Source organism: Pedobacter psychrodurus (assembly GCF_032678585.1).
Lineage (GTDB): Bacteria > Bacteroidota > Bacteroidia > Sphingobacteriales > Sphingobacteriaceae > Pedobacter > Pedobacter psychrodurus_A.
Window position 1 is genome coordinate 115,343 of sequence record NZ_JAVTSN010000007.1, and the last position, 57,671, is coordinate 173,013.

The following is a 57,671-nucleotide window of genomic DNA, read 5'->3' on the forward strand; positions in this document are numbered from 1 at the left end:
GCCTCATCCAAAGCATCAGCCAATACCTGCGCCTTTGCATTATTTTGTGTTTGAGATAAGTGCTCTAAAGAAGCCTGAAGTGCCAGGAATTCACCAAGCGAATCCCAACGCAAATAACCTTCTTCAATAAACTGCTCAATGTGTTTTGGGGCAGAACCACCGGCACCGGTTTCGAACAAACCACCACCATTCATTAAAGGAACAATTGAAAGCATTTTAGCAGAAGTTCCCAATTCCAAAATCGGGAATAAATCTGTTAAATAATCACGCAATACGTTACCGGTAACCGAAATGGTATCTAAACCTTTACGGATACGCTCCAAAGTAAATTTAGTGGCTTCAATCGGCGCCAAAATACGGATGTCTAAACCAGCAGTATCGTGGTCTTTTAAATAGGTGTTTACTTTAGCAATGATTTCTCTATCATGTGCTCTTTTTTCGTCTAACCAGAAAACTGCAGGAGTTTCTGACAAACGTGCTCTGTTAACGGCTAGTTTAACCCAATCCTGAATCGGCGCATCTTTAGTTTGGCACATGCGGAAGATATCGCCTTTTTCTACTTTCTGATCGAAAAACACATTACCATCAGCATCAGTCACCCGGATAATCCCTGAACCAGTAGCCTGGAAAGTTTTGTCATGTGAACCATATTCTTCTGCCTTTTGAGCCATTAAACCAACATTTGGTACCGAACCGATGGTGGTTACATCGAAAGCACCATTTGCTTTACAGTCGTCGATGGTAGCGGTGTAAACACCAGCGTAAGAACGGTCTGGAATTAAAGCAATGGTATCTTGCGCTTTGCCTTCTTTGTTCCACATCTGACCCGAAGTACGGATCATTGCCGGCATAGAAGCATCAACAATCACATCCGATGGCACATGTAAGTTGGTAATTCCTTTATCAGAATTAACCATGGCCAAAGCCGGACCGTTTTCTATGGCCTGTGCCAAAGCGGCTTCCACTTCAGCTTGTTTGGCATTGCCAGCAATCTTTGCATACACATCGCCCAAACCATTGCGGGTATCAATATTCAGTTCTTTGAAAAGATCTGCGTATTTAGTAAACACATCTGCAAAATAAACTTCAACAATGGCACCGAAAATAATCGGATCAGAAACTTTCATCATCGTTGCTTTTAAGTGGGCAGATAATAAAACGCCTGCTGCTTTTGCTTCAGCAATTTCTTTCGCTACAAAAGTTTTCAATGCCGATAAACTCAATGCAGAGCTATCAATCACCTCTCCTGCTTTTAATGGCGATAAACCTTTCAATTCGGTTACTGCACCATCCGCACCTACAAATTCAATTTTAAACTGACCTGCTTCGGCAACAGTAGTAGATTTTTCTGAACCGTAAAAATCGCCTTCAGTCATGCTTACTACTTTGGTTTTCGAATCTGCTGACCATTTACCCATCGAATGTGGATTTTGTTTGGCGTAGTTCTTAACCGCTTTAGGTGCTCTACGGTCGGAGTTACCTTCACGTAAAACAGGGTTAACAGCCGAACCTAAAACTTTGGCATATTTAGCTTTAATTGCTTTTTCTTCATCACTCTGTGCATTATCAGGATAATTTGGAATGGCGAAACCCTGAGCTTGTAACTCGGTAATGGCACCAACCAATTGTGGGATAGAGGCAGAGATATTTGGTAATTTGATAATGTTTGCTTCCGGAGTGGTAGCCAATGCACCAAGCTCTCCCAAAGCGTCACCAATTTTTTGATCGTCTTTTAAATACTCAGGAAAGTTTGCCAAAATTCTTCCTGCTAAAGAAATATCTCTGGTTTCTACATCAATACCCGCTGATGCGGTAAAAGCTTGTACGATAGGTAAAAGTGAGTAGGTTGCCAACATTGGCGCCTCATCGGTTTTGGTGTAGATAATTTTTGATGTATTTGACATGTTTATATTGATTTTGCTTATTAAAGTTAAATATTCAACCGGCTTCAAGATTTGCAAACCGGTCTTTTTAAAATCGCCTAAAGATAAAATAATCGAATGAATTAAGGAACATCACAATGTTATTTATGAAGTAGATGCATTATTACTTTAGTAAAATGTTAATGACGGTAATTGTTTTGGAGCGCAGGACAATTCGCTTTTTTATATATTTATGATGAGAATGTACCACTTGCTTAATAAAATTTTAACGACGGTAAATTGTTTGGAGCGCAGGGCCATTCGCTTTTTTTATCGTTACCCCAGCTTTCCGCTATATCCCGATGAAATATCGGGGATACCGCTTCGATCAGGGCTATAAACCTGGACCTGTGGTACGGAAAACCGGCATAGTGGCAGAAAAATGGTCAAGGAAGAAACTAACCAATGCAATAATTGCTTTCCAACAAACAAGAAAGGATAACATCCTAATGTTATTACAGCGCAAATTGCTCCACTAATATGATTTGTCGCCACCCATGGCGCGAAGCTTTCAAAATAAACAGACCTTACCTTCTTAATATTTTGGCTAAACTTTTGTAGGATCAAAAGCTTATATATCTATCTATTTTAAATTTTTTAATTGAAATGACCGAACCTACCCTAGATCAGCTGTTAAACGCCAGAAAATTCGAAGAGGCGAAAACACTGATGCAAAACGGCGAAAAGCTCTCTAAAACCATCCAGGAACATCAAAAATCATCTATTTTGGATAACCTCGTTCGAGAGAAACAATACGAAATCCTCAAAATGATGGTGAAAGATAAAACCATCGAAACCGACATCTACGAATTCGATAATTTTGACAAAAGTATTTTTCAAAGTATCGTCCGCAGTCTTGGCAATACGGACGAAGACATCGCATTCTTTAACGATTTCATTACGCATTTCGATAACTTAAATGATGAAGTCAATGCCAAAACCTTATTGGCTTATCTGTTCGAAAACGGAGTGAGTTTAGGCTTGATCAAGGCCTGTATCGATGCCGGTTGTGCCACTAACTTTAAAACCAACGCCGAAGAAAACTATATCCATCAGGTGGTAAAAAGTTTCATCCGCCGTTATGGACTAAATGATGAGCAGACCACCGACTTATTAAAAGGATATATCGACATCCTGATTAACGAGGGCGTTGATATAAATGAGGGTAATGTGGTACAAGAAACCCCACTCATTACCACTATAAAATCTAACAAGAAAAATTTAATCGCACATTTGCTCGAAAACGGTGCCGATCCCAATCATACCGACCGTGATGGGAATTCGGCATTCTTTTATGCAGTGGTCCATTCGCAAAGTGAAAGTGTATATGATACCTTGCGCGATTTCGCTTCACCAGATTTCGATCAGATCAATAAAGATGGGGTAAACCTGTTGTTCGAATACGTGCGTATGATGTCGAACAGCGAAAGCGGCGTTAACTTTCTTAAAAAACTGATTGAAGATGGTGCTGATTTATACCAAACCAGCAAATGGTATAGCGCAGATAAAACGCCGTTGGATGTAATTGCCGAAAAACAGGCGGATATTTTACAGGCCGTAATGGAAACCGGAAAGGTTGATATCAATAGAACCGATGACGAAGGCAATACCCTCTTGCATAAAGTTTGCGCCTACAACGTAAATTATGAGGCCGACAAAGCGAAGGAAACTTATCGTAAAGTAAAAATCCTGATCGAAAATGGTGCAGATACTGCCGTATCGAACGACAAAGATCAGACCGCATTGATGCTCGCTTCGGATGATAACCTGAAAATAAAAACTGTTGAACTGCTCATGAAACAATCTTAATATATGTCGATGTCATTTATAATTGCCTGCGAAAGCGGCAAACGAAAAATTGCCGAACTTTTATTGGCCAACGGAGAAGTAGAAATAGGTTATACCGATGAAAAAGGCAGAACCGCCCTCCATTATGCCGCCCACCGTGGCTACTTAGATCTTGTTCAGATTTTAATAGATCGCGGCGCAGACTTAGACTACGAAGACCATGCAGGCGAAACACCATTGTACTTTGCCTGTTTACAAAAACAGAAACAAACTGCACTTTATTTACTCGATAAGGGAGCTAGAATTGACATTAAAGATTTAAAGGGGAACAGCCTGTTGCATTTAACAGCGCAGAGCGGACAGATCGAGGTACTGGAAAAACTGCTCAACAAAGGCTTGGCTGTTGATGGTGAAAACAACGAAGCAGAAACACCCTTACTTATCGCCTCAGCCTGGAGAAACAAGGAAATTGTTCAAAAGCTATTGGAATTTGGTGCCAACATCAATACCACCAATAAACATGGCGATTCGCCATTGATTTTTGCAGTCAAATCTAAAAACACGCCAATGGTTGAGCTCATTCTCGATAAAGGTGCAAACATTAACCATATTAACCACGCTGGGGAATCAGCGTTATTGCTTGCCTGTTACGATGCCAACCGGATGCTTACCAAAATCCTGGTAGAAAAAGGCGCAGATGTATTCGTTTCCTCAAAAGATGGCCTTTCGCCAATCTGGTATGCCTGTGCCAATAATCAGAAAGAAATTGTCGATTTATTTTTAGCTAACGGTGTGGATGTAAATTATGCAAAACCACTTTCGGGTAAAGACGACTCGATGTATTCGTATCTCGAATGGGTAGAAACGGCCAATAACATTTCCATTTCGGCCAGTTTTTCTTTTGATAACAGTTACAGTTACGGCGGCGAAAGCATGTTGCATGTAGCAGCAAAAAGCGGGCATTTGAGTATGCTAAAAATGTTAATGGAAAAAGGTGCAAATGTGAATATCCAGGATGAAAGTGGAAACACTGCGTTACATTATGCTGCAGCAAACGGCAAAAAAGATGCTGTAAAATTTTTAATCGAACAGATGGCCGATCCCAGCATCGTAAACGTAAAAGAGCAAAAAGCAATCGATTATTCGAACATTAAAGGTTTTAACGAAATTACAGAACTGCTGTTAAAATCTGGTCCTAAAAGCGATTTGCACCAGCCTTTGAAATCTACTCGCGTAGAACAAAATACGCCGCCCATAAAAAACGATATGTCTTCAAAAAAGCAGGCTTTATTGGACTTGAAAGAACTATTGGATGCCGGAATATTATCACAGGAAGAATTTGATGCAGAAAAGGCAAAAATTTTGAAAGGCTAGCCCTTTAATTGATAAAAGTTTGATTAAATTTTTAAGCTTAAAAATTTAGTTATAAATTTATATACTATCTATGGATTTCGGAGCTTATCCGCATCCATAGATAGTATAAATTATCGCTCATCAAATGAAAATTACCGCAAAACTCCTCAGCATTCTAATTCTGTTCTCCTTTCAAACTGTTTTTGCACAAAGTGCCGAAGATAAGGCGTTGGCAAAAACCAAAGCGCAGGAGGCCTACAAGCTCGAAGACGAACAGGGCAAATTCGACGAAGCCATCAAATTGTTGGAAGAATCTCAAAAATTAGATCCCGAAAACATTACTTATCCTTACGAACTGGCCTATTCTTATGCCGGCAAAAAAGACCACCAGAAAGCAGTCGAAATTTTAGAAAAACTGACCAAACACAAAGATGTTTATGATTTGGTCTATCAATCACTTGGCAATAATTACGATTATCTCGGTCAGCCCCAAAAAGCCATGAAAACCTATGAAACAGGACTTAAAAAATTTCCAAAATCTGGAAAAATATATACCGAGCTGGGCAATATGCAATTGAACAAACAAGATTTCAATTCGGCTTTAAAGTATTACGAAAAAGGAATAGAAATGGAACCTGCATATGCTGCAAACTATTACAGGGCCTCAAAAATATTTCTCGGTTCTACTGAAAAAATATGGGGGATGTTGTACGGCGAAATATTTATGAACCTCGACAGGAACTCCAAGCGTACCGCCGAGATGAGCAAACTGCTTTTCGATACCTACAAAAATCAGATCCAGATTAATGGCGACACAATCAAAATTTCATTTGCCAAAAACCATACCCTTTCCCTCGATGCCATAAAGGATCCTAAAAGTTTTAAGATGCCTTTTACAATAGTATATGAAATGCAGCTTACTCTAGCCGCTGCAGGCCAAAAAGAAATCACATTGAATAGTATCAGTGAAATTAGAAGTAAATTTCTGAAGGGTTATACTGGGGCGGGAAACGATAAAAAATTTCCGAATATCCTTTTCGATTATCAGCAAAAATTATCCGAGCAAGACTTTTTAGAGCCTTATAACCACTGGATTTTAATGATGGGCGACGAGGTTGCTTTTAATAAATGGCAACTTGGCAACGGTTCCAACTGGAACAGTTTTATGAAATGGTTTGACGAAAATGCACTTTCGGTTGATGATACCCATAAACTTTATCGTTTACAATACCAATAATCTCTATAAACGCACTAAAAAATTCGTCATGAAAAGCTTTAAACCCTCAATATTTGTAATCTTTTTCTTGTCCATCTTCATCTACAGCTGCTCCCCAAAACTTTACGTGGATGAAAATAAACGTTATCAGGCAGGAACACTCACCGATGCGCAGGTAGACTCGTTGCATCTTTTCTTAAAAGAAAATCAAAGGCTGGCACTTAAAGACACCATTATCATCAAATACGATTTCAATAAAGATGATTGCTGGAACAGCTTAAGTTATCAGAATCCAGAGTTTCTAAACAATGTGAGGTGGACATTCCAAAAAAATATTCTCGAAAAGGCCGAAGCCAGACCAAAAGTAGCCATCTATCAATACCGCGAAGTAGGCGAAAGTTTTAGTCCGGTAAAATCAAAAGGGCTGGAAATAGAAACCGATCCCGGCTTTCTGAAAAAACTGTTATTTAAAGAGAATACTTCTTGCGGTACTTCAGCAATTATCCTACCCAACGGAAAATTTTTACTGGTAAAATCAGATCCTCAGTTCTCTGCCCTGCTTTTGAATGCAAAAGATATCGAGAAAAAACTACTGGAAAACCTGGTGAAATAAAATCTATAAAATTCTGGTTGTATTGCATAAACGATTTAACAAATCCTTAACTAAATCTTTGGTTATGATACCGTAATTTAGTTTTAACTAATCGTTTTAATTAACATCACTCAACCGGAAAATTATGCTCAGATTTCTTTGCGTCAACACCTTTATCTTAAAGGTTGCCTGATGTCTTGTCGATCAGCAGATTCTGATCGAAAGGGCACATCACTATTCTAAAATTTCTATCAAGCATATTAAAAATATTTCCCTGCACATCATCACGATGTATTAATAGGGATAACAATCTGCGCTCTCTCAAGGAAGGTACTTCAGGGTCCTTTCCTTTTATTATTACCTGGTTGTGGCAATTCTGCCCAAATCAAAAACATCTATCCCATTTCGATGTTATTTTTCTAAGGATATTAAAACCGTTTAACATGAAAAATAAGATTTTTTACGCATCAATCCTCTCCACAGCAGTTCTTTTCGGATGTCAATCGAATTCAAATTCGCAAAAACAGGGAGAAGATACCACAGTAACCACCAAAGCAGGTGTAATAGATTTACCAGCACCTGATACCAACGCCGCCAAAAGTAAATTTAGCAAGGTAATTGGCTGGCCGGAGGGTAAAACACCCATTGCCCCTGAAGGATTTGTGGTGACCAAATTCGCGTCCAACATCAAAAGTCCACGCAACACCTATATCGCACCCAATGGTGATGTTTTGGTGGCACTTTCCAATTCAGAAAGAAGTACTGCGGAAGCGGTGGCCAACACAGTAACGGGTAAATCAAAATCTGAAGTACCTGGAAAAAGTGCCAATACCATTTTGCTTTATCGCGACGATAATAAAGATGGCAAACCCGAAACCGTTACTACCTTTTTAAATGGACTCAATCAACCTTTCGGCATGTTGATTATCGGTAATTCATTTTACGTGGCCAATACCGATGGTTTATGGCGGTATCCGTATGAAACCGGTGATACCAAGATAACGGCAACAGGGAAAAAGATTTTAAGTCTGCCTGCGGGAGGTTACAATAACCACTGGACCAGAAATCTGATTACCAATGCCGATAAAAGCAAAATTTATGTTACCGTTGGATCGGGAAGCAACGTTGGCGAAAATGGTATGGAAAATGAAGTGCGAAGAGCCAATATACTAGAAATCAACACCGATGGAACCGGCGAAAAAGTTTATGCCAGCGGTTTGCGCAATCCCGTTGGGATAGATTGGGCACCAACTACCAATATGCTTTGGACAGCGGTTAATGAGCGTGATGGATTGGGAGATGATCTGGTACCAGATTACATTACCAGTGTAAAACCGGGCGCTTTTTATGGCTGGCCATTTTCTTATTACGGCCAGAACGAAGATCCGAGGTTAAAAGGTAAAAACCCGGAGATGGTTAAAAAAGCAATTGCACCAGATGTACCTGTTGGCGCACATACGGCATCTTTAGGCCTGGCTTTTTATAAAGGCACAAAATTCCCTCAAAAATATCAGGGTGGTGCATTTATCGGTCAGCACGGGTCGTGGAACAGATCGGCAATTTCTGGTTATAAAGTAGCCTTCGTTCCCTTTAAAGATGGAAAACCTATCGGAAAACCTGAAGACTTTTTAACCGGATTTGTTGCCAATGCCGATAAGGCAGAAGTATACGGCCGTCCGGTGGGTGTTACCCTAACACCAGATGGGGCGCTTTTAGTAGCTGATGATGTAAGCGGCGTAATTTGGAAGGTTGCTGCAAAATAATGAATACAATAGCCACAGATGCGCAGAATATGTTAAATTTATCTGCCAAATCTGTGGCTAAACCATCAATCCTTATCCTCTTGAAACCGAACCTTACCTTACTCTTTACTCTATTTTCATTTACCTGCTTAGCACAGAGCATCAAACCCGATTCGGTAAAAAAGCTCAGCGAGGTTTCGGTAAAAGGTTATTATAACCATCAACCCTTATTAAGATCGGTATCTGCTGTAAATCTGGTTGATAGCAGCGCAATCAGAAACCAGCAAATCAGCTCATTGGTGAGTACATTTAACAGTGTGCCTGGAGTGAGAATGGAAGAACGTTCGCCAGGCAGTTACCGTTTATCGCTTCGTGGCAGCTTGTTGCGCTCGCCTTTTGGCATTAGAAATATTAAAATTTATGTCGATGATTTCCCGTTAACCGATGCTGGTGGCAATACCTATTTAAATGCATTGGATGTAACTGCAGTTGGCACCATCGAAATATATAAAGGACCCGAAGCCAGTATATTTGGGGCAAATACCGGAGGTGCGGTTTTGATTAACCCGCCAGGTGTTGCTCAGAATGAAATTAGTGCTTCTGCCATAACGGGTTCTTACGGACTCTTTCATCAAACCGCCGACATTAAACACCGGTTTAAAAATTACAGTTTTAGCTTTACTGAGGGTTATCAGAAAAGCGATGGTTTCCGTCAGAACAGTGCGATGGACCGAAAATATTTCCAAACCATGCACCAGTGGAACTACAGTACTGCCGGAAGTTTAAAAGCTTTTGCCTTTTACAGTGATTTGGCATACAGTACTCCCGGAGGTTTAACAGCTACTCAGTTAGATCAGGATCCAAAACTGGCACGCCCGGCAACACCTACCATCCCTGGTGCCATTTCACAGCAGGCCGCCATTTACAATAAAACCATTTTCGGAGGTCTATCCAATTCGTACCAGATCAATACACATTTTAAACATGTTATTGCGTTGTTTACCTCATATACCGATTTCAAAAATCCTTTTATCACCAATTACGAAAAACGTTATGAAAGCACTTTGGGCTTACGCACATTTTTAGATTATGCCCGGGAAAATGAGGATTTTAAATTTAATGCGCAGGTTGGATTGGAAAGTTCGGCAACCAAGAGCCAGATTAATAATTTCAACAATAATGGCGGAGAAGCAACTGCCATGCAAGCATCCGACCGTTTAAAAGCCAGTCAGGATTTTGCCTACTTAAGATTAAACTTCGATATCAACAGCAAGTTGCTGATCGAACTCGCCTCAAGTCTGAATTTCTATAAGTATCAATATGAAAGTTATTTCCCTGTTGCCATTGCTTCTCAACAGCGGAAATTCGATGCGCAATTTATGCCCAAAGTAGCACTATCTTATTTATTGACAAACGATTTTTCGGTCAGGGCTTCTGTAAGCAAAGGTTACTCACCACCCACCATTGCCGAAGTAAGATCTTCCGACAATAACATCAACAACAATCTGCAGGCAGAATCAGGCTGGAATTATGAATTGGGTTTGCGTTACAAAACAAAGAACAACCGTTTTTATGCCAACGGCAATATATTCCTTTATCAATTAAAGGATGCCATCGTAAGAAGGTTAAATCAAAATGATGCTGAATATTTTATCAATGCCGGCGGAACCAAACAGGAAGGTATCGAACTGGAAACAGCCATCTGGATCATCAGAAATCCTTCTTCTTTTTTAACAGGACTGCAATTGAGAAGCAATTATACTTTTAGCCATTTTAGGTTTGAAGATTTTGTAAGCGGCAACACCGCCTATAGCGGTAACAAACTGACTGGTGTTCCGGAAAACATCTTGCTTACGAGTTTAGAGTTTAACTTTCCAAAAGCATTTTACCTGTTCGTTCAGCACAACTATACTTCTACCATACCGTTAAATGATGCCAATACTGTTTTTGCAAAAAGGTATCACTTGATAGAAGCAAAAGCCGGCATCCGTAATTTAAGGATAAGTAAAACCCATCTCGAAGTATTTGCAGGAGTAAATAATTTACTGAATGTTAATTATAGTCTGGGCAACGATTTAAATGCTGCAAATGGAAGGTATTTTAATCCTGCAGCAGGAATCAATTTTTACACTGGCTTAACTGTAAAACTTTAATAATCAAAATCCCACCAATAGCTATTCGCCATGTGGTGGGATTTACTGAAGCTAAAATGCAGTAGCTTTTTCATTTTCTCGGATCAACACTTCGCTAACGATGATGTTTGTAGTATAGTTTTTTTTTCCATCCTTTCCGTTATAAACTCCGGTTTCTAACCTACCCTCTACGGTTAAACCAGTACCCTTTTTAATCTGCGCTTCCGCTATTTCAGCTTTTGCGTTCCAGAAAGTTAAGGTAAACCAATTTACTTTTTTTGTTTCCTCACCTTTAGCATCTCTGTAAAACTCGTTTATAGCCAAATTTACTTTAGCTATTTTATGAGATCCTACAACTTTCACTTCAGCATCTGCACCTGCAAATCCACTTAATACTACTTTGTTAACTGCACTTTCCATAATCTTTAATTTTAAGTTTCTAAATGTTTAACGAACAGCTGTCACCACGATAACCGACACCACAAAAGTGCAAACAGGGGCAAAAATTAGTCGGATTGTAAATATTTATAGTCGTTTATAAACGTTTATACTTGGATAAACCGCATTTATAACCTCAAATGAGGCTTTTTATTTTTTTTCATTCAATCATTTTATTTTATAATTTAGGGCATCATCCCATAATAAAAAAAATGAAATTATTATGGAACGTTTATCTCTAGATTGCGGAACCCTGGTAAAAGGGAGAACCGATATAAAATTTTGCAACGACTCATGTCGCAACAACTACAACAACCGCTTAAAGATTGAGGATAACCAGGTTATCAAACGGGTAAACACTATTTTGAAGAAGAATCGAACTATCCTCATGCAACTTAATCCTAATGGTAAGGTTAAGGTTTCCCGAAAAAAATTAATCACTGCCGGCTTCAATTTTGACTACCATACCTATAACTACACGGCTCAGAATGGAAATACTTATATTTTCTGTTACGAATATGGATACCTGATTTTAAAAGGAGACAGCTTCTTACTGGTTAGAAGAGAAGAAAAGCTTTGGTTGGCCTAATGGAAATCAAAATTGCCTGTTCAAATCGCTTAAAGACAGGAATTCGGGAAGAAGGTGTGGTTAGATTTTTTTATTGTTGATGGGATTGCTAGATTTATAGCCTTATGATTAACTATAATAACAAACTTTTCAGCCCCATCAGCAATACTGAAAATGGAGAAACTTCAAATGAAACCATTTTTAAATATAAACAGAGAGGTAATGTGCTTACCGCCGAATATGATGGCGGTAAAATTATTTCTGGCCATTTAATCGGTCTAGTTGATGAAAACGGTTGTATCGAAATGCGTTATCATCAGGTAAATCATCAGGGAGAACTCATGACCGGGATCTGTTACTCAACACCTGAACTATTGGAAAACGGTAAAATCAGGCTCCATGAAACATGGGAATGGACATCGGGTGATAGATCGAAAGGTGAATCGGTTATAGAGGAAAAATAATTAGCTAATTCCTTAACGATTTTAATGCCTTAGTGGTCAAAATTTATCTTTGTAGAACACAATGGCAATTCTCAACTGCCTTATTTATGATTATCACGCTAAAATCGATTAAATTGCTACCAACCACCATTAAAAACTTAATTTTGATTGGCAGGTACCCCTATAGATTTTAAGCGAATATGCCAGTAAAAGAAAGTCCGATAAAACATTTGCCTTCTGTGTTAAAAACTGCTGCCGATTTGGTATACCATCCTTTAGGTTATCAAATCAACAACCTACAAATGGAAAGTGAAAGTCAGGAATATTTAGCCTGCACCTTTAAATTAAACGGTTTAAAAATCAAACACCGTCTTTCAAAAATCACCCCAAACAAAACCGGGCAATTTGTTACGATATGGAAACGGAATGATGCCGGCATTACCGCTCCGTTTGATGATCAGGATGATTTTGATCTGGCGATCATCACAGCAAAAAGCAACAATAATTTCGGCCAGTTCATTTTCCCAAAGGCAGTGTTAGCGCAACATAAAATTATAACCAAAAATGGTATCGAAGGCAAAAGAGGGATCAGAGTTTATCCTCCCTGGGATACCGTAAGCAATAAACAGGCAGAGAAAACCCAGCAATGGCAAGTTGCGTATTTTCTCGCTATTGATACAGATCAACCTATCGATCTCGTATTAGCCAAGAAATTAATGGAGATCTAGGTTAAAACTTAAATTAAACATAGCAAGTTTCGGGTAGTTTACCGTTTCTTCCCATAGTACTTTTGGATATAAATTATTCAAGACCATGAAAGCACAAGAAGAAATTAATTTCAATAGGATAGCCGAAGCCATCAGCTATATCAAGGCCAATTTTAAAGCGCAACCGGGACTAGAAGAAATTGCCGAGCAGGTAAATTTAAGCCCCTTTCATTTTCAAAGGTTATTTAGTGAGTGGGCCGGTACCACACCAAAGCGCTTTTTGCAATACATCAGCATTGGCTACGCCAAAGAAATGTTAAAAGAAAATCAAAGTTTATTCGATACTGCCCTCGAAACCGGTTTATCCGGAACCAGCAGACTGCACGATCTTTTTGTAAACATTGAAGGCATGACACCTGGTGAATATAAAAACGGCGGCGAAAACCTTCACATCAATTACAGCTTTGCAGAAAGCCCATTTGGAAATATTATTGTGGCAAGTACTTTAAAAGGAATCTGTCATATTGCTTTTTATGATGATGAAAGCATCGCATTGGCCAACCTTCAACGGTCTTTTCCTGCAGCCAGCTACCAACAGATACTGGACAAGGAGCAGCAAAATGCATTGTATATTTTTAGTCACGATTGGAGCAAACTGCACCAGATTAAACTCCACTTAAAAGGAACTGATTTCCAGTTAAAAGTTTGGGAAGCTTTGCTAAAAATTCCAATGGGTAAATTGGCCACTTACGGAAACATCGCTAAACAATTGCAGAACCCTAATGCATCCAGGGCTGTGGGTTCGGCCATTGGCGATAATCCCGTCGCCTTTCTAATCCCCTGCCATCGGGTAATCCAATCGAGTGGCGCATTGGGCGGATACCATTGGGGTGTGAACCGGAAAACAGCGATAATTGGATGGGAAGCAGCAAAAACCAATCAGGAATAGTAAAATGATCAGCAATAGCCTACAAACAATGGATTTATTCAGCACAGCAATAGCTATTAACCATAACCTCCTGCCCTACGGCGGAACTGTAAATTATTACGGAAAATTATTCACCTCACAAGAAGCTGATCACTATTTCGATGTGCTAATGAATACCATCGAATGGAAAAATGATGAAGCCTTTATTATGGGCAAACACATCATTACCAAAAGAAAGGTGGCCTGGTATGGCGACGAGTCGTATTCTTATACCTATTCCAATAAATCGAAAGTGGCCCTCCCCTGGACAAAAGAACTGCTGGAATTAAAAAAACTCTCGGAAGAACAAACCGGAACCGCATTTAATTCCTGTTTACTCAACTTATACCACAATGGCGACGAGGGTATGGCCTACCACAGCGATGATGAAAAAGCATTAGCGAAAGATTCGGCCATTGCCTCTTTAAGTTTTGGTGCCGAAAGAAGATTTCTTTTCAAACACAAACAGACCAAAGAAACAGTTACTTTATTTTTGGAAAACGGAAGTTTACTGGTGATGAAAGATGAAACCCAAACAAACTGGCTACACCGCCTTCCACCTACTAAAAAAGTAAATCAGCCAAGGGTAAACCTAACGTTTAGAACGATGGTGGTTTAATTAGCTGATAAAATTTAGTGGTACGTGGAGACACGTACCACGGCCATAAAGGCCTAAAAATAAAAAAATAGTTATCACCAGCTTAAACCAGTTGATAACTACTCTCTATCAGATTCTAAACGGAATTTTAATGTTTAAACTCTTTAATATCTACAATACGGTCGTCATCTGCATTTTTCTTTAAGAAAGAAGTGCCATTTGCATTAACGACCCAGGTATAACCGCTTTGGATATTTCCAACCAATGTTTCAGGTGCACTAGTTAATGATGCTGGCAGAGGCAGGTTAAAGGTTTCACCTGTAGCCGTGTTTACCTGGTATAAAGAATTAGCGGTTAAAAATACCAATGTTGTTTTATCGCTAGAGTACATAAAAAACTTTCCTTGAATGCGTTCATCAGGATTTTGTCTCTTGATGGGATATACTCTCGAATTGATGGTAGTGATAAAGAAATCGTTATTAACTAGGATGTTGCTACGCGTAAGTTCCTCAAGACCGTTGGTATATTTTTTATCTTCAGCACCTTTTGAAGCTTTGTTTAAACTCACCACCTCTGTTACACCATCTTTTACGGTGATGATGTAAAATGGCGCCATTTTACCTGCTTCGCTAGCTACCTGTACCAATACAGCCGTTTTTTGGGTATTGATAAAAGAAGCAAGCAAAAATTTCTTTGCAGCCGCATTTGGTGCATCATCAATGGTTATGGTTGTATCTTTAGACTGGATGGCAAAACGATCTGCAGCAGCTGAAGCGCCCGAATCGGTTCTTACAATAGTCAATATGTTTTTCTTTGATTTAGGGAAGACATTAAAATCTTCGTTGGCAGCAAATGCTTTTGCCTTGTAGGTTTTTTCTGAACTACCGCAACCGAATAAAACAACGGAAAGGAAGAGTGCATAAAGCGTAATTTTCATAGGTATATTTATTTATTTTTTTTGCTAATTTATAATCTTTATTGCGTTTCTGTTATCAAAGTCACCAGAAAATTACGGCAGTTAATGAAAAAACTGATCTGGTGAGAATCAGTTGTGTTTTTATTTTAACCTCAGAGGAGGCGCAAAGGGTACTGAGTTGGGCGTTGCATTCCCAATCTTCCATCTTTTTAACCACAGAGACCACAAAGAAATATCACAGCGCACACAGAGTTGGGCGTATCGTTTATCTGCGCTTATCTTCTTTAATCTGCGGGAAAAACCCATAGTCTAATAGTATGCCACTGATTATACATATCCATCTATCTTTCATCTTTTTAACCACGGAGACCACAAAGAAATATCACAGAGCACCGAGTTGGGCGGTATCGTTTATCTGCGTTTATCTTCTTTAATCTGCGGAAAAAACCCATAGTCTAATAGTATGCCACTGATTATACAGACCCACCTATATTTCATCTTTTTAACCACGGAGACCACAAAGAAATATCACAGCGCACACCGAGTTGGGCGTATCGTTTATCTGCGTTTATCTTCTTAATCTGCGGGAACAAACCTATAGTATAATAGTCTGCCATTGATTATACAGATCCACCTATCTTCCATTGTTTTAACCACGAAGACCACAAAAAATATCACAGCGCACACAGAGTTGGGGTAAAGTTCAACTTCCGACTCCGGACTAACTAATAGTTTATTTTTTTTCGGCTATTGACGCTAAACGCCCAAATACAAAATTGACTGCGGACTTCAGACTCGGGACTAGGTACCAAGTTAACCCCAGGTTAACCCTTTGCTTACCTATCCTTTACCTTTTCTCTACCTATCCTTTACCTTTTGCTTACCTAGCAGTTACCTATTGCTTACCTAAAAGGTTAGCAATAGGTATATATTTTGTAGAGAAAAGGTTAGGTTAGTGGGCAGTTAGTGGCTTCAATAAATTATACTTCAAACTGCTGAAGCCCAACTTTAGACCAAAAATTAATGACTTAAAACTAATTTACTTATTTTTGATTAACCGATAAGCAATGGCAAACGCATCGAATTTCCTGAGTAAAAATAAAAGTGTAGTCTTATATGGGATATTTCTGGCCATACTGCTTTTTTTATTGAAGTGGCTGGAGCTTCGTTTCATGATCATGGACCATGCCTTCGAAATTTATGCAGGTTCAATAGCTATCATCTTTACCGCTTTAGGTATCTGGCTGGCGCTTAAGTTAGCCAGGCCCAAAACCATATTGATCGAAAAGAAGGTTTTTATAGAGCAGTCTGAAACATTTGTGCTCGACGAAAAAGAACTCAGCAAACTCAACATCAGTAAAAGAGAGTTGGAAGTTTTACAATTGATGTCGGAAGGTTTGAGTAACCAGGAAATTGCCCTAAAGTTATTTGTTTCGTTAAACACGATCAAAACACATAATGCCAGGCTTTTCGAAAAACTGGAAGTTAAGCGCCGAACACAGGCCATTGAGACTGCTAAAAGATTAAGTATTATCCCTTAAATAGACTTATCATCGGCATTAAAAAGTCAGGAATTTTAAAAATCACCCTAAAGTATGAGCGTCAAAAAAAATAATCGAAGCAATTTTGTGGTATAAACCAATAAAATAAACAAAATGAAAAAGAACGTAATTGTATTCGGATTAATCGCAGGCGTAATTGTATCAACTTTAATGATATTTTCTATGGCTCGCCATAGTCAAAATGATAGTCTAGAGCATAGCATGCTTATTGGCTATGCCTCTATGGTATTGGCATTCTCCCTTATTTTTGTGGGTATAAAAAACTACCGGGATAAGTACAATGATGGTTTGATCACTTTTGGCAAAGCCTTTAAAATCGGACTTTATATTAGTTTAATTGCTTCTACTGTGTATGTTGTGGTTTGGCTGATTGATTTTTATGTCTTTATTCCCGATTTTATGGATAAATATGTAGCTCAAACATTGAGAGAAGCGAAAAGTAACGGTACATCGGCCACTGAACTTGCTAAAATGACAAAAGAGATCGCATTTAATCAAAAATTATATAAGTACCCTATAATGGTCATTTTATATACTTACATGGAAATTTTACCTGTTGGTATAGTGGTATCACTAGTTGCGGCACTCATTTTAAAGAGAAAACCAAGCCTTCCGCTAACAGCAAAAACTGCTTAATATAAACACCAATTTCTTTCTTATAAACAGTATTATGTACACGATCCCCTTTACCAATATAGATTGGAACCAGGTAGAAAAAGTTGAATATCCTGGCGAAACAGGTACAGCAACCTGGCAGACCTTGAATTTCGGCGGTTTAAGGCTTAGAATAGTCGTCTATTCCGCCGGCTATCTTGCTGATCATTGGTGCCAGAAAGGCCATATCGTACATTGCTTATCTGGTAGTTTTGTAAGCGAAATGGAGGATGGAACAACATTCGCACTTAGTGAAGGAATGACTTACGTGGTTTCGGATGACTTAAGTTCGCACCGGTCGGTATCGGCAGAAAGTGTGAAACTTTTAATTATTGACGGCAATTTCTTAAAACCAAAAAACATTTAATCAAACCTCTATGAAGATTTTCGCCGAAACAGCACGATTGATTTTACGTGAGTTAATACCCGCAGACGCCAAAGGTATGTTTGAAATGGACAGCGACCACGAGGTGCACCTATTTCTGGGCAACAAGCCAGTTCAATCGATCGAGCAAAGCAAAGCAGATATCGAATTTATCAGAAAACAGTATATCGAAAACGGTATTGGCCGATGGGCGGTGATCGAAAAGGCAAGTGGTGATTTTATTGGCTGGTCGGGTTTAAAACTGATTAAAGAAACCAACAACAACCACAGTAATTATTACGATCTGGGATACCGGTTTAGCAAGCGGTATTGGGGGAAAGGTTATGCCACAGAATCTGCAATTGCCGCCAGGGATTATGGTTTTAAGGTATTAAAGCTTGATGAAATTATTGGAATAGCGGATATCGATAATCTTGGATCCATACATGTTTTAGAAAAAGCAGGTTTAAAGCGTATCTCCATTTTCGATTACCACGGCATAAAACACCATTGGCTAAAGATTGAAAAACCAGTTTAGCCTAATCAAAAGCCCATTTGGCATTTTTATGGTTTAGTTTTTGATGGTAAATAACAAAATCATTTAAACTTATCCTTATGAAACACCTTATTTACTGCAGCATGCTGATTTTGTTATTGAGTTCTTGTAAAGAAAAACTGGATCCGGCAAGTTTTACCAATACCAAATGGGAACTCACCGAACTGCCTGGTTTAACATTGCCAGCTTCGGCAAAAGCAACCCTAAATTTTGCAGATAGTTTGAAGATCAGTGGAAAGTCATTCTGCAATAGTTATGGTGGCAAGGGCGAAATTGTGGACAATAAAATAACGGTCAAAAATGTTTTCGGCACCAGAATGTTCTGTCAGGAAACTGATGCAGCCGAACGCTCCTACCTGCATGCCCTTAACCAGGTAAACAGTGCTAAAATAACTGATAACAAGCTTTATCTGCTCAATGGCGATAAAACACTGCTTGTTTTTACTAAAACGAATTAGAAAACTTTAACATTTATAAAAAAGGCTGAACAAAGTATTTTTACTATTTTCGGCCTTTTGAGTTTAACGCAGGAGTAATGCCATCGATAACAGAAGATCTGAAGTTTTTTTTCTCAACCATAAAAAACGCCTTTAATTTATTCCAACAGAACGATCCCTTACGCCTGGCCGGTGCAACTGCATTTTTTACCAATTTTGCACTACCTCCGATTTTAATTATCCTGATCAGGCTTTTCGGGGTGTTTACCGATAGAAAATTGTTGGCTACCCACCTGTTCGAGCGTTTGGCCAGTATTCTCGACAATGAGAGTATTTTACAGATCAGAACGACCTTAAAAAATATCCGCGGCATCGATCAGGCCTGGTATGTTACCCTGTTCAGTTTTATATTTTTCCTTTTCGTTGCTACAACTTTATTCAACGTGATTAAAAACTCCCTGGAGCAGATCTGGAACATTGCCCAAAAAGACAAAAAGGGAATCATTAGTACCCTTAAATCGAGGGCGATATCAGTTACCATTATTCTCTTAGCCGGCATCTTGTTTTTTATCGGTTTATTGGCCGATAGTGTACAAGCCTTTATCGGTGCTTATTTAAAAAATGGCGCGCCTTCTTTTGGATTGATCCTCACCTCAGTAATTAATCAGTTGGTATTTGTGGTGATTGTAACCACCTGGTTTACCATATTGTTCCGTTATTTAACCAACGGGCGCCCAACCTGGCGGGCAGCTATTTCTGGTGGACTATTAACCGGATGCCTGTTTACCGCAGGAAAATATATTTTAAGGATTTTATTGCCATTAAGCAACATCAGTAATATTTACGGCTCGGCAGGATCGATTATCGTAATTATGCTTTTCGTATTTTACTCATCCTTAATATTCTACTTCGGTGCGTCGTTTATAAAAGCCTTAAGTGTGGGCAGGGCTACACCAATTATACCTAAAAATGGTTCGTTCGCTTATGAGCTTACCGAGGTTGAACCGGAAAAGGAAGACTAAATTCTATCAGGAAACAACATTATGCTATATGTTTATTGGATTTGGTTCCAGTTTTTAATGTTGTATAACGATTTTCTTTTTTGATCTGTCCGCTTAACTATTCCTTTTCCCTTCACATATTCCAAACTTAAAATTCCATAATTCCCATCCTGGTAGTTAAAAGTAGTGCCATCATCTTCAAACAGAGTTGTTTTACGGAGTTGCGTTCCATATAAATTGCAGGTAATCTCGAATTGGCTCTGTGGTGTGATATATTCGAGTGGTTTTGCAAGTGGTAATATTGCTCCTTCTTTTACAAATAAGGGCAGCTCGGTATATCCAACTTTTATAATATAAGATTTCCCTCCCTCGTATTTTTTGTTACTATTGAAGTTATACCAGTTTCCTTTTGGAAGATAAATGCTTCTTTCTTCCGCTTTCTCTGTCAAGGGTGCGGCCAACAGGTCTTGCCCGATCATGTATTCATCAGCAATGTTATAAACAGCTTTATCGTCCGGATAATCAACTACCAGTGCCCTGAATGGTGGCGTACCTTGTAGGTAATATTCTGAAAAAGCATTATACAGGTAAGGGATTAAACTCATTCTGAAATTGAGCAGTTTACGGACGTCATTTTCTACTTCTTTCGCATTGTTCATCAGTTCGCCCCTATTGTTTTTTTCCTTATCGATCTGTAACCAGGGTGGATTTTGAAGATACCAGGAATTGTAAAGCGTTTGAGCAGACAGTACCGCAGTCTGGCTCCGTCTCATAAGGTCGCTAATGGAGTTTGATTCACGAACCTCCGGCGACCAGATCAAGCCTGAAAAACCTGAATTGCCAATCATTTCAATATAATCCTTATGTCCATAAATATCGGTGTAAATGGCCGCGGGATAGGAAGATGCAAATGCATTTGAGGATCTTACGTCGAGCAGGGTCCGTTTATTCAAATCTTTAAATATCCCATAGATACTTTTTTGATAGAGCAGTCCAAATACCTGATGCATTTGTTCACCATCAATGCCTGATGGAAATTCACTATGTTCTGGAAAACTCCATGTAGCACTGCCATAGCTTAAATTGGAGTTGTCGCACTCATCCATTTTGAATCCATAAATTCCTTTCTCAACGAATGTTTTTTTATGGTAGTCTGCAAACAGGTTACGCGCTAAAGGGTCTGCAAAATCAGGCACCAAACCATTCCACACCAAATAATTTCCAGCACGGCCTTTGAGTTGATTATAAAGCGGGGAAGCCGAGTTTACAAAGGCATGTTCCCAAAGATTTAACTTAAATCCTTTTCTGTACATCGTATCTGTAAATTTATTTGGAGATGGGAAAAACTTTTCGTTCCAAACGTAAGAGCACGAATAAGCAGTCGTTTGCCATTTCGGCTCCAAACCAATAACATCACATGGAATATGGTTCTTTCTAAAATAGTCTGCAACCACACCGACCTGACTTTGATTAAAATCAGCTTTCACCCGATACTTCACCCCCAGCGCCCACATTGGTGGTAGCGCACCGCCGCCAGAAAAAAGGTTGTAACGCTTCAGCGCCGTCAGGAGGTCTGGCCCCTCGAAGATAAAAATTTCGATTCCCTTTGCGCCCGGAATATCCGCAACCACCTTGCCCGCAGCTTGTTTACGGTTTTGATATAAATCTTCCACAGAATTGGCTGCACCGAAACTTTTTGCCGGTTGATTTGAATCATCTTTCAGCTCATTTGTGGTTCCGCAATAAAAGGTGGTATAACGTGAGGTATTGATCAATATACCATAACCTTTGGTAGAAACATAAAAGGTGGATGGTGCGTGTGTATAACCGAGATCATTTAAAGGATTATCATTCACAATCGGTTTTTTCCTCAAGCCTCTTTGGTTAAAAGAACCGATCTGTAACCCGAAGCCATATAACTGCTCATCGTCACTTAAGGGGATTTTTACAACTGTTCCCCGGGCATTTACCGAGATTTCTATTTCTGAAAGCTCAAATGGGAGTTTCCCATTGGTCAATTCGCCCATTGCTGCAGCCCTGGGTTTCTCATTGCAAAAACTGTATGGAGTGAATTTATCAGGCTGACCAGTGCTGATTATTTTAACGCCCGGACCAACAGTTGTAATATTTGGCTGAGGTGCTGAGGCCACCACACACTTAGCGCCAAATAGCATAAAAAAGCATAACGCTTTCGCAAAAGAATATCTCATCATATTTTTATACTTGCAATTATGTAAATATAAATCGTTTTAGCATATATGTTGCGTTTTTCAGCTTGTTATTTTTGTTTGATTAAAACCCTAGCTTGATCAGCTTAACACAGAAATATAAGGCGCAAAAAAAGGGTGCCCATTTAAATGGGCACCCTTTATACAATTTTAATATCAGTTACAAAATCCTGTAACCTAAGCCAACTGTAAATAAGTTTAACTTAGTACCAGGATAGCCTGCTTTATTAATTTTTGATAAACCCAATTCGTAACGCGCATCAAAGCTTAATTTTTTAAGGTCTAAACCAGCACCAAACTGCCAAGCCAGAGCCTGATTTTTAAAATCTGCCCTAAAAACGCTTCCAGCCGCCTGACCGAAACTCTGGTTTTCATCTAAGATTAATGAAAACATTGGTCCGGTATTTAAGCGAAGACCAATACCAGCGGCACCAAATTTGGTACCTACCAATAAAGGCACGTCCAAACTTGTAAAACGTACTTTATTTACTTCTCCCGTTGCATCACTCACCAAATCTGCTTTCTTTCCTGAAACATAAAGTTCCGGTTGGAAGTAAACACCTGCTGCACCTACCCTGGCCCAAAGACCACCGTAAAAACCTGTGCGGTTATTACTGTTAAAAGTGTTTTCACTATCAAATTTCGAAAAATTTGCACCAGCTTTAATGCCCAGCTGGAATGATGGCAATACCTGTGCGCTGGCGAATAGGCCAACAAGCAAAAAGGCAACGGTTAAAGATAAAAATTTCATATGCGTTTAATTTTAGCTGGTGGCATTGTTGATGGCTTCCTGTTCTTTTAAAGCATCCACATTGTTTTTATCACCAAAGTTTTGTGTTTTACCTGCAAAGTAATCTAAAATTCCCGAAATAGTATCTAAGTTATCAGCTAAATTTTGATGAATATCTGGTAAATCTTTTTCCAGGCGGCTATCGCCCAGTTCGATATTATCGACTTCAATCTTACCAATTTTCTGAATAAGTGCCTGTTGAGAGTTTTGCAAATCTTCCAATTCACGCACGATCTTTTCCATTAATTCAAACTTCTTTAAAGTATTCATAGGTCTTATTTTTTTAGTTCAACTATTCCTTATAAACCCCTTAGCCTCTATTTTGTTTTTATGCGCCCGTTTTTTAACAGTTAAATTTGGAATTATCAAAAACAACTAATAAATTAGTTTAAAATTATCGGTCATGAGAAAGCTATGCACATTGTTGATATTAGTAAGTTTAGGTTTAACAGGTTACGCACAAAATGCATCTGGCGTTGATAAGGAGAAACTTTTCGATTTTTACCAGACACAACGTTATGCTGATGCCGCGCAGTACCTGAAGGAAATTTATGGAGAAGAAGTAAACGATTTTAAAACGCTCAGTCAGATCGGTTATTGCTATTTAATGGCGGGCAATAATGTTGAAGCAGAAAAATTTTACAGTAAGGCTTATGCATTGCAACCACAGAACCTGCCTATACTCTTCAGTTTGGGCAACATCAATACCAAAAGGGGCAATACCGAAAAAGCCAAACTGTATTATGGTGAAATTGTAAAAATAGACAGCAATAACTTCAATGTGCAAAAACTGATGGCCAACCTGTACAGCTCGCCAAAAGATGATTCATTAAAACGCATTTACCTTTTAAAGGCCAACCAGATCAATCCACTGGAAGGTGATGTAGCTGCCGATCTTGCAGAGGTACAGGCCAATTATCAACAATATGAAAAAGCATATGATGTACTTGATATTGCCATTAAAGGAGATAGTGATAACCTGGTGTTACAGCGGGCAAAACTTCCCATTGCCAACCAACTCAAAAAGTATGCTGAAGTAATTGCTGCAGGAGAGAAGTTACTGAAAGATGGTGCCGATGCAGGAGTGATAAAAGACGTAGCCAAGGCTTATTATTATAGCAAAAAATATCAGAAAGCCATCGACCTGTTTAAACTACTGGAAGAAGCTGCGATGGAAAATGAGGCTACTTTATATTATACCTCACTCAGTTATCGCGCATTGAAAAATTATCCACAAGCAGCTATTTACACCAAAAAAACAATCGATGAGGCCATTTCGCCCAATACCTCCAGTTATTATTCGTTGTTGGGGCTGGTTTACGAAGAAAACAACCAGCTGCCACTGGCCAATGCTGCATATAAAAAAGGGTTACAGTTTAAGGCCACACCAACTTTATATTACCGCCTGGCTGTATTTTACGATACGCGTTTAAAACAGGGAAAAAGTGCACTTAAATATTATAACCTCTATTTAAAAAGCAAGCCGAGCATCATGGATGATAAGGAAGAAATTAAATTTTCGAAGGACCGCATCGCACAACTCAACCTGACCGATTAAACCAGATCTTCGAAAACGGGTTTTACATTGTCCCAAAATTCATCAAGGGCAATGATCCTGGGTTTAAAAAAGGAGATCAGTTCTGGCCAGTGCTGTTGGTTGAAAATGCTCACCCCTTTAATACTGATGGAAATCTGTGATACCGTTTTTCCGAAATCATCTGTTGCATCTTTGATCCAGTCCCACTCTTCATTTACCGTATTGGTAAACATCAGCTTAAACGCTTCAAACTGCTCGAATATGAGGTGCCTGATATCGGCATCGGGGTGTGAAAGCTGAATGCTGATAAAAGCTTTTTTGCTGTCGACATCCATTTTAAAGAAGATGTTTTTCACCCCTGTTTTATAGTTGGTCCAGTTTACAGTCGAACCGCTGGCCGAAGGAACGGGTTTCATATATTGTCCAAAACTGATCCAAAACTGTTGGCGTAAACGGGCTGATTCTTCTTTACTGTACATTTAATTTTTACTGCATCTGATGGAAAGTGCATCATAATTCAATTAATCTGTCACGTTGAGCCTGTCGAAACGCCTGATCATGCATTTAAGCTAGTCCTTCGACAAGCTCAGGATGACAAATTTATATATTGATACAACTTTCAGTGAAGCTGCAATATTAACGATTAATATTTATATTCAAAATGATAGCTGCCAGAGCCAATTTCTTCCTTTTTATCGCTTTTTGGCAGTATTACGGTAGCTGTCGCATTGGCTGGAACGGTTACATCGAGCTTAAAAACACCGTCTGCAATGGTCCACGACGATTTAACGGTACCATAAACTGTTTCCAGTTCTGCAGATGCATTGCTTAGTTTTCCGCCAGGCCGGGGTGCAATCAGGATGCTTTTATAGCCCGGTTGAGTAGACACAGGATTGATGCCGGCTATATTTTTATACATCCAATCGCCAATGGCGCCATAAGCATAATGGTTAAACGAATTCATATCTGCCGTTTGGAAAGATCCATCCTGTTTAATTCCATCCCAACGCTCCCAAATGGTTGTTGCACCCATTTTAACCGGGTAAAGCCATGAAGGATAACTTTCCTGCATCAACAGATCATAAGCCACATCTTCGTGACCAAATCTGCTCAATACATGGCAAAGGTATGGTGTGCCCAAAAAGCCAGTGGTGAGGTGGTTTCCGTAATCTTTTACATTATCTACCAATCTTTGAGCAGCCTGGGCACGCAGGTTTTCAGGTAACATATCAAACTGTAGCGCCAACACATAAGCAGTTTGGGTGTTCGAGATCAGTTTGCCACTTGGTGTCATATTTTCTTTAATATAAGCCGCTTTGATCTGCTCCAATAATGCGCTGTATTTCGTTACATCATCTGTTTTACCCAATACTTTTGCTGCATTTAAGAGCAACTGTGTAGAGTGTGCATAAAATGTTTGGGCAATCATGTATTTATCCGTAACCGCAGCACGGCCATCGTTATCATCATTGGGACGGTAAAATAACCAATCGCCAAAATGAAATCCCGTGTTCCAAAGGTTGTTTTTAGATACTGAGGAGATATAATCCACCCATTTTTTCATACTGCCATATTGTGCTTCCAATATTCCTTTATCTCCATAAGCTATATACATATCCCAGGGAATAATGGTGGCCACATCCGCCCAGCCAGCTGATCCCGCATCCCTATCGCTCAATACATTTGGCACCACAAACGGTACGCTCCCGTTTGGCAACTGATCTGCAGCAACATCTTTTAACCATTTGGTAAAAAAGCCCGATACATCCATATTATAAGCTGCCGTTGTGGCAAATGCCTGTGCATCTCCTGTCCAGCCTAAACGTTCGTCTCTTTGTGGACAATCAGTTGGAACATCAACAAAATTGCCCTTTTGTCCCCACGAGATATTATGTTGCAATTGGTTTAAGAGCGCATTTGAAGTGCTAAATTTCCCACTCGTTTTCATATCCGAATAAACCGCTACAGCGGTCAGGTTTTCTAACTTAAGTTCCCCAGGATAACCTTCTATTTTTACATATCTAAATCCCTGAAAAGAAAAATGTGGTTCGAATATCTGCTCAGCATCGCCTTTTAAGATATAGTTGTTTTGTTGTTTGGCTGTTCGGAGATTGGTAGTATAAAAATTCCCTTCTTTGGTTAATACTTCGGCATGGCTGATGGTAATTTTTGTACCTGCAGCACCTTTGGCTTTTAGCATTACCCAACCCACTAAATTCTGTCCGAAATCGACAACCGTTTCGCCAAACGGGGTTTTAAATATTTTCAGGGCCTTAAATTCTTCATGTTTGCTTACTTGTGGTCCGCTCATCCCAATCAGTTTTTCTGGTCCTTTGTTTAGTTCCTGAACAGGTTTCCAACCGGCACTTTCTTTAAAGCCGGTATTGTTCCAGCCCGCTATCTCCTGCCTGGCATCATAAGTTTCACCGTCGTAAATATTGGAGGCGCGTATTGGGCCATAAGCAGTTTTCCAGCTGTTGTCGGTAATGATGGTTTCTTTGCTTCCATCGGTATATTCCACTTCAAGCTGTAGCAATAATGCCCTGGCATCGCCATAAAACTGTTTCTGGTAACCAAAACCGATGCGGCCTTTGTACCAGCCATCGCCAAGTGAAACGCCGATTACGTTAGCACCTTTCTTTAATGATTTTTTGATGTCGTAAACCTGATATTGGATATGGTCTTTATAACTCGTCCAGCCTGGCGCAAAGTAGGCATTGCTCACGCGTTCACCGTTAATATGGGCTTCATATAACCCTTTTGCGGTGATATAGGCTGTTGCGATTTTTACATCCTTTTTTAGGTTGATTTCCTTTCTGAACAGCGGACTGGCCAGCGCAGTATCTTTTCCCTCTACCGAAATCCATTTCGCACTCCAGTCTTCGGGTTTTAAACCCGTTTGAAAAAACTGAACCGGCGACCATGCAGACGTATTACCATGATTATCTTTTACCCTAACCTGCCAGTAATATTTTGTTTTTGACGAGAGCTGAGGTCCATCATAAGTAACCAGCACCGATTGATCGTTATTAACTGTTGCTTTCCAGAAAACTTTATCAATGCTTGCCGAAGTACCCAGTTTAATTTCGTAATTACTCTGTTTCGTATTTTTAATATTCGAAACGATCTTCCAGCTAAACCGTGGTTTAGGGTTATCAATACTGGAAGGATTCACTAAATGTTCAAGGGTTAAATCTCTTAACGAGATTTTCTGTGCAAATAGTTGAGTCGCGGATAAAAACAACAAGGTAATGGTAAACATTACACTCGAGGTAAGGGAAATCTTGTTCATAAATGGTTAGCGTTAATTTTTTAATCTTAACACTACGATATTCAGAAATATTATTCAAGCAACCATCCTGCACTGTTATGCAAATTAAACGTCTAAACAACGATAATAAACATATAACAAACTATAATTAAAATACTTACGAACAAAAAAAAGATTATCGGTTCATTAATCTGGCAACATATTTTCCGATGATATCGAACTCTAAGTTTACGGTATCGCCTACTTCAACCTCCTGAAGATTGGTATGTTCGAATGTATAAGGGATGATAAAAACAGAAAATTCGTCTGCCTGAGAATTTACCACCGTTAAACTGATACCATTTACACATGCAGAACCTTTTTCTACAGTCACATTTCCGGCAGAAGCATCATATTTAAAGCGGTACTCCCAGCTGCCATCCAGTGCTTCGCGTTTCACGCAAACGGCCGTTTGGTCTACATGCCCTTGTACAATGTGTCCATCCAATCGTGCGTTCATCTGCATGCAGCGTTCGAGATTGATTTTACTACCCACTTTTAAACCATCGAGATTGGTTTTGTTTAAGGTTTCATCTATTGCGGTAACGGTATGGGTTCCATCATTTAAGGCAACCACGGTTAAACATACCCCATTATGGGCCACGCTCTGGTCGATTTTTAGCTCGTGGCTGATGGATGATGAAATGGTAAAGTGGATATTGGTATGGTCGTTTTTTATGGCGGTAACCTCGCCAAGAGTTTCTATAATTCCTGTAAACATTTTTTCATTTTTTAAAAGTTTCGTCATTTCCGCGCAAGCGGGAATTCTAATGCACATACAAATCCTACCGAGGCATTACGATTATCTTCGATAAGCAATCGTGGTTCCCAATCAACCCAATAGCTATCGATTTGAGAACAAAGATATATCGAATGACGGATTTTATAATTTATTGGCGAGAAAGGTGCTGAAACAAGTTCAGCACGACGACATCCCTATTTATTAATATTTCAATCTATTTTTTCTCCAGTCAGAAGTGTTTTTAACTACTACACCTCCCGGCTTTGTATTCTTAGTATCAAAAAGCTTTGCTGCAATTACAGCTGCAATGAGTGCTTCTGTTTCATCCTGGGCCTTTAAACTTTCGGGCTTAAAGTATTTGCCCACGAAGTGGGTATCAAAATTGCCGGTTTTAAAAGCCTCGTGCTGCATCACAAATTTACCAAAACCCAGAGTAGTTTCTATCCCCGTAATATCATATTCTTCAATGGCCCTCACCATTCTTTCTATCGCTTCTTCCCTATCTTTTCCATAAGTAATCAATTTGGCGATCATGGGGTCATAATAAATCGGGATTTCCATACCCTGTTCAAAGCCATCATCAACCCTTACCCCATTGCCTTTAGGTGTAGTGTAAGTCTGTAAGGTACCGATATCTGGGAGAAAATTATTGGCTGGATCTTCTGCATATACCCTAAGTTCTATGGCATGTCCGCTGATTTTTAAATCCTCCTGGGTAAAGCCTAATTTTTCACCTGAAGCAATTCTGATCTGTTCTTTCACTAAATCTATCCCCGTGATAAGTTCGGTTACCGGATGCTCTACCTGTAACCGGGTATTCATTTCAAGAAAAAAGAAGTCGAGGTTTTCATCCAAGATAAACTCTACCGTACCAGCGCCTGTATAGTTAACCGAGCGGGCCACATCTACCGCACATTTACCCATCTCCTGCCTGATTTTCGCTGTTAAAACTGATGAAGGGGCTTCCTCTACCACTTTTTGGTGGCGTCTTTGCACGGAACATTCACGCTCAAAAAGATGCACAATATTACCGTGGTTATCGCCCAAAACCTGTATTTCGATATGCCTCGGCGAGGTAACGTAACGTTCGATAAAAACAGCACCATCGCCAAAGGCCGAAGTGGCCTCGCTTACCGCAAGCTGCATCTGTTCTTCAAAATCTGCTGCCTGCTCTACAATGCGCATGCCCTTTCCGCCACCACCTGCAGCCGCTTTAATCAGAATTGGGAAACCAACTTCGATAGCACGCTGTTTCGCCTCATTCACATCCTGAATGGCTTCTTCGGTACCGGGTACCATTGGAATATTATATTTTAATGCGGCAGCCTTTGCCGACAGTTTATTGCCCATGGTTTCCATAGCCTGGGGCGAAGGACCAACCAAAATCAGTCCTGCATCTGCAACTTTTTGCGCAAAACCGGCATTTTCTGATAAAAATCCATAACCCGGATGAATGGCCTCTGCCCCAGTAAGTTTACAGGCATCGATTATTTTTTCGCCCACCAGATAACTTTGGTTGGAGGGCGCCGGACCGATACAAACGGCTTCATCGGCATAACGCACATGTAGAGCATTGCGATCAGCTTCTGAAAAAACAGCAACGGTTTTGATCCCCATTTCCTTAGCCGAGCGCATAATACGCAGAGCGATTTCACCACGGTTCGCGATGAGGAGTTTGGAGATTGGCGTTAAAGGTTTGGAATTATTAGGCATTTTGGTTAGACTTTAATATATATACAGGTTGTAAATGAACTACCTGACTATTGACCATTAACTATAAAACTATTGACATCGGACTCCCGTCTTCGGACCTCCGACTATACCTACAAATGTAATATTATTTCAATTGCCTGATCGATCATTTCAGCACTCAGATCCAGATGCGTAACCAAACGGACGGTACTGGCGCTGGTGGTATTAGAATGCAATCCTTTTTCTTTTAGCTGTTGTACAACTTTCTCTGCCATTCCTTTTTCTACTTCAAAGATTACAATATTGGTTTCTACCGGCATTACCGATTTCACGTATTTTGTACTGGCCAATGCATTGGCCAAAGCTTGTGCATGGGCATGATCATCTTTTAAACGCATTACATGATTATCGAGTGCATAAATACCCGCAGCAGCTAAAAAACCTGCCTGGCGCATGCCCCCACCAAAAGCTTTCCTGATTTTACGTGCCTTATGGATCATCTGTTTGCTTCCCAATAGCACAGAACCAACAGGAGCACCAAGCCCTTTTGACAAACAAACAGAAATACCATCAAAGTACTTTCCATATTCACTGGCCTGGTCGCCGGTTGCTTCAAGTGCATTAAAAATACGTGCTCCATCCAAATGCAGTTTCAATCCTTTTATATTACAAAGATGATGGATCGGTGCAATCTGCGATAAAGTATAACAGCTACCACCGCCTTTATTGACCGTATTTTCTAAAACCACTAAACTGGAGTTAGGGTAATGGATATTGTCTTCGTTAATTTCAGGCTCAATCAGTTCTGGTGTTAAAATTCCCCTTTCGCCATACAACAACCTTACCGATGCCGCAGAGTGGTAGGCAATGCCGCCAATTTCGTAACGGTAAACATGTGCCGTTTGATCGCAGATCACCTCATCCATCGGCTGGGTAAAACATTTGATCGCAATCTGGTTGGTCATTGTCCCCGAGGGACAAAATAACCCGGCTTCCATATTAAAGGTAGCAGCCAGTTTTGCCTCCAGTGCTTGCACCGTTTCATCTTCACCAAAAACATCGTCACCCACTTTTGCACTCATCATGGCATCCAACATTCCGGCGGTTGGTTTGGTTACCGTATCACTCCTGAAATCTAAAAATCTGTTGTTCATTTCGCTATTTTGTTGTAAAATATTCTTGACGTTAAAAAAAAAGACCAATGCCCTTTCTGGTATAATTTTAAGGTTTTTAGGCGATTAAACACCCTATATAGTGTATTTTTTACACACTTAAATTCCCACAACAACAAATTGTTAAAAAATTATTAAAAAAAAGGATACAAAATATAAGAGTTTTTATACTTTTATCGTGCTAAAACCAAAAATAAATAAAATGATAGTAATTGCAGACGGCGGATCTACCAAAACAAATTGGTGTTTGATTAACGAGGCCGGCAGAAAAATTTACTTTAACACTGAAGGTTACAATCCATATTTTTCCAAAGGAGAGTACATTGTAAAGTCTTTGAATGAGACTCTTCCAGACCACTTGGAAAGAGAGAAATTAACAGCAGTTTATTACTACGGCGCCGGCTGTTCTACACCAGCAAATGTAAAGATCGTGGCTGATGCCATGCAACAGATTTTTACCGATGCAACCATTTTTGTAGGTCACGATTTACTTGCCTCTTCTAGAGCACTCCTTGGAAACGAGCCAGGATTTGCTGCTATTTTAGGGACAGGTACAAACTCATGTCTTTATGATGGATCTGAAATTACCATGAATATCGATTCTTTGGGTTATTTCTTAGGTGATGAAGGCAGCGGTTCGTACATCGGTAAACGTATTTTAAGCGATTACATGAAAGGTTACATGCCGAAAGGATTACGTGAAGCTTTTTACGATAACTATGCTTTAACCAACGAAGATATTTTCGATAACATTTACAACAAACCATTGCCGAACCGTTTTTGCGCAAGCTTTAGTAAATTCTTATACGATTTTAAAGATAACTACGAAGATTATGCTTTTGCTACAATCGATTATGCCTTTACCGCATTTTTCGAAGCTTTGGTAATCCACTACCCTAACTACAAAGACCACAAATTAAACTGTGTAGGTTCTGTAGGTTACAGTTTCCGCGATATTTTAAGTATTGTAGCCGACCGTTACGAAATGGGCGTGGGCAAAATTATCCGCTCACCTATAGATGATCTGGTACATTACCATTTAGAGCTAGCGCCTAAAGCTTAGTCTTCAGTCCTTAATCTGGAGTCTTTAGTCCAGAGTTTTATACAAGATAATATACAAGCATTAAAAAACCGGTTTGATTTTCAAACCGGTTTTTTAATTTTATAACTGATGTTTTCCTTTAGTCTTTTCAGCTCTCGGCTCAACGCCAAACGCCCTCCGCTAGAAAGATATCTCTTTTCCAAAAAGCTTCGCGTACTTCCGTTTATCAAAGCGGTATAAGGTAGCGGCGCGGTACGACACACCTTTCTGTTTCTCGTCGAGTTCTTTCAATACGCCAAAACCGATAATTTTCTTTCTAAAGTTACGCTTGTCGAGTTTTTTCTCCAGAACAAGTTCATAAACATGCTGTAACTGGGTTAGCGTAAATTTCTCCGGCAGGAGTTCGAACGCGATCGGTTGGTGTTTAATCCGGCGTTTTATTTTTTCTAAACCTTTGTCGTAAATTTTCTGGTGATCGAAAGCCAGTTTCGGCAAATCGGTAATTGGCAACCAATTGGCGCGTTTTGCATAAGTACTGATCGGACGCAACTCTTTATCACCGCCCAAACGGATCAGTGCATAATAAGCCAGCGTAATTACCCTCCCCTGCGGGTGCCTGTGCGGATCGCCGAAAGCATAATACTGTTCCATGAAAATACCGCGTAAACCGGTAAGTTCGTACAAAATCCGTGAGGCTGATTGATCTAAACTTTCATCAGGACCAACAATGTTACCGGGCAGTGCCCACCAATCTTTAAATGGTTCTTCATTCCTTTCGATCAGTAAGATTTTTAATTCCTTACCATCAAATCCAAACAAAACGCAATCTATCGAGAATACAGAATCTAAATGAGGTAAAATTTGTTCCAAAGTAAAATTTAGTTATTTTAAGCAGATAAAGGTATGACTTTCAATATTAAGTAAAAAAAATAAAATAAATTACTTAGTGTAAAAAATACACACTATATTCGTATTATAAAGATGGAGCCAAATATAAAAAATATAGCTGTACTTACTTCTGGAGGCGATGCCCCAGGAATGAATGCTGCAATTAGAGCTGTTGTTCGTACCGGAATTTACCATGGCATTAATATGTTTGGTGTAATGCAAGGTTACCAGGGTTTAATTACCGACAACATAAAACCAATGGACGCCCGTTCTGTAAGTAACATTTTACACTTGGGCGGAACCATATTAAAAACAGCACGCTGTTTAGAATTTAAAACAGACGAAGGTCAACAGATTGCCTACAATAACTTAAAGAAAAACGGAATTGATGGATTAGTGGTTATCGGAGGTGATGGAACATTCACCGGAGCGAAACGCTTTTCAGAAACTTTCGGTGTTAAGGTAATCGGTATACCGGGTACCATTGATAACGACTTAGTTGGATCTGATTTTACTTTAGGTTACGATACCGCCATTAACACGGTAATCGAGGCCATTGATAAAATCAGGGATACAGCCGATGCCCACGACCGTTTATTCTTTATTGAAGTGATGGGCCGCGATTCGGGATGTATTGCATTGAGAAGTTCGATTGCCAGTGGTGCCGAAGCGGTTTTATTGCCTGAGCGCGAAACGAGCGTAAACGAACTGATTAATAAACTCGCCCTTGGTGCAGCTACAAAAAAATCGTCGAGTATTGTGATCGTTGCCGAAGGCCACAAACAAGGTGGCGCTTACGATATCGCTAAAAAAGTAAAGGAAACTTTCGACCATTACGATACCAAAGTAACCATCCTGGGTCACCTGCAACGTGGTGGTAGCCCGAGCAGTTTCGATAGGATTTTAGGCAGCCGCTTAGGTTTTGCCGCAGTAAATGCGTTAATTGCAGGCGAAACGGAGCAAATGGTAGGTTTAAAAGGAAACGAAATAAAATTAACCAGCATAAGAGAGGCTTTAACAGCGCACTCCTTTAAACTCGAACCCGATTTAATGGAAATGACGGAGGTACTTTCAATATAATATGGTAGCAGTTGTTTATAGCGGATCGAAAACAGCATTCTGGAAAATAACCCAAAATGGACAGGTGGTTGCACATTGCAATACTACGGGCTTAAACCCCTGCTTTGTTGATCCGAAAACAATCTTACAGATTTTAAACAAAAAAGTTGCACTGGTAAACAATGCAGAGAATATAAAGAAAATCTATTTCTTTGCGGCTGGAGCATCATCGGAAGACAGAAAAGAGGAATTAGCCAAAACGCTGGGATCATTTTTTAAATACAGCAAAATTGTTGTGGAAAATGATTTATTCGGAGCAGCTAAGGCCGCCTGTTACGATCAACCTGGTATTGTTGGCATGTTGGGCAGCGGCGCACATTGCGCCTATTTTGATGGCAAGAAACCAGTAAACAATAACTTTGGATTAGGTTATATATTGGGCGACGAGGGTTCTTCAAATTATTTTGGTAAAATACTGCTTAAAGAATTTTTAAGTCATAAAATGCCTAAAGATATTGAAACCAAGTTTACCTTAACGCACAATCTAGACCGCCCTCAAATATTAGAACGTATTTACAATAAGCCGCAGGCCAATATATTTTTAACCTCATTTTTCGATTTCATCACCCAAAACAGCAAACACGAATATATCCGCAAGCTGATTGATAAAGGATTTGAAAAATATATAGAAACCTATGTTTTGCCAATGGCCGAAAAATACAACGACCGCGATATACATATCGTGGGTAAAGTAGCCGCAGAGCTCGAAGACCCCTTAAGGTTAACAGCTGGCAGATACGGCATTAAAATTAAAAGCATTATTAAAGAACCAATACAAAATTTATTAAAACATTACATTAATTAACAAAACAATGAGCAAAATTGGAATAAACGGCTTTGGCCGTATCGGCCGCCTGGTTTTCAGAGCCGCACTAAAAAGAGGATTGGATATTGTAGCGATTAACGATTTGATCGAGCCAGATTATATGGCATACATGTTAAAATATGATACTACCCACGGTAGATTTGATGGTACTATCGAAGTTGTTGATGGTAACTTAGTCGTTAATGGTAAAACAATCCGTGTAACTGCAGAAAGAAATCCTGCAGATTTAAAATGGGATGCTGTAGGTGTTGAAGTAGTAATCGAATCAACAGGTTTATTCTTAACCCGTGCTGATGCTGAAAAACACATCGCTGCGGGCGCTAAGAAAGTAGTTTTCTCAGCTCCAGCCAAAGATGACGATATCCCTACTTACGTAATGGGTGTTAACCACCATAAATTAACTGCAGATCAGACTATCGTTTCTAACGCGTCTTGTACTACAAACTGTTTAGCACCAATTGCTAAAGTTTTAAACGATAACTTTGGTATTATTGAAGGTTTAATGAGCACAATCCACGCGGTAACTGCAACTCAAAAAACTGTTGATGGTCCTTCGGCTAAAGACTGGAGAGGTGGCCGTGGTGGTTTCTCTAACATCATCCCTTCTTCTACAGGCGCTGCTAAAGCAGTAGGTATGGTTTTACCTGAATTAAAAGGTAAATTAACCGGTATGTCTTTCCGTGTTCCTGTTGCTGATGTTTCAGTAGTAGATTTAACTGCACGTTTAGAAAAACCAGCTACTTACGAGCAAATTAAAGCAGCTATGAAAGCAGCTTCTGAAGGTGAATTAAAAGGTGTGTTGGCGTATACTGAGGACGAAGTTGTTTCTTCTGACTTCATTGGCGATGACCATGCTTCTATTTTCGATGCAAAAGCTGGTATTTCATTAAATGATAATTTCGTTAAAGTGGTATCTTGGTACGATAACGAGTGGGGATATTCTTCTGCATTGGCTAAATTCGTAGAATACTACGCAAGTTTATAAGAAAAAACAGCATCAAACGGTTTTTTAAACCATATAAAAGGCAACATTATTCACTTAATGTTGCCTTTCTGTTTTAAACATGTTTTTCACCAGTAAAATGTATTTTAATTTTATGCAAAAAAATACTTTACACAGCATTATCCCCTACCAAATCATCATTTTCGACATAAAAAATTCAAAAATGAGCTTAAAAAATTGATAAAAATCATTTTACAAGGAAAACTTGATACTATTTGACGATATCATATTATAAATTGATAATATTTAACAATTACTTAACATATTTTTGAGTTATATTTGCAATACAGTCGTTTTAAACATCGATATCTCCTATAAAAAGATCAAGAAATAAAAAATGACAAAAAAAATACTTAAATTTTTCTTAGTGTATTTTTTACACTATCAAATTTTTTACTATATTTGTAGAGTAATAAACGGAACGATGTTTATCACCACTAAAAAAGATAAATCATTTTCCTGAGAAACTTCGGTTTAGATGGAAGATTAAAGACAAAGCCTGGCTCATAACAGGTTTATATTTGGTTAGAAAAAAGAGACAAGTCTGGATAGATTGTCTCTTTTCTTATTTTAGGGCAAATTGAATCCAGATTTATACTTCAATGATCAATTCTTTATCATAACCATTATATTTTTCATTGATATAGCCGTGTGGATTACAGATAATTTCCGTTTCATCAATCTTGTACCTAACCGGGGCATGAATATGACCATGAATCCAATAAACAGGTTTGTATTTGAGGATAACATCTTCAAGATCTGATGCGTAAGCTGAAGCGATTGGATCGTTTTGATATTCCTGCGGAATAGACCTTATACTTGGCGCATGATGGCTAATCACTACATTTTGATATGCCTTTGATTCTTCAAGACTTCTTTGCAGCCAGTTTTTAGAAATCTGATGGATTTTATAGGTATCAATCGTTCTTAATTTCGAATAGGAAGGATCTCTTCTGATCATCCTGTAATCATTCATCTTACCCTGGCAGATGATACCATATTCTACAGGATTACCAAACAGGGAAAAATCCGTCCACAAAGTTGCTCCATGAAACCTGATGCCCCCGAAATCAATATGATCATTTTCTACCACCTCAACATTTGATCCTCTTGAGGCTTCTGCTATTTTACGGAGTGTATTCGGGTAGGTTCCCTTGTAATATTCATGGTTGCCCAAGACATAAATTACAGGTTTATCCGGAATATTTTCTTTTATCCATGTTATGCCTTTTACTCCAAGATTGATGTCACCCGCTAAAATAACGAGATCCGCATTTTCGAAACTCAACTCCGAAACTCCAAATTCCTGGTGCAAATCGCTTATGATCTGTATTTTCATTTACCCCCTTATCTACCAATTGTTTTGTGCCTCCAAACAGCAATCACATTGGCATCGGCATGGTGCTCTTCTGGATTATTTTCTAAAAGAAGCTTTTTTATTTCATAAGCTTTTTTGAAGTCATTAATTAATCCCCTATCGTTTAAGTCTGATGGCAGAAACGTTTCATCAAAACCACCGCAATTGCTTAAAGCACTTATATCAAACTCCTGACCCAACAATTCATAACCTACAAATTCATATCCGTCAATCAAGATATTCTTACAGTCATGATCTGGTTCTACGACCATTGTCAAAAGATTAAATTTACTTTGAGGTTTCATTCTTTTGAAAACATAATCAACTGTTGTGAAAAAATTGGTCTGATATAAATTTACACCATGAATAAAACCCCAATCTGTTCCATTTTCGTAATCAGGTTCCACCAAAACTTCGTTCAACAGACCATCTAAAGAAATGAGCTCTGTTAAATGGGATAACCTGGCCCATTCTATGTACTTCACCCACGACATTCCATCCTGATCATAATTTTTATCGTAAGTTCCTCTTGCTGTATATAAAAAATCCATTAATCATCATTTTAGGTAAAAAATGTATCTAAAACCATTTTTCAGAAAACAAAAGGCAAAACACATAAAAAAGCGGAGTAACCTTTGCCTTTCGATGAAGATATATAATCTAAGAAACAACGCAAAATTTTAAATCATTTCATTCAGATGCTATTAAGCCATAATGCACCGGTCCTATTCATAAACCTGCCTTAACTGATGAAATACAGCACCTCCATTTCCAAAAACTAAAAAACATTCTGATTATGATATCACAATTTCAGATTGTCTGGATTACTGACATCGGGTATGAAATATGGTTATAAATCTAATAAGCAAGATTGTAAAAAGAAGCGGCGACAGAAATTGTCCAATTAGTATTAATAAATAAAATCTATTTCTGACTATATAGAATCAGTGACAGTTAGTTTATATGGGTCTTATTAAAACTTTTCGCTTGTTGTTCCGCTAGAGTGGAAGTCAATAGCCCCGTCAATCCCTTAATTCACGTAGTCATGAAAATCAAAGGCACTCTGCTATTTATTATCATTTTATTAGGCGCAAATATCAACCTTTTTAGTCAGGCATTAACAGGATGCGGGAAAAATAGCACTGGTGTTATCCACTATCAGAGAAATGGATTTGGCAGTGGTGCAGGAAACGAAGCTAAATTCAAATACAATAACATCCATTTTCGACATATTCAGCAAGTAGTTCAATCCGTCCAAGGTTTACTACATTTTCGCTCGTAATACCTACCACAAACTGTTGTATCGAGACCGATTGCGGCAACGATCTTTTTTTATATAACTTCACGGATATCGCCTGCCCGCTAGATGATAATGCCTTAATTTTATTAGCGGCATTTGGTATTTCTGGTTTTGTTTTAATTAGAGGAAATTTGCCGGATGAGTTATACGCTTGATGGCATAAGACTGATAAATAAAAAAGGATGTAACCACTGGTTACACCCTCTATCTAAATTAACGCTCTCAACTATGAAGTTGATATAAGGCTCTCACCCCTTATAGAGGACAATATTACTACAGAAAGATTAAGATTTGATGAAGATTTCCATTTTGGAAAATAAAAATATTTAATCTCCGCCACAACCGCCACAGCTTCCGCAAGAACTTCCACAGGATGAACCGCATGAACTGCCCCCACCCCCACTATTTCCGTCACCGCCATCTGTCCATCCGTTTCTCCCATAATTTACAAATGGAATTAAAATCGGTGTTAAAACTGCCGCGCCGTATAAAAAATAACTCCATTGCCAATCTTCTTCTGCTTTGCGTTTATACTGAATATTATTTTCATACCAGCTGGGAATAGCCACCGCACTTAATATCATGCTAAGTTTGCGCAGATAGGAAAATATAAAGAAAAGTAAAAACACAAATATGATAACCACTTGTATCACTGGTTTATCCCTCATAACGCCTGTGATTAGCCTGATCAGCGGAAACATTAATAACAGGGCAAAAACTAAAAAACTGTTATAAAATAACTTTCCAAATGTTTTAGATTGTCTAAAATGATATTTAAAGGTATCCAAACTATTGCTTACATTTCTGAATATAGCTTTTGTCCCCAATATCTTTAACAACTGCAAGTAAGACATCCTGCCTAAATCCTGCAAAACCGCAACAATTTGCGCATGCTCCACAGATTCAACCTGAACATTCCTGGAAACCGAAATCATTTGACCGCTTATCTCTATTGTTCCGTTATCGATCAGCTCATTCACCGAACCGCTGATCACATCAGATAGCCGACCGGTTTTGAGATAAATCAGTTCAAAAGGCTGTAGATGATAAACAAACGAATCACGATCAAAATCATTTAGAATTTGCCTGATTTTATTCTTATTGTACAGGTTTAAAACCACATACAGCGGAAGTACCACGCCCATATAGCCCAATATAAAATAGGGATTATCGATACGCACGTAAAGGGGCTTGAGCAAATAATAAAACGGGAGGACGAGCAGAATAAAAACCAACACACCATATAGTGTAAAGTACCCGGTTTTTAGTTTTGCTGGCTCAAGCTTTAAACTCCCCAGCATCGTATCATATTTCCAAATGCTTTCGGGCTGTTGACCAAAATGATTAACGTAAAGTCTTGCTGTCTGCTCTGCAGCCCTTTTAAACTGGTCAAACTGTGTTTTATGATGTGTAGAGGGAACATGCTGAATAGCCTTGCCGAGCAAGTCGCAAAAATCCTGGTAGGATTGTGAGAAAATGAGGTGCTGGTGCCAAACCACATCAACAATGGCAGAAGGCGAAACCATTACCTCAGAAATAGCTGCCAGATACATAAACTTTTTATACTCCAGAATCGCTTTTTCGGTAAAATTTTCTGTCCAACGGTTTTCTTTGGCCAACCTGATGGAAAAGGGATATTCTCCCGATGGTTGATCGAGATCAAATTCCTGCACGCTATTCCAGAGCGTTTCGTTCATGCCCAGTTAAGTTTTATTTTTCAAGCTCCAGCCACTTCCCTATCTTTTTCCAGGGAATGCTAAGCAACATAAATAATAATCCAAGTAGTATTTCCATACTGTAAATATAATAAAAGTTAGGCAAGATACATTACACCAGTTCTTTAACCAGTTTGCTACGGATCCGGCTAAGGGTTTCTAAGCGCATACCCAGGTAACTTGCAATACACCTTAAAGGTACTTTAGATACATCATAGGAATTTAGTTCCAAAAACTTTTCGTAACGTTTTTCCGCTGAAGGAATCCGCGCAAGTATTGATCTTTCTGAGGCGGCATGATATTGAAGTGCCAAAATCTTCCTTCCAATAACATTTGTTTCGGGGCAGATTGCATAGAGCTTATCAATCAGCACATGAGAAATTAGGGGTCTTCGTCACTTTTGGTGATGGAATCCATATCCGACTCTAAAAGAATAATTTTTCAAGCTCAAAGAAGTTCATTGTGCTGCTAGGGATCTATCACATGGAGCATCATTTATAGGTTTTCGCTGACCTAAGTGCGGGGATCACCCCCCGCACTCGGCTTCAAAACCGGATGTGCCACTTTCATGGCATCCGGCTCCTCAACTATTTGGTGCTTATCATTCATACCTCTCCCGTGAATTTGGTGATGACAATGTGTGTGCAGTAAGACTAGATTTATTATTGCATTATTGTTGTGATTCTTATCTTTATGATGATTTTCGATTTGGTCGTCACTTTTAAAGAATAATTTGCAGTATCCGCATTTTCCTTTTTGTCGTTTAAGTAGTTCTGCGGTTCTTTTGCTGATCGTTGCGTAGCGACCTAGCCTTGTTGCCCAGTAAATGAAGTCCCCATCATACGGACTTCTTGTGCCTTTGACCTTAACATAGTTCCTGAATGTCCACTCATAATGCTTTCTGAGCACATGCCCTTGTATGGTTTTGAACGTCCATTTATCCTTCCCATGGATACGGAAGTATTTGGCTTTTATCCATTTCCGTCCCTTTTTGGGATGTCTGTGTAACGCCCATTTCCATAATTTACGGAAAGTTATAGTACTCATTTTGCTGAATGCGGCACTGGAAGCGGAGTACTGGTAATAATTCGCCCAGCCGCTGATGATCGGGTTCAACGTTTTAATCAACGCTTCCTGTCTCACCGGCCGCATTTTTCTAATGGTGGTTTTTAGCTTCAAGGAATGCCTTTTCAGGGCATCTCCGTTTGGCTTGATCATTAGGGTATATCCTTTTTTATTATTCGTTTCTGGATATTGACGGATGTTAAAGCCCAGAAAGTTGAAGCCCGGATCTGTTCCTTCATGTTGGCCTAGCGTGTGGCACAACCTCGTTTTTGAGGGCTTCAGTTCCAACCCTACATTGCCTAACCATTGTGAGATATACACTTTTGCTTTCAGCACAATGTCTCTGCATTTGTGAATCACGATAAGTCGAGTAGGCCTCGGGAACTGCCCCCGAAGCCCCTCACAGATCCGGACGTGAGACTCGCACCTCATCCGGCTCCTATTATTCAGTCTACAATTCTCCATAATTATTAGATCATTGCCGGTCTTACACCTAATCGCCAGTGTGCAAATAAATTCGGTTCCTGTTTGCACATTCTTCCTAATAGTCTAATTGCCCTGGTTTTGTGGCGTGTTACCTTTTTAAACTTCCTTTCTGCCCAATGCGCGAGCCTAAAATTTAGGCGTTGGAACAATGGGTACATTTCAGATTTATAGAACTTACTGAAGTAACCAATAAAGCCCTGCAATTTGGCGTTAAACCTGTTTGCCAAGTCTTGCAGACTCTTATCAGACCGTTCCTGTAGGTTCCAGCTTCTAATCTCTGCACTCATCTTCTTTCTGGCTTTGGTGCTCATCGCAGGACTAAAGTTGATAAAGTACTTACCCCTTTTGTTCTTGGATCTTCTTGCTCTGAATGTGAAGCCAAGAAAGTCAAACTGCTCATTTACCCAGGCACCTTGCCTGAGGTCGTCTTTGCAGTAAACAATCTTTGTCTTTCCTTCATTCAGTGTTAGTTTGCACTCAGCCAGTCTTTTCACAATAGCTGCCTGTAGTCTTTCGGCCTCATCTTTTGATCGGCAGTGACATATTGCATCATCTGCATAACGCTCAAATACAATATGCCCATAGTTACGTTTCATCCATTCGTCAAAGGCATAGTGCATATACAAGTTGGCAAGGATTGGCCCAATTACTGAGCCTTGTGGAACCCCTTGACTCCGCTCTATGCGATTACCTTCTTTGTCTTCGTACGGAACCTTTAGCCATCTTTCAATGTACAGCAGTACCCACCTTTCAGATGTATGGCGCTTAATGGCTTTCATCAACAGGTCATGATCTATCGTATCAAAGAATTTGCTTACGTCCAAATCAAGTACCCAATCGAATCGCCAGCAGCGTTTCCTTGCGGTTTCTACTGCCTGATGTGCTGAACGGTTTGGCCGATAGGCATAGGAGTCTTCGTGAAATACAGGATCTATCACAGGCTGTAAAACTTTAACTGCAGCCATCTGGGCTATGCGATCGATTACAGCAGGGATACCTAAATTTCTAGTTCCTCCTGCTTTTGGTATTTCTACCAATCGAACGGCCATAGGTTGATAACTGCCGGATGACATCCTGTTCCATAGTTTGTACAGATTTGACTTTAACTTCTTGTCAAAATCTGTTATGGTTATTTTGTCCACTCCTGCAGCTCCCTGATTCGCCTTTACCCTCTCATAGGCCTCCGCTATGAGCAGTTTTGGAATTTTAGATGACTTTTTGCTTCTTGCATTTGCTCCTCCTAAAGTTTTTTTTTTTTCATTTAGTTGACTAATTCAATTAGTTGAATAATGTGTCCCCTTCGCTCAGTTCCCATTACAGCAACCTTAATAACTACTACTGAACACTCCGTCCCTGTGCCTGCATTGGTACTCTTAAGCTAACAGGGCCTCTGCTTGGTTGTCTCCCTTGACATCAGACGACAGGTTCCCAAGTTCCATAACAACGCCTCTATACAGATCATGTCACCTTTGTGCCGGATGCCGTTTGATCGGTAAACAGGTTCCCTTCAAACTTATCCCGGGTTAACGACTCCCCCCCGGTTTTGACATCGTTCCTACGCTTTCGACATTTCATCAGTGATTTCCTTGCGGTCATCTTCTGTATAGGTATCTGACAGTTCTAACTGCCTTTTCCGTATCGCTCACCACCACATCTCTTTAATGCAGCAGCATACGGTGATTTGAAACCAGTTCCTGCAAACCGATTTCGGAGGGCCTTCCTCCATCGTCATTATAGCACCGAAATCTATCTTACGGGATTGATTTCGTTCATGGCGCACTGTCATCGGCATAGCGGATGATAGATATGGTATCCTGCCATTTTCCGGTTATCCCTTTCCTGTGAAGTTTACAATATTCCATCAGGTCACGCCTTAGGTATTGTCTGGTATCCTCTTCCATTCCGTGCAGTGCGATATTGGCAAGCAAGGGTGAGATTCCAGATCCTTGCGGTGTGCCGCTTTCATTGGATTTCGGAGGGAAACCTTTATCCACAATACCCGCTTTAAGCCATGCTTTAATGATTCTGGTAATTTTAGGGCAGGTATCTACTTTCTTCAGTAGTTGCTGATGGTTGATGTTGTCAAAACATCCGGCTATATCGGCATCCAAAACGTATGCCTGTTTTCTAAAGGCTGCGCCATATATAGCCCTGATCGCATCGTGACATGATCTGCCAGGCCTGAACCCATAGCTATCAGGCTCGAACCTTGCTTCCCATTCCGGCTCTAAGGCCATTTTGAGCAATGTCTGTTTAGCTCTGGTCGATATTGTGGGAATACCGAGTGGCCGTTTTTCACTTTTACCGGGTTTGTCTATCCAGACTCTCCTGAATGGCGTGGCCTTTTCGCTGAGCTTTAAGTCATTAGCCAGTTTGTTACGCTGTACAGGTGTAAGAGAAGCGACACCATCTACTCCGGGCGTATTCTTGCCCTTGTTGTCCTGTGTTACTCTTCTAACGGCTAGCAATTTCGCTTGTTTTGAAGCTAATAATAATCTTTGCAGGTGTCTTACTCCCTTTTTATTGTCGTTTAAAGAGGCTCGATAAATCCGTTTTTGCAGCTTAAAAACAGCCCGTTCGGTTGTATTCCAATCGATCTTTGACCATTCACATTCATACCTTAACTTTTCAGTTTGGTTCATAACTTATTTACTGCTACTTACAACTCTATCTTCCAAATAATCGTGTTTCCGTCAGCTTATCCCAAACATTACTTTGGGCATTTGCTTCTGAAACAATCCCTCCCCATACACGTCGCATGCGGCTGACTGCCTACTCAGAGTCTTAACTTTGAGAGCGGGTATGGTGGTTACTCCGTTCCATAATCCTGTTTTGCGTTGAACTTAGATTCCTGCTGTTCACCGGGAATTGACTGGTATCAATCTGAACTTTGATACTTTCAGATTAGTCTGGTATTCCGCACCTTTTGGTGATAGCGTAATCAGTCCCTTTCGCTATTTCGCCATTACGATGATTCAGACACAGGTTTCTCTCGTAATCTTATTCAACTTTGCTCGATAGGGTTCCAGATCGGACTTCCGGTTACCATCTTTTAACCCATGCTTGCATAGATATGATCGTCAGCCCATACCCATGTGGGTTATGCTTTCATCCCGATACCCGGGAGATTGGAATTGCACCAATACAGAACTACAGTTAAACGCATCACTGCGTTCTACACTTTCCTGCTGTCTCAGCAGTTCCGGTGTAAACGGATCGCAGACCAAAAGTGACGAAGAACCACTATTAGTGAAATATGCAAGAAGGGCACTGAGCCTGCATTGACCATTAAAAATGGGCGAACTAAAGAAGTTTTCGATAGGTTTTAACAAAAAAGTTTTCCACATCTGTGAAGTCCAAAACGTGATTTTGTCTATAATCATACTTTAAACAGTTTTTATAAAAAACGACAAAAAACCGCATTAAAGCACGCTTGAAGCCAGTTTTAGAACTGAAAGAGAAAATTAAAAAAATGCCTTTAAAGGCATTTAAACGCATATCGTTTCCCCTATTTTTTCCCCTTTTGCCACTAAAAATCAATGGTAAAATCAACTCCAAAAAGCTGTTTTTGTCTGAAAATATCAACATCCATAATACATATTGACCAAAGAATCAGGGTCGATCTTAATAATTTTGTTAATCGATTAGCTCTTAAAACATAACATTTAAGATTTTCACATTTTATCGAAAAGCCTGTTAAATGAACACTTCCAAATTTAATAAGTATTTCAACTCATGAGGTTCCTGTTACTTCTAAAAGCCTTGGAAAGATATGCTTTTATGCAGACTATCTATCCGTTTATCCAGTTTTAAGCTGGTAATTTGTTTTTCGTCCCTTATTGACGCAATGAACCCTGTCGAATTTGCAGAGTTATAAAAGCTATTTTGAATAAGCGTTTCTGGAATTGCCCGGTCTTTCAAAATCTTTGTCGCATAAGCAGTAATCTTTTTTCTAATCCCTGCTGTATCTGCGGAAGTTGATGGTTTTAGATAGGAATTAAGACTGTCTTTTTGAAGATAAACTATATAAGCAGTCGTTGTTTCTTCGGTATTTGATTTTGTCTTCTTGCATGCACAAACGCCAAGTAAAACCGTCATTATGATTGTAATCGGTAGTATTTTCATATTAGAATGGTCTAAATTCAAGTCTTTTAACGACCCCAACTTGTTGGCTTCCACCGTTTGGTACACCATTAGCGTAGGTTGTTGATGGGGTAGTAACACAAAAACTCTGCTTTTGTGCTTCTTTTTGTTGCTTAGCAACCTGGTCGGCCAGGGTAAGGCTTGGTCCTAAATCACATGGGCAGCCACACGGTACCCATGGATACATCAGCACACCAGTATAATGAGGTGCAGCCATTGATGTTCCACTTAACGTTGCGTAGGAACCCGGATAGGTTGAATATACATTCACGCCGGGGTCGGCGCAGGTAATGCTTGCTCCATAATTGGAGCCTTGAGAAGAATTTGGAAAATAATTTGCAAAACTATCATTTGCAGAATTTATAGCAGCAATCACCCAAACATTATAATGCTGTATACGGGCCATCGGATAGTATTGCGTATCGTCGCGATAATTTCCTGCTGCAATTACAAATCTTATTCCCAATTCTGACATGGCAATAATTTTTTCGTCCAACACCGTCGATGCATTTCTACCATTATATCCTAAGCTGACATTGACAATATCTGCTGTGTTATGTGCTACGACCATCGACTGGATATAATCCAGGCCTGCTAAAATTGTGGCTTCTGTAGTGCCGCCTTGCGCGTCTGTTACCCTGACCGGGACAAGTCTGGCATTCGGTGCAACCCCAACGATTCCAGTATTGTTAGCTCTTGCCCCAATTATTCCCGCAACGTGCGTACCATGACCATTTTGATCTTGTGCCGAGGTTGAACCAGGAACAAAGGTTGCGGCGCGGGTCTGGTCAATATTGAGCTCTGAATTATAAAGATCGCAGCCCGAATCTAAAACCCAAACAGCATTACCGGTCGTAGCATCCATTTGGCCTCCGCCAACACGGGTGACACCGGCTGGTGTTGAATCAGAATAGCCGGGATAGGTTCTAAAGGATAGATTTGTATTGAGGGAATTCCCTCTGGAAGTATTATCCATCACGCCTGTTATCGCGTTGAATCTTTGGTTAAGAACGACCCTATCAACTTCAGGATTTTTTCTAAGAAGCTGTACTTCTGCATTAGAAATTTTAGCAAAGAAAGCAGGAAAGGTTGCGTAAACTGTTTCTATTTTTTTTGGATCTATGGTTAGTTTGTTCAAAAAGACGTTTGCAGCGGCACGGGACTGAATTAGTTGTTCTTTAAATGTCTTAGCTGGACTTTCAGTAATATTTCTGTAAGATGAAGCTGTTTTTTTTAAATAAATAATATAGCCTTCATTATTTACGAGTGTATCAATCAATCCTAAACTAGATTTTGACATCACACTGTTCGAAGTTAAGTCTTCATTAGTTTTTGAGTCCAGTTTAACAAGATCATCATTTTTACAGCTATTGACAAGAAAAAGTAGCGAGCTGCCGATGGTGAGAAAAAAAAGTTTACTTTTCATAAGAGTTATAATTTAGAGAATATTAATTATTAGGTACTGAAATGATATAAAACAAATGACTAATAATGCGAATCTTACCTGTTAGTTAAATATACGTGTTAAATAATGAAAACGCTACAAAAATTAAAAATTAAATTAGATGGCCTCAAAAAAGGAAGAAATTTAGGCCACTGTGGTCTGTATAATAGCGTGTGATTTCCAGCAAAAAAAACAGCATAAATTAATTCTTTAGCATTCATACAAAGGGAGGGCAACAGTTACTTTGAGTACATAATTTTCTTAGTAAACTAATTTACCCTTTAGTCTTTCTCCGCGGTACTAGTTTCCCTTGACTTAAGTCATTTACCTAAATTATAGGGCAAGCTTAGCTTAAATCTTCTAATAAGTTTATTGAAAGATTCCATTTAAAAGAAAGTGGTGTAAACTAATTCTAGTATTACCACTCAGAAGATGTAAACTAATTCTAGTATTATAACTCAAAAACGACAAGTAAATTCAGGAAGAGTCAAATCACTGGGTATTTCAGGGAAAATGGCCGCTCGTTCCGTTTTCAAAGTGACGCTCCATTTCGCTTCAAACTGACGCCTGATTCCGGAGCAAAGTGGCCGTTTTGGTTGTCTTAGCTGCTTTTTTAGATCATAGTTTCAGGAAATATTTCTTCGAATTTAAGCGAAATTAGAGCCTGTAGGGAAGCTCTTGTGATTAAAGGCTATTAGCTCATCAGTCCTTCTGAGCTGCTTATATCGCATTTGCTGAGATTTCGTAACTTGGATTACCCAGAACGTCTGGTTTTGGGCTAATTTGAGTCTAGGATGGATTATTTTAGAGAAAACTGAATCTAAAAAGCAGTTGGGAGGAGATGTTGGTATTTTTTCAGAAGGAAAGGAACAATTTAGTGTTTACTCGGCAATCCAATTGGCGGCCACTTTGCACTGAAATGGAGGGGTCACTAATAGCCACCAGTTCTGAGTGAACTAGTGCCTGCAGATATTCTTTAGAAGGTTCGAGACTGGCATCAGGGTGCTGGATAGCCCCTATAAATTCACTACCTAAACTAATCCAGGTGGTAATTTCTTTACCATCTTCTTTAACAAAACCTCTTACCAGACCTGTTACCACAAAAAAAACACAATCATTATTATCAATTGGCGATAAAATGTACTTGTTCTTTTTAATTAAGATGGGTTGCACATTATTTTGAATTTCCTGGATAAAACCAGGTGTAATCGGGTTTAAACTGCTGAAATAATTCAATACAGCATTAACTAAAAATACCTTGCGGGATTCGAGCATACACAAATAGGGATAGACTTTAGACCCTTAATTATAGCAAATACAATTGAAACTTAAAAATAAAGTAGATGATTGAGACGATTATGCTGTTAAAATTTTTCTATAAAGTGATTTTCTTGATTTTTCGGGATGCGATCTGATGAATCCAGGTAAAAACACTGATTTTGGTTTCATCGTATTCTGGAAATGCTTGCCAAACCTCACAGAAGGTTTGTTCCAAAATGGATTTGGCTTTTTCCTCATCCTTTATACTCCTGGTGATAGTCCCAAAGATGGCTGCAGCGTATTGTTGATATAAGATTTTAAATGCTGCTGCATCTTTAGCACGCAGCCTATTGAATAAAATCCCCTGTTCGGAAATCCAGACTTTAAGATTGGCATCATGATTTGGATTGATGTTGCTACTAAGTGACACTTGCATGGAATTTGATATTATAGCTTCAACAGGAATGGCTACAATTTGTTTAAGGAACACCCTAATAATCAAACAACTGGACGGAGTATAACAGAAAATGCTTCAGGATGTGGCTCAACTGTAAAACTGCTTTATGACTAAAAAAGATTGCTTGCGGATATGATAATGGGGGATTATAAAAAAAATTGTATCTGTTCCTTTGACAAGGCGGAGATACAGTAAGAGAACTTGAGTGTTCACTTTATTCATTTATAAGCATTAATAATGCCACACGCAAGCCTATCATTTCCTAAATAGAATTTCTTTAAAAACAAACATATGAGGAATAACCTTAAAAATAGCATTTTGGCCTGCGGGTTTTTGCGGTCTGCAGATAGTAGCCAATAGATACTTCATGCGAACCGTAATCATAATTGCCCAGTTTATTTAAGCTGTAATCATAGCCATAACCGATCCTAAGGTTTTCGCGCACAAAGAATTCAGCGATTAACCCAATCGCGCTTTTTGCCCTTAAACCGCTCTGCAGTTCTGGTTTAGGATAAAGTTTTATAGAAGTTCTATATACCCCACCTAGCCATAGCTTTCCTTTGATCATCAAAAATGCATTCAAATCTAATGAAGTTGGGCCATTCAGATCGTCTTTGACTAAAAAGGTTGGCTTGAACATAAAATCGCTGTTCATTGGAAATACCATTCCAGCGGTTAAATAGAAATGGGGTTTGGAAGTAATATTGAGCAAATTATTATCTCTAAAAACAGGAAGATATTGCGTAAGGAGGTTATTTGCAGAAAAACCAATAAAGAATTTTTCGTTCGAATAATGTACTCCAGCCCTGATATCGGGCACGGTTCTACTTTCATATCCGGTAGGGATCTTATTGTCGCCAGTTTCGGTTGGATCGAGCAAACTCCCATTAAGCCCCATCTGCATTACACCTATCCCAACACCAAATGCAAGCACATTGGTTTCGGTGCGGTCTAATTTTATGCGATAGGCAAAATTACCCGATACATTGAGCGAGTTCTGCGCACCAATCTTATCTTTAGATACCAAAAGGCCAAGGCCTAAGCTTTCCTCTTTAACGGCTTCATCAACCGATATAGAAAGCGTCTGGGGTGCTCCTTGAATACCAGCCCATTGCGCACGCACAAAGGCCTGCATGTACAGTTCTTCTTTATAACCGGCATAAGCCGGATTGATGTACAAACCACTGAATACATATTGCCCGAACTGCGCATTTTGCTGAGCAAACAAACACAGACCGATTAAATTAAATAACGCCGTTAAAATTATCTTTTTCATATCCTCACATTTTAACTTCCATTTATCTCATTACAGTTACGTAACCTTTAAATTCCTGCCACTGACCGGTTGCCGTTTTCACTTTAATTACATAGAAATAAGTTCCATCTACCAACCCATTTGCTGTCCAATCGTTTAAATAACCGTTCTTTTCATAAACGGTACTTCCCCAGCGGTTAATGATGGTAAGCTGGTTTTCGCTGTAACGGTCTAAACGTTCAATAAAGAAGGTTTCATTTTTTCCATCGCCATTTGGCGTAAACACGTTCGGGATCTTAAGTCCGGTAATTTCTTTGGTATCGACAGAGATATTGTTTGATGGATCAGGATCTATTTCATTAATCGTAACAGTGGCACTATTCACCACGTTACCAGGCTTCATTGACCTTACATTGATGACCAGCTCAACGAAACTGCCATTGGCAAGAGATGGTATTGCCCAGGAAACTGTTTTAGTTTGCTCGTTATAACTTGCAGCACCCACTATTATAGGATCAACGCTTACAAAGGTCAGATTTTCAGGGAGATCGTCTTTTACTTGCACATTGCTAGCCATGTCCGGTCCATTGTTGCGTACCAATAAGTTGTATTTGAATACTTCAGTATTTAGTACCTGTCTACCTTCTGACCTTTTAACGATAGAAACATCTGCTGATATAACCGATTCCATCACCACTTCCATTTCTTCGGAAAGATCTGAACTACAGCCGCCTGAGCTAAAAGTAATAACGGTATATTTCCCTGCGCTGTTTACCACATAGTCTTGAGTGGTAGCACCCAATATGGCGCTTCCATTTCTAAACCATTGATAAGAGGTGGCACCGGTACCGTTGGCCCTTAGTTTAACGGTAACGCCTGGTTTAAGATTAAACGTATTGGGATTGTTCGATTGCGCAAAGCATGCCACTGCAAAAAGCAGCAGCATACCGAACACAATTGTCCCAAGTCTGTTAAACCTCATAATTGTTAGACTTTGCGTACAGCAACACCTTATGGTGCTACCGAGATAGTTGCTTTACCAGGTTTAACAGTTACCGTGATGGCCTTAGATGCGGTTGCCGAACAACTTGTAGACGGTGCAATAAGCGCAGAACCAACAGCATATTTACCTTCGGCAGTAAACTCGTAAGCATCTGGTGTTATTCCAGCTTTCAAGGTGAAGAGTTCATTATTCGTTCCTGATTGTGTACCTAACGTGGCAAGATCGGTAACCGCCACACCAGCTTTCGTTGCAGACCATGTGTAAACTAAAGCGACACCTGTAGGCAATACCAGTGCTGCGTCTTTACTTGCAGTAATTACCGTGCTTCCAGTTTGATCAGTACAATAAACACTTCCAGGTGCATTTACAGCAATTGCAGGGGGAGGTAACTTCTCAACAACAGTATTATCGGACGCATCACTCGGACAAAGATTCGCATCGGCCGGTATTACCTGAACTGAATAGGTGTGCGTTCCTGTTGGTAATGTTGCTGGCACATTGAAGATCACGTCAGCTGCAGTAGCATAGGTTACAGCGCCCTGTGCAGTACCGTCAACTGTCCAGATTATTTTATCGCCCGTAGCAGGAATATATCCGGTAAATGTCGGGGTAAGTTTTACAGTACCCGTTCCGCACAGGTATACATTGGGCGTAGTTTGTGCGAAAGCACCTAGCGGCAATAAGAACATTAAAAATGCGAAGATCCTTGAATTGCGTTTTGTAGTTTTTTTTGTCATGATTTTAGTTTGTTTGGATGAATAATTTATTGTCTTTTTAGTTAATAGATACTGTTGGTTTATGCGGTACAAGCTTTACCCTAAAACTAAATGGGATAGCACGCTCGCAGCCGTTCGCGTTTTTAATGGTCAATGTCCCTTGATATAGCGCGGCAGGTGTATGAGGAGGAACATTGATCGTAATTTCGTTTGCAGGTAAAGCCTGGTCAATTACGTTAGTCATTGGGCCAGCAACCCAGCTTATGCTGTACATAACAGGGGCAAAAACAGGATTGGTGTAAGTTATTTTGGTTGTACTAAGCTCCTCGCAGATGCCCGGATCCGGCGCTAAGGTTATATTTGGCTGTGGATTTACATTTAAGTTAAAATCTACTTTTTTTCCGCAATACGTAGCATCATCGCCAACGGTATAACTAATAACTACACTTCCGGCTGCAATTGCAGCAACCTTGCCTGTGGCATCTATTGGTGCAATAGCTGGATCGCTGGTACTCCATGTTCCATTCGGATAAGCGTTTGTAAACTTTGCACTCGTGCCACCACACATCGTAACAGGACCAACAATTGCAGGAACAGGAGCATATTGTTTCACTTTAACTTCTACAGATTGGGCGCCCCCTGCATTTTTACATCCGGTTATCGTACTTATTGCTTCTACATAATACGTGGTTGTTCCTGTAAGAATAGGAGTTGTATAAGTTGTACCGGTTTTGAGTAGTGGACCTCCTGATTGTAAACCGTACCAGTTATAAGTAAAAGCAGGATCGGGCATAGTAACAGAAAGTATTGTTGAAGATCCACTACAGATTGTTATACCAGGTACTGCAAGTGTTGGCAGCGGATTTACTTTTAATTTCACCCGGAGCCTTTCAGAAACACCTGTTACACAGTATGTCCTGCTACCCTGCACATAATAAATATAATCTCCCGGAACCAAAGAAGATGTAGGAGTATAGTTTTCCCCTATGTGCAATAAGGTACCCCCTGTTTCAGCATCATACCATTTGTACTCTGTACATACCTGTGGATTGTTAACAGAAAATGTGGTGGTTTCACCCTGACAAATTGCCCTGGCATCTTCAGCAATAGGATCTATTAATGTGCGAGGCTTTGCCAGTTTTCTTTTAATATCGTAAATCCGAAGTGAACCCAACACTCCTGCCAATCCACCTGTTGTGATTTCTAAACGATCGTAAACCGCAGTAATCGGAAATGTTACTTCATATTTATCCGTTGAACCCGGAAATAGCCTAATGTTTAGAAAAGTCCCCGTATTATCGAATGCAGCCCCCGCCTTGGCCCCATTTAAATACGGCTGAATGACAAACCCCGTTAGCAAATTCAGATTGAGCAACCCACCCCCTGGCTTACCGATGATTATGCTTACAGAATCTTTAGGCTGAGAGGGTTTATTAAATATTGCAGTCAGATATATTTTGTTTAATACGGAGATCCCAACATCCATCAAGGCATAACTATCCTTATCGCTGTCGATTGAATTAAAAGGATCTGTTACCCTTCCACTTGCGTTTAATACCCCACCAATAACGGTTGGCTGCACACCAGAGAGAACATCAATTACTTCATCACAATCAATATGATTCGTAGTGGTCTCCATAATGTAGGCGTGAAACAGCTTTGCCGATAATGCTACCGATAATAAGGTACCTGAAACCTTAACATAAATTCCGTTATAAATCTGGTTCGGGCTAAGCGTAATCTCAATCTCCCCTGAGCCGCTGATAACGCCTGCAATATTGGTTGAGTTATAGATCGGATTGATACTTGTAGCGGTGTAACCCGCACCATGACCAGCGCCCAATAAACCTCCTAAGGGCCAAGACGCGCCAACTGGTTGCAAACCGGTAAATGTTCCAATCTCTACCCCACTTAACACACTTAAAACCTCGGTAGGCAATGAAATTTTTATCGTAACCGGGGTATTAGCAGGGATTGATCTGGGCGAACCCCCGGCTGCACTGAACTGCAAAAATTGTGTTGAGGATGCCAAGCCTGCCAAACCAACTCCAACCCCCAATGTGGAGGCATCTTTAACCTGGCCATTAACAGCGTTTGGCGCATCCGAAATCGTTCCCATAATCAAAGAACCTCCCAATACTTTTAATCCGTATTGGATTGAGCCCTGAAAATCGGCGTAGGTACGCTTTGTATTTTCACACTGTGCCACAACCTGTGCGCGTAAAAAAGCCGGCACCAATGATAACACAAACACCAGAAAAGATAGACAAGAGCGCCTTTTCAATATTGGTTTTGGATGAAGTAAAATAAATAGTTTATTTGTTCGTTGACGCAAAAGTACGTTTAGCCAACAGCACATCATCCGTTCACTTTATTCATTACTCCCTTTAAAACACCGCAGAGGCCTTTTTTGTTGACATTTATCAAAAAATCAGATGAATTCAAAAAATTACATCTCGTGTGAGATGAGAAAATGGGATCAATTTGATGTAGCTATCAATAAGACAATTTGATAGTTGTGAGACCATCCTAATTTTTATGAAATAATTCTTGTGGGAGAAAAGACTTATTGTATCTTTGCACCCTCTCTGGAAGCTTCCACTCCAGAGTTTAAGAAAGCCTTTCAGAAATGAGAGGCTTTTCTTATTTGAAACCAATTGAAATCAGTTCCGGTAATTATTCAAACAATACATCCATTGTAATTTCTTTTTGTAGCAAACCAGGGTAGCGTTCCCCATTTGTTATCCCATAAGTTGTGACCATCGTTAAGAACAATGCTTTTCTTGTTCCTGTTTGATGCTGGAATACCTTTATTTTGTTATCCAATTCCTTTTGATAGGATTTAGTGATTTTAAAAGGCGCAACAGAAAATTTAATTTCACAGATATTAATACAAGGATCATTTCGAGCGATGAGTAGGTCGATTTGCCTACGCTGTTCTTCCTTAGCTTTAGGGATATAACTCCACGCGGATATTTCTGCCTAACATTATCTGTCCCTATTGCCTTCTTAATGTGTGTGGAGTGTGTACCGTCCTGAATTTACTTTTAAATTCGGTTATCGATAGTGAAATTATTAGTTTTTTCCAGAAAAGCCACTTTCAACTATTGGTACTAAAGAGGCATTATGATGGCGATTTTAAAGATTTTGTTGATTGGTTGAGGAAGGGATATAGGTTTATTGACAAATAAATATCACGAAAATTAAAAACTTGAAATCATGTGCTCATATTCATAGGATTTAGGGGTATGGTTATTGTAGAAATAATTCTTTATTTTTGTATTAACACTCAATATCATATCCATGCACATAGAGACACGTAAATTGCATTTGATAGAAGAAATGCTCAAAGTAAAGAGTGAAGCTACTTTATCTGCTTTGGAGAAGCTATTAAAGAATACCAATAATAAACAGTTAAGAAAACACCAAGCTTAAAAGATTTTTCTGGAATCTGGTCGAAGGACGAGGCGGAAGAAATGGAACGTATAATTTCAGAATCTTGTGAAACAATCCACCCAGATGACTGGAAGTAATCTCTTAGACACCAATATCGTTATTGAGTTATTTAAAGGCAATCCACAATTACAGAGTTTCTCGAAGCCTTAGGCCCGAGAATATGGAGCTTAATGAGTTAATGGATATTTTTGAAAGCAAATTGGCAGGAACCACCCGAGCAAATATACACCATCAATATATTGCTCAGCATATTGGTGTGCTGGTTGCTGGATTGAAGGAGTTTGCTCAAAAATATGATGCAAATTATAGTAATTATGATGAATATGATTATTTAGGACTTGCTTGGGAAGGCCTAACCTACACCAATTATTTTCTTACTAATGTGAAAAATACGCAGATTTATTATGTGCCACAGACAAGTGTACATATGCGCGCAGATTCATTATTTTCAATTAAAATTAATAATATAATGAGCGATTAAGAGAAATTACTTATTTTATTCAAAATGTAAAGAACACCCAAGTTTTCTATATTCCGCTGGGATTCGAACCCAGGAGCACTACATTAAAAGTGTTTATAAACTTGTTGATCATCCCAATAAGCAGCCGAGCCGAAGATTACGACGACAAGTTTTTTCTCTCCGGTTGCCCAACTGTTCCAAAATTCTCGAATGCCGATAAAAATCCGAAACAGGGAATGTTGATCCATGGAAATTCATCAATAAAATTATTGTTCGTTCTTTTTTTACTAGGGTGTGAGGTATTGGATGAGCATCTGAAAAGCCAAAATCCAAGTGTTAGGCTTAGCTAAAGGAAATCCTAATTTTACTTGCGTAAGTTCCAGGCTAACATTTTCTGACTGTTGATTTAATGTTGCATGTTGGAGCCTAAATTCAAAACAGTTTCTTTCGTAAATCCATTTCTGATTAAATAAGTTTTCCCTACTCGTCTACGGGCCGTACACTGCAATCAACTCAGAATCACCAGATTTTCAATTCTATTTAAAACAACTTCTCCCCAGATCTTCCTATTACCTGCACCATAAATATTTAATTAACAGTGAAAAAGACAAAAAAAACATTTTTTGGCGTAATAGATAAAGCTATAACACGCCAAAACCATGCTTTTATATGCGGTGTTGGCGTGATTTGAAACTGAATATGTGTTTAGTTGCTTTTCAGTATAATTACTGCCAAAGGCGGTAAGTCTACAATTATAGAATATTCCTGTCCGTTATAACCTTCCAGATCCGGAACAATATTCCCCCTGTTATTAATTCCACCGCCATAAAATACGATATCATCGGTATTAAATATTTCTGTCCATTTGGTTTTAAAGGGAACGCCTATTTTATAATTCTCTCGAACTACGGGCGTTAGGTTCATAGCAATCACCAAAGTATCTTTTGCTTTAGGCCCTTTGCGCATAAATGTGAAGACAGATTCGTTTGCATTATCCGCATCTAGCCATTGGAAACCTTCATAACTAAAATTAAAATGATATAGCGCGGGCTCTTTTCTATACAGAAAATTTAAAGCCTTAACTGTTTCCTGCATACCTTTGTGAGGTGGATATTGCAACAGGTGCCAATCCAGCGATTGAGTGAAATTCCACTCATTGGTTTCGCCAAACTCGTTCCCCATAAACAGCAGTTTTGCTCCGGGATGTGTAAACATATAACCATAAAGTGCCCGAAGGTTTGCAAATTTC

The 57,671-nt window shown here is 39.4% G+C and carries 52 protein-coding genes (2 of these 52 running past the window's edge); 24 read left to right on the forward strand and 28 right to left on the reverse strand.

Features of this window, described 5'->3' with window-relative positions:
• On the reverse strand, nt 1-1,904 hold the 5' portion of the coding sequence (locus R2S57_RS06725; protein WP_316844280.1) for an NADP-dependent isocitrate dehydrogenase. The gene continues 316 nt to the left of window position 1, outside the view; the window shows 1,904 of its 2,220 coding nt (coding positions 1-1,904); the start codon lies at nt 1,902-1,904; its stop codon lies off the left edge, out of view.
• Nucleotides 1,905-2,528: 624 nt separating this feature from the next.
• Between R2S57_RS06725 and R2S57_RS06730 the strand changes: the two genes are divergently transcribed.
• The 6 genes from R2S57_RS06730 to R2S57_RS06755 all read left to right on the forward strand — a co-directional run bounded on the left by R2S57_RS06730 (nt 2,529) and on the right by R2S57_RS06755 (nt 10,766).
• A complete protein-coding gene (locus R2S57_RS06730) occupies nt 2,529-3,731 on the forward strand; it encodes an ankyrin repeat domain-containing protein (RefSeq protein ID WP_316844281.1) in 1,203 nt (400 codons plus the stop codon).
• Between the two features lie 9 nt (nt 3,732-3,740).
• Complete coding sequence (locus R2S57_RS06735) at nt 3,741-5,084, forward strand: ankyrin repeat domain-containing protein (protein WP_316844282.1); 1,344 nt, start codon at nt 3,741-3,743, stop codon at nt 5,082-5,084.
• A gap of 124 nt (nt 5,085-5,208) precedes the next feature.
• Nucleotides 5,209-6,300: a tetratricopeptide repeat protein gene (locus R2S57_RS06740; protein WP_316844283.1), complete on the forward strand. Its 1,092-nt coding sequence runs from the start codon at nt 5,209-5,211 to the stop codon at nt 6,298-6,300.
• A gap of 28 nt (nt 6,301-6,328) precedes the next feature.
• Nucleotides 6,329-6,892, forward strand: coding sequence for a hypothetical protein (locus R2S57_RS06745; protein WP_316844284.1), 564 nt, complete (start codon nt 6,329-6,331; stop codon nt 6,890-6,892).
• 422 nt (nt 6,893-7,314) lie between these two features.
• A complete protein-coding gene (locus tag R2S57_RS06750; protein WP_316844285.1) occupies nt 7,315-8,634 on the forward strand; it encodes a sorbosone dehydrogenase family protein in 1,320 nt (439 codons plus the stop codon).
• On the forward strand, nt 8,634-10,766 hold the full coding sequence (locus tag R2S57_RS06755) for a TonB-dependent receptor (protein ID WP_316844286.1): 2,133 nt from the start codon (nt 8,634-8,636) through the stop codon (nt 10,764-10,766). The genes R2S57_RS06750 and R2S57_RS06755 overlap by 1 nt, the downstream gene beginning before the upstream one ends.
• 51 nt (nt 10,767-10,817) lie before the next feature.
• Here R2S57_RS06755 and R2S57_RS06760 read toward each other — a convergent pair whose 3' ends face one another.
• On the reverse strand, nt 10,818-11,165 hold the full coding sequence (locus tag R2S57_RS06760; protein ID WP_316844287.1) for a single-stranded DNA-binding protein: 348 nt from the start codon (nt 11,163-11,165) through the stop codon (nt 10,818-10,820).
• Nucleotides 11,166-11,406: 241 nt separating this feature from the next.
• On the opposite strand from R2S57_RS06760, the gene R2S57_RS06765 reads away from it, so the two are divergent.
• From R2S57_RS06765 to R2S57_RS06785, 5 genes are all read left to right on the forward strand, one after another.
• Entirely contained in the window at nt 11,407-11,772 is a 366-nt protein-coding gene (locus R2S57_RS06765; RefSeq protein ID WP_316844288.1) for a hypothetical protein, read from the forward strand.
• A 104-nt stretch (nt 11,773-11,876) separates the two neighbouring features.
• A complete protein-coding gene (locus R2S57_RS06770) occupies nt 11,877-12,215 on the forward strand; it encodes a n-acetylglutamate synthase (protein WP_316844289.1) in 339 nt (112 codons plus the stop codon).
• A 179-nt stretch (nt 12,216-12,394) separates the two neighbouring features.
• Nucleotides 12,395-12,922 (forward strand): MepB family protein, encoded by a 528-nt coding sequence (locus tag R2S57_RS06775; RefSeq protein WP_316844290.1) that lies wholly within the window; start codon nt 12,395-12,397, stop codon nt 12,920-12,922.
• An 85-nt stretch (nt 12,923-13,007) separates the two neighbouring features.
• Complete coding sequence (locus R2S57_RS06780; RefSeq protein WP_316844291.1) at nt 13,008-13,850, forward strand: methylated-DNA--[protein]-cysteine S-methyltransferase; 843 nt, start codon at nt 13,008-13,010, stop codon at nt 13,848-13,850.
• Between the two features lie 28 nt (nt 13,851-13,878).
• On the forward strand, nt 13,879-14,487 hold the full coding sequence (locus R2S57_RS06785) for an alpha-ketoglutarate-dependent dioxygenase AlkB (protein WP_316844292.1): 609 nt from the start codon (nt 13,879-13,881) through the stop codon (nt 14,485-14,487).
• Between the two features lie 127 nt (nt 14,488-14,614).
• Here the strand turns inward: R2S57_RS06785 and R2S57_RS06790 are convergent, their stop codons facing one another.
• Nucleotides 14,615-15,403, reverse strand: coding sequence for a hypothetical protein (locus R2S57_RS06790; protein ID WP_316844293.1), 789 nt, complete (start codon nt 15,401-15,403; stop codon nt 14,615-14,617).
• Between the two features lie 1,046 nt (nt 15,404-16,449).
• Between R2S57_RS06790 and R2S57_RS06795 the strand changes: the two genes are divergently transcribed.
• From R2S57_RS06795 to R2S57_RS06820, 6 genes are all read left to right on the forward strand, one after another.
• Nucleotides 16,450-16,923, forward strand: a complete 474-nt coding sequence (locus R2S57_RS06795; protein ID WP_316844294.1) for a response regulator transcription factor — start codon at nt 16,450-16,452, stop codon at nt 16,921-16,923.
• A 114-nt stretch (nt 16,924-17,037) separates the two neighbouring features.
• Complete coding sequence (locus tag R2S57_RS06800; RefSeq protein WP_316844295.1) at nt 17,038-17,580, forward strand: DUF4199 domain-containing protein; 543 nt, start codon at nt 17,038-17,040, stop codon at nt 17,578-17,580.
• A gap of 34 nt (nt 17,581-17,614) precedes the next feature.
• Nucleotides 17,615-17,965 (forward strand): DHCW motif cupin fold protein, encoded by a 351-nt coding sequence (locus tag R2S57_RS06805; protein WP_316844296.1) that lies wholly within the window; start codon nt 17,615-17,617, stop codon nt 17,963-17,965.
• A 10-nt stretch (nt 17,966-17,975) separates the two neighbouring features.
• On the forward strand, nt 17,976-18,500 hold the full coding sequence (locus tag R2S57_RS06810; RefSeq protein WP_316844297.1) for a GNAT family N-acetyltransferase: 525 nt from the start codon (nt 17,976-17,978) through the stop codon (nt 18,498-18,500).
• A gap of 77 nt (nt 18,501-18,577) precedes the next feature.
• Nucleotides 18,578-18,976 carry an META domain-containing protein gene (locus R2S57_RS06815; protein WP_316844298.1) on the forward strand — a complete coding sequence of 133 codons (399 nt, stop codon included), beginning with the start codon at nt 18,578-18,580 and terminating at the stop codon, nt 18,974-18,976.
• 77 nt (nt 18,977-19,053) lie between these two features.
• Nucleotides 19,054-19,977 (forward strand): YihY/virulence factor BrkB family protein, encoded by a 924-nt coding sequence (locus R2S57_RS06820; RefSeq protein WP_316844299.1) that lies wholly within the window; start codon nt 19,054-19,056, stop codon nt 19,975-19,977.
• A 32-nt stretch (nt 19,978-20,009) separates the two neighbouring features.
• Here the strand turns inward: R2S57_RS06820 and R2S57_RS06825 are convergent, their stop codons facing one another.
• The 3 genes from R2S57_RS06825 to R2S57_RS06835 all read right to left on the reverse strand — a co-directional run bounded on the left by R2S57_RS06825 (nt 20,010) and on the right by R2S57_RS06835 (nt 23,244).
• A complete protein-coding gene (locus tag R2S57_RS06825; RefSeq protein ID WP_316844300.1) occupies nt 20,010-22,169 on the reverse strand; it encodes a TIM-barrel domain-containing protein in 2,160 nt (719 codons plus the stop codon).
• Between the two features lie 175 nt (nt 22,170-22,344).
• Nucleotides 22,345-22,935 carry a porin family protein gene (locus R2S57_RS06830; RefSeq protein ID WP_316844301.1) on the reverse strand — a complete coding sequence of 197 codons (591 nt, stop codon included), beginning with the start codon at nt 22,933-22,935 and terminating at the stop codon, nt 22,345-22,347.
• 12 nt (nt 22,936-22,947) lie between these two features.
• Nucleotides 22,948-23,244 carry a hypothetical protein gene (locus tag R2S57_RS06835; RefSeq protein WP_121282359.1) on the reverse strand — a complete coding sequence of 99 codons (297 nt, stop codon included), beginning with the start codon at nt 23,242-23,244 and terminating at the stop codon, nt 22,948-22,950.
• A 133-nt stretch (nt 23,245-23,377) separates the two neighbouring features.
• Here R2S57_RS06835 and R2S57_RS06840 point away from each other — a divergent pair, with 133 nt between their 5' ends.
• Nucleotides 23,378-24,532 (forward strand): tetratricopeptide repeat protein, encoded by a 1,155-nt coding sequence (locus R2S57_RS06840; RefSeq protein WP_316844302.1) that lies wholly within the window; start codon nt 23,378-23,380, stop codon nt 24,530-24,532.
• Here R2S57_RS06840 and R2S57_RS06845 read toward each other — a convergent pair.
• From R2S57_RS06845 to R2S57_RS06865, 5 genes are all read right to left on the reverse strand, one after another.
• A complete protein-coding gene (locus tag R2S57_RS06845) occupies nt 24,529-24,990 on the reverse strand; it encodes a DUF4268 domain-containing protein (protein WP_316844303.1) in 462 nt (153 codons plus the stop codon). The two genes, R2S57_RS06840 and R2S57_RS06845, sit on opposite strands and share 4 nt — an antisense overlap.
• A 164-nt stretch (nt 24,991-25,154) precedes the next feature.
• Nucleotides 25,155-27,803: a glycoside hydrolase family 78 protein gene (locus R2S57_RS06850; RefSeq protein ID WP_316844304.1), complete on the reverse strand. Its 2,649-nt coding sequence runs from the start codon at nt 27,801-27,803 to the stop codon at nt 25,155-25,157.
• A 154-nt stretch (nt 27,804-27,957) separates the two neighbouring features.
• A complete protein-coding gene (locus R2S57_RS06855; protein WP_316844305.1) occupies nt 27,958-28,542 on the reverse strand; it encodes a riboflavin synthase in 585 nt (194 codons plus the stop codon).
• A gap of 222 nt (nt 28,543-28,764) precedes the next feature.
• A complete protein-coding gene (gene accC / locus R2S57_RS06860; RefSeq protein ID WP_316844306.1) occupies nt 28,765-30,276 on the reverse strand; it encodes an acetyl-CoA carboxylase biotin carboxylase subunit in 1,512 nt (503 codons plus the stop codon).
• Nucleotides 30,277-30,386: 110 nt separating this feature from the next.
• Entirely contained in the window at nt 30,387-31,409 is a 1,023-nt protein-coding gene (locus R2S57_RS06865; RefSeq protein ID WP_316844307.1) for a GntG family PLP-dependent aldolase, read from the reverse strand.
• Between the two features lie 220 nt (nt 31,410-31,629).
• Here R2S57_RS06865 and R2S57_RS06870 point away from each other — a divergent pair, with 220 nt between their 5' ends.
• Nucleotides 31,630-32,490 carry an N-acetylglucosamine kinase gene (locus R2S57_RS06870; protein ID WP_316844308.1) on the forward strand — a complete coding sequence of 287 codons (861 nt, stop codon included), beginning with the start codon at nt 31,630-31,632 and terminating at the stop codon, nt 32,488-32,490.
• Between the two features lie 159 nt (nt 32,491-32,649).
• Here the strand turns inward: R2S57_RS06870 and R2S57_RS06875 are convergent, their stop codons facing one another.
• Nucleotides 32,650-33,339, reverse strand: coding sequence for an NUDIX hydrolase (locus R2S57_RS06875; RefSeq protein WP_316844309.1), 690 nt, complete (start codon nt 33,337-33,339; stop codon nt 32,650-32,652).
• Nucleotides 33,340-33,450: 111 nt separating this feature from the next.
• Between R2S57_RS06875 and pfkA the strand changes: the two genes are divergently transcribed.
• The 3 genes from pfkA to gap are packed head-to-tail and all read left to right on the forward strand — an operon-like array spanning nt 33,451 to nt 36,287.
• Nucleotides 33,451-34,437 carry a 6-phosphofructokinase gene (pfkA, locus tag R2S57_RS06880; protein WP_108200905.1) on the forward strand — a complete coding sequence of 329 codons (987 nt, stop codon included), beginning with the start codon at nt 33,451-33,453 and terminating at the stop codon, nt 34,435-34,437.
• A gap of 1 nt (nt 34,438) precedes the next feature.
• A complete protein-coding gene (locus R2S57_RS06885; RefSeq protein ID WP_316844310.1) occupies nt 34,439-35,281 on the forward strand; it encodes a hypothetical protein in 843 nt (280 codons plus the stop codon).
• A gap of 7 nt (nt 35,282-35,288) precedes the next feature.
• Nucleotides 35,289-36,287, forward strand: a complete 999-nt coding sequence (gene gap / locus R2S57_RS06890) for a type I glyceraldehyde-3-phosphate dehydrogenase (RefSeq protein ID WP_316844311.1) — start codon at nt 35,289-35,291, stop codon at nt 36,285-36,287.
• A gap of 610 nt (nt 36,288-36,897) precedes the next feature.
• On the opposite strand, the gene R2S57_RS06895 is transcribed toward gap, so the two are convergent.
• Together R2S57_RS06895 and R2S57_RS06900 are read right to left on the reverse strand one after the other, a co-directional pair.
• Nucleotides 36,898-37,644, reverse strand: a complete 747-nt coding sequence (locus R2S57_RS06895; RefSeq protein WP_316844312.1) for a metallophosphoesterase — start codon at nt 37,642-37,644, stop codon at nt 36,898-36,900.
• Nucleotides 37,645-37,652: 8 nt separating this feature from the next.
• Nucleotides 37,653-38,213 carry a hypothetical protein gene (locus R2S57_RS06900; protein ID WP_316844313.1) on the reverse strand — a complete coding sequence of 187 codons (561 nt, stop codon included), beginning with the start codon at nt 38,211-38,213 and terminating at the stop codon, nt 37,653-37,655.
• A 494-nt stretch (nt 38,214-38,707) separates the two neighbouring features.
• Between R2S57_RS06900 and R2S57_RS06905 the strand changes: the two genes are divergently transcribed.
• Nucleotides 38,708-38,944, forward strand: coding sequence for a hypothetical protein (locus R2S57_RS06905; protein ID WP_316844314.1), 237 nt, complete (start codon nt 38,708-38,710; stop codon nt 38,942-38,944).
• A gap of 344 nt (nt 38,945-39,288) precedes the next feature.
• Here R2S57_RS06905 and R2S57_RS06910 read toward each other — a convergent pair whose 3' ends face one another.
• From R2S57_RS06910 to R2S57_RS06970, 13 genes are all read right to left on the reverse strand, one after another.
• Entirely contained in the window at nt 39,289-40,659 is a 1,371-nt protein-coding gene (locus tag R2S57_RS06910; protein ID WP_316844315.1) for a hypothetical protein, read from the reverse strand.
• Between the two features lie 130 nt (nt 40,660-40,789).
• Entirely contained in the window at nt 40,790-41,050 is a 261-nt protein-coding gene (locus R2S57_RS06915; RefSeq protein ID WP_316844316.1) for a hypothetical protein, read from the reverse strand.
• A gap of 140 nt (nt 41,051-41,190) precedes the next feature.
• Entirely contained in the window at nt 41,191-42,078 is an 888-nt protein-coding gene (locus R2S57_RS06920) for a group II intron reverse transcriptase (RefSeq protein ID WP_316844317.1), read from the reverse strand.
• A 134-nt stretch (nt 42,079-42,212) separates the two neighbouring features.
• Nucleotides 42,213-43,502 carry a group II intron reverse transcriptase/maturase gene (ltrA, locus tag R2S57_RS06925; protein ID WP_316844333.1) on the reverse strand — a complete coding sequence of 430 codons (1,290 nt, stop codon included), beginning with the start codon at nt 43,500-43,502 and terminating at the stop codon, nt 42,213-42,215.
• A 495-nt stretch (nt 43,503-43,997) separates the two neighbouring features.
• Entirely contained in the window at nt 43,998-44,870 is an 873-nt protein-coding gene (locus R2S57_RS06930) for a reverse transcriptase N-terminal domain-containing protein (protein WP_316844318.1), read from the reverse strand.
• Nucleotides 44,871-45,981: 1,111 nt separating this feature from the next.
• Entirely contained in the window at nt 45,982-46,353 is a 372-nt protein-coding gene (locus R2S57_RS06935; RefSeq protein WP_316844319.1) for a hypothetical protein, read from the reverse strand.
• Between the two features lies 1 nt (nt 46,354).
• Nucleotides 46,355-47,797: a S8 family serine peptidase gene (locus R2S57_RS06940; protein ID WP_316844320.1), complete on the reverse strand. Its 1,443-nt coding sequence runs from the start codon at nt 47,795-47,797 to the stop codon at nt 46,355-46,357.
• 873 nt (nt 47,798-48,670) lie between these two features.
• Nucleotides 48,671-49,090 carry a hypothetical protein gene (locus R2S57_RS06945; RefSeq protein ID WP_316844321.1) on the reverse strand — a complete coding sequence of 140 codons (420 nt, stop codon included), beginning with the start codon at nt 49,088-49,090 and terminating at the stop codon, nt 48,671-48,673.
• Nucleotides 49,091-49,190: 100 nt separating this feature from the next.
• Entirely contained in the window at nt 49,191-49,511 is a 321-nt protein-coding gene (locus R2S57_RS06950; protein ID WP_316844322.1) for an RNA polymerase sigma factor, read from the reverse strand.
• A gap of 325 nt (nt 49,512-49,836) precedes the next feature.
• Entirely contained in the window at nt 49,837-50,808 is a 972-nt protein-coding gene (locus R2S57_RS06955) for a type IX secretion system membrane protein PorP/SprF (protein WP_316844323.1), read from the reverse strand.
• A 22-nt stretch (nt 50,809-50,830) separates the two neighbouring features.
• Complete coding sequence (locus tag R2S57_RS06960) at nt 50,831-51,769, reverse strand: gliding motility-associated C-terminal domain-containing protein (RefSeq protein ID WP_316844324.1); 939 nt, start codon at nt 51,767-51,769, stop codon at nt 50,831-50,833.
• A 29-nt stretch (nt 51,770-51,798) separates the two neighbouring features.
• A complete protein-coding gene (locus R2S57_RS06965; RefSeq protein WP_316844325.1) occupies nt 51,799-52,527 on the reverse strand; it encodes a hypothetical protein in 729 nt (242 codons plus the stop codon).
• 37 nt (nt 52,528-52,564) lie between these two features.
• Nucleotides 52,565-54,715, reverse strand: coding sequence for an Ig-like domain-containing protein (locus tag R2S57_RS06970; RefSeq protein ID WP_316844326.1), 2,151 nt, complete (start codon nt 54,713-54,715; stop codon nt 52,565-52,567).
• 1,407 nt (nt 54,716-56,122) lie between these two features.
• Between R2S57_RS06970 and R2S57_RS06975 the strand changes: the two genes are divergently transcribed.
• Nucleotides 56,123-56,443, forward strand: a complete 321-nt coding sequence (locus R2S57_RS06975; protein WP_316844327.1) for a hypothetical protein — start codon at nt 56,123-56,125, stop codon at nt 56,441-56,443.
• 684 nt (nt 56,444-57,127) lie between these two features.
• Here the strand turns inward: R2S57_RS06975 and glgB are convergent.
• A protein-coding gene (gene glgB, locus R2S57_RS06980; RefSeq protein ID WP_316844328.1) for a 1,4-alpha-glucan branching protein GlgB crosses the window boundary here: on the reverse strand, nt 57,128-57,671 show its 3' end. It continues 1,421 nt past the right edge of the window; 544 of the gene's 1,965 nt are visible here — the last part of the coding sequence; the start codon falls outside the window, past its right edge; it ends in the stop codon at nt 57,128-57,130.

Coding starts and splice junctions, on each gene's coding strand:
- R2S57_RS06730 (WP_316844281.1), top strand. CDS start 2,529: ATGACCGAACCTACCCTAGATCAGCTGTTAAACGCCAGAAAATTCGAA.
- R2S57_RS06735 (WP_316844282.1), top strand. CDS start 3,741: ATGTCATTTATAATTGCCTGCGAAAGCGGCAAACGAAAAATTGCCGAA.
- R2S57_RS06740 (WP_316844283.1), top strand. CDS start 5,209: ATGAAAATTACCGCAAAACTCCTCAGCATTCTAATTCTGTTCTCCTTT.
- R2S57_RS06745 (WP_316844284.1), top strand. CDS start 6,329: ATGAAAAGCTTTAAACCCTCAATATTTGTAATCTTTTTCTTGTCCATC.
- R2S57_RS06750 (WP_316844285.1), top strand. CDS start 7,315: ATGAAAAATAAGATTTTTTACGCATCAATCCTCTCCACAGCAGTTCTT.
- R2S57_RS06755 (WP_316844286.1), top strand. CDS start 8,634: ATGAATACAATAGCCACAGATGCGCAGAATATGTTAAATTTATCTGCC.
- R2S57_RS06760 (WP_316844287.1), bottom strand. CDS start 11,165: ATGGAAAGTGCAGTTAACAAAGTAGTATTAAGTGGATTTGCAGGTGCA.
- R2S57_RS06765 (WP_316844288.1), top strand. CDS start 11,407: ATGGAACGTTTATCTCTAGATTGCGGAACCCTGGTAAAAGGGAGAACC.
- R2S57_RS06770 (WP_316844289.1), top strand. CDS start 11,877: ATGATTAACTATAATAACAAACTTTTCAGCCCCATCAGCAATACTGAA.
- R2S57_RS06775 (WP_316844290.1), top strand. CDS start 12,395: ATGCCAGTAAAAGAAAGTCCGATAAAACATTTGCCTTCTGTGTTAAAA.
- R2S57_RS06780 (WP_316844291.1), top strand. CDS start 13,008: ATGAAAGCACAAGAAGAAATTAATTTCAATAGGATAGCCGAAGCCATC.
- R2S57_RS06785 (WP_316844292.1), top strand. CDS start 13,879: ATGGATTTATTCAGCACAGCAATAGCTATTAACCATAACCTCCTGCCC.
- R2S57_RS06790 (WP_316844293.1), bottom strand. CDS start 15,403: ATGAAAATTACGCTTTATGCACTCTTCCTTTCCGTTGTTTTATTCGGT.
- R2S57_RS06795 (WP_316844294.1), top strand. CDS start 16,450: ATGGCAAACGCATCGAATTTCCTGAGTAAAAATAAAAGTGTAGTCTTA.
- R2S57_RS06800 (WP_316844295.1), top strand. CDS start 17,038: ATGAAAAAGAACGTAATTGTATTCGGATTAATCGCAGGCGTAATTGTA.
- R2S57_RS06805 (WP_316844296.1), top strand. CDS start 17,615: ATGTACACGATCCCCTTTACCAATATAGATTGGAACCAGGTAGAAAAA.
- R2S57_RS06810 (WP_316844297.1), top strand. CDS start 17,976: ATGAAGATTTTCGCCGAAACAGCACGATTGATTTTACGTGAGTTAATA.
- R2S57_RS06815 (WP_316844298.1), top strand. CDS start 18,578: ATGAAACACCTTATTTACTGCAGCATGCTGATTTTGTTATTGAGTTCT.
- R2S57_RS06820 (WP_316844299.1), top strand. CDS start 19,054: ATGCCATCGATAACAGAAGATCTGAAGTTTTTTTTCTCAACCATAAAA.
- R2S57_RS06825 (WP_316844300.1), bottom strand. CDS start 22,169: ATGATGAGATATTCTTTTGCGAAAGCGTTATGCTTTTTTATGCTATTT.
- R2S57_RS06830 (WP_316844301.1), bottom strand. CDS start 22,935: ATGAAATTTTTATCTTTAACCGTTGCCTTTTTGCTTGTTGGCCTATTC.
- R2S57_RS06835 (WP_121282359.1), bottom strand. CDS start 23,244: ATGAATACTTTAAAGAAGTTTGAATTAATGGAAAAGATCGTGCGTGAA.
- R2S57_RS06840 (WP_316844302.1), top strand. CDS start 23,378: ATGAGAAAGCTATGCACATTGTTGATATTAGTAAGTTTAGGTTTAACA.
- R2S57_RS06845 (WP_316844303.1), bottom strand. CDS start 24,990: ATGTACAGTAAAGAAGAATCAGCCCGTTTACGCCAACAGTTTTGGATC.
- R2S57_RS06850 (WP_316844304.1), bottom strand. CDS start 27,803: ATGAACAAGATTTCCCTTACCTCGAGTGTAATGTTTACCATTACCTTG.
- R2S57_RS06855 (WP_316844305.1), bottom strand. CDS start 28,542: ATGTTTACAGGAATTATAGAAACTCTTGGCGAGGTTACCGCCATAAAA.
- accC (WP_316844306.1), bottom strand. CDS start 30,276: ATGCCTAATAATTCCAAACCTTTAACGCCAATCTCCAAACTCCTCATC.
- R2S57_RS06865 (WP_316844307.1), bottom strand. CDS start 31,409: ATGAACAACAGATTTTTAGATTTCAGGAGTGATACGGTAACCAAACCA.
- R2S57_RS06870 (WP_316844308.1), top strand. CDS start 31,630: ATGATAGTAATTGCAGACGGCGGATCTACCAAAACAAATTGGTGTTTG.
- pfkA (WP_108200905.1), top strand. CDS start 33,451: ATGGAGCCAAATATAAAAAATATAGCTGTACTTACTTCTGGAGGCGAT.
- R2S57_RS06885 (WP_316844310.1), top strand. CDS start 34,439: ATGGTAGCAGTTGTTTATAGCGGATCGAAAACAGCATTCTGGAAAATA.
- gap (WP_316844311.1), top strand. CDS start 35,289: ATGAGCAAAATTGGAATAAACGGCTTTGGCCGTATCGGCCGCCTGGTT.
- R2S57_RS06895 (WP_316844312.1), bottom strand. CDS start 37,644: ATGAAAATACAGATCATAAGCGATTTGCACCAGGAATTTGGAGTTTCG.
- R2S57_RS06900 (WP_316844313.1), bottom strand. CDS start 38,213: ATGGATTTTTTATATACAGCAAGAGGAACTTACGATAAAAATTATGAT.
- R2S57_RS06905 (WP_316844314.1), top strand. CDS start 38,708: ATGAAAATCAAAGGCACTCTGCTATTTATTATCATTTTATTAGGCGCA.
- R2S57_RS06910 (WP_316844315.1), bottom strand. CDS start 40,659: ATGAACGAAACGCTCTGGAATAGCGTGCAGGAATTTGATCTCGATCAA.
- R2S57_RS06930 (WP_316844318.1), bottom strand. CDS start 44,870: ATGAACCAAACTGAAAAGTTAAGGTATGAATGTGAATGGTCAAAGATC.
- R2S57_RS06935 (WP_316844319.1), bottom strand. CDS start 46,353: ATGAAAATACTACCGATTACAATCATAATGACGGTTTTACTTGGCGTT.
- R2S57_RS06940 (WP_316844320.1), bottom strand. CDS start 47,797: ATGAAAAGTAAACTTTTTTTTCTCACCATCGGCAGCTCGCTACTTTTT.
- R2S57_RS06945 (WP_316844321.1), bottom strand. CDS start 49,090: ATGCTCGAATCCCGCAAGGTATTTTTAGTTAATGCTGTATTGAATTAT.
- R2S57_RS06950 (WP_316844322.1), bottom strand. CDS start 49,511: ATGCAAGTGTCACTTAGTAGCAACATCAATCCAAATCATGATGCCAAT.
- R2S57_RS06955 (WP_316844323.1), bottom strand. CDS start 50,808: ATGAAAAAGATAATTTTAACGGCGTTATTTAATTTAATCGGTCTGTGT.
- R2S57_RS06960 (WP_316844324.1), bottom strand. CDS start 51,769: ATGAGGTTTAACAGACTTGGGACAATTGTGTTCGGTATGCTGCTGCTT.
- R2S57_RS06965 (WP_316844325.1), bottom strand. CDS start 52,527: ATGACAAAAAAAACTACAAAACGCAATTCAAGGATCTTCGCATTTTTA.
- R2S57_RS06975 (WP_316844327.1), top strand. CDS start 56,123: ATGGAGCTTAATGAGTTAATGGATATTTTTGAAAGCAAATTGGCAGGA.